We start from the raw sequence: 57,671 nt of genomic DNA, 5'->3' as shown, positions 1-57,671 counted from the left end.
GGAGCGTGGAGCGCTTCGCCGCCGGCCGCGGCACGACCCTGCGCATCGGCACCAGCACGGGCATGGGCGAGCGCCTGGACCAGGTGCTGGAGATCCTGCAGCGCGACTCTCCCGCGACGGCGGTGGAGCTGTTCTCCGGCCCGCTCGGCGTACGGCTCGCCAGGGTCGGCGCGGGCGAGTGGGACGCGGCCTTCGCCCGGGGCGAGGTCGACGTGCCGGAGGCCGTGCGCCTCCTGCCGCTCTGGCAGGACGAGCTGGTGGCCGCGCTGCCCGCCGGGCACGCCCTCGCCGGACGCGGAACGGTCCCGCTCACCGAACTGGCCGGGCTGCCGCTGCTCCTGACGGAACGGCGCGGCAACCCGCCGCTGGTGGACCTCGTCGTCGGCGCCTGCCACGAGGCCGGGTTCGAGCCCGTGGCCGGCCGCCGGCTCGGCTCGCTCCAGGACAGCCTCGCGTCCCTGGGGGCCGGGAAGTCGGCCTGGACCGTGGTGTACGCCTCGCACGCGGCGCAGCTGCGCCACACCCGGGTGGCCTTCGTCCGGGTGACGGACCCGGCGGGCCGCCCGCTGGCGCTGCCCGGCGTGCTGGCGGTGCGCGGGGACGCCCCGGAGGACCGCCTGCGGCCGCTGCTCGACGCCTGCCGTGCGGTGGCGCGCGGCGATCTCGATCCGAGATGACAGCACGCGCGGACCGGGGCTGGGTGCGGGCCGCCGGAACGTGTGGACTGGGAGTCAGCAGGAGGTCGCGAGCCACCGGGCAGCGGCCCCGAGAACCCAGGAGGACACCGTGCCCATCGTCACCGTGCAGCAGGGACCGCGGAGCGTCGAGCTGAAGCGCGAGCTGGTCGCGCGGATCACCGACGCGTTCGTGGACGCGCTCCAGGTCCCGCCGGAGAGCGTGCAGGTGTGGATCCAGGAGACGAGCCCGGAGAGCTGGGGCGTCGCCGGGAAGCTCACGGCCGACACGCGGAAGTAGCGCGCCGGGAGCCGTCCGGCGCGGCCCGGGGTCTTCCGGACCCCGGGCCTGCCGTCGTCCCCCGCCCCGGCGCCGTTCACGGCGGGCCGCGGCGAGGGGCGGGCCGGCCACCGGGCCGGGAGCGGCGCCGGCGGGTACGGTGCCGCGTCAGCGGTGGTAGGTGTCGCCCATCGCCGCGGCGTTGTGGACGGTACGCGCGTCGTGGAAGGCGCGCTGGTGCACGGCCGCCGCGCGGTGGCCGGCTTCGGCGCGCAGGTCGCCGCGGGCGGAACCGCGCCGGGCCAGTGTCACGGTGCAGGCGATCAGCCCGAGAAGGACGACCGCCGCCGCAAGGATCAGAACCAAGGCAACCCCCGTTGTCCGAGGAGCCCGCACGACGGGCCCCGGACAGTCGAGCGTAACCCGGTCCGGGGCCCGTCGTGCGGGCCCCGGACCGGGGACTGCCTCCTCAGCGGCACGTCCCGGCGGCGGAGGGCCCGGTCCTCCGCCCGGCAACGCCCCGGCAGGGCCCGCAGCGGTCTTTTCCGCTGCGGCGGATTGACGCGGCGTCAGGGGGGCGCGGGGGCGTCGGCCGGACCCGCGCCCGGCCGTGGGCAAAACCGGTCCCCGGCTTCTCCGGCACGGGCCGGGCGGCGTCCCCTCCGGCCCCGACGTGAGCGTTTCCCGTCCCGGCAGGGCGGCCGGGTCCTGCGTCACGCCGGGTCCGTCACCTGGCGGCCGGTGGTCAGGACCGCCGCCAGGGCGGTGGCGGCGAGACCCGCGAGGACGGCGCCGAAGACCGTGGTGCCGGTGGTCATGCCCACGGCGTCGCTCAGATAGCCGGCGGAGACCGGCAGGAGGCCGGCCAGGAGGTAACCGCCGACGTTGAGCGCCGCGTTGGCCTCGGCGAGGCGCTGCGGCGGGACGGCGGAGTTGAGCAGCGACAGACCGCCGAGCTGGCCCATGCCCTGGCCGGCGCCGGCCAGCAGCGCGGCGAGGACGAGGACGGCCGCCGTGGAGGTGTGCACGGCGGCGACCACCGCGGCCGCGCTCAGCGCGGTGCTCACCGCGCCGGCCGCGAGGATCGTGCGGCGGCGCAGCCGCTGCACGGCGAACTGCACCCCGGTGGCGGCGAGGAACATCACGAACGCCGTGGCGCCGGCGACGATCCGGTCGGTGGTGCCGAGCAGTCCGGACAGCAGCGAGGGGCCGAGCGACAGGAAGAAGGACGTCGCGGTGATGCCGGGCGCGAAGACGGCGATGCCGAGGGCGAGCCGGCGGCCGTTGCCGCGCGGGACCGCGGGCACCCGCACCCAGGCGCCCCGGCCGGGCACGCCGGGGCGGCCCAGGGGCATCCGCAGCACGCAGAGCACCGCCGTGGCCAGGAGGACGGCCTCGACCGCGAAGACGGTGACCGTCGGCGCGGGCGCCAGTTCGGAGAGCAGCCCCGCGAGCAGCGGGCCGAGTCCGGCGCCGAGGACCATCGCGCAGGAGGCGAGCAGGGCGCCGGTGCGGCGGCGTCCCGGGCCTGCGACGTCGGTCACCGCGGCCATGCCGGCCGAGACGGCCGCGCCGACCGCTATCCCGGTGAACAGCCGCGCCACGACCAGCGCGGCCACGCCGGTGGCGGTCGCGAAGACCGCGCAGGCGGCCAGGGCGAGGGCCAGGGCGGGCAGCAGCACGGGCTTGCGGCCGACGCGGTCGGAGAGCACGCCGGAGACCAGCAGCGAGCCGAGGAGGCCGACGACGTAGAAGGCGAACACGACGGTCAGGGTGCCCTTGGAGAAACCGATGTCGCGCTGCCACAGCACGTACAGCGGTGTCGCCGCGTTCGACAGCACGAAGACCGCCGTGACCGGCCAGGCCGCGAGCCACACCCACCTCAGGGGCGGGGCGGCGGCCTCCCGGCCTCTCGCCTCGACGGCGCGGACGGATGCGACACGGGTTCCGGACATGGCTGCTCCTCCCGGCGTACTGCCGCTCCAGCAGTACGAGTTGAGTCGAACTTAGCATGCAGTACGATTCAAGTCGTACAAGCAGCCCACACCGACGAGGACCCGCCCATGCCCCCGGCCACACCTCCCGCCCGGACGGCCGCACGCGCCGTCACGTCACCGCCCGAGCCCCCCGGCCTGCCCGAACCGCTGCCGGAGCCGGGTGTCGACGAGCTCCGCCTGGAGACCGTGCTCGGCGCGCTCAGCGATCCGCTGCGGCTCACGATCGTGCGCAAACTCCTGCTGGAGTCCGAGGACTTCGACCACCCCTGCAGCTGGTTCGGCATCGACCGGCCCAAGTCGTCGCTCACCCACCACTTCAGGGCGCTGCGCGAGGCGGGGATCACCCGCCAGCGCCAGTACGGCTTGGAACGCCGCAGCCACGTCCGCGTCGCCGACCTCGACGCCCGCTTCCCCGGCCTGGTCGACCTGGTGGCCGCCTGGACACCGCCACCGGCGGGGTGAGCACGAACGCAGCATGGAGCGCGGCCGCCTGACCCGGCGCCGATCCGCAGGCCCCGGGCGCGGCCCGATCCGGCTCTGGTGTAGACCTCTTTGGTCCAGACCTATTGACGCGCCCTGCGGGCACTCCTACGATCCCGACGGTCACCAGCGCGCGCATGTCTCCACGTCACCCTGAGCCGGGCGTCACGCCCTCCCCCCACTCACCTGCTCATGCCCTCGGCACGTGGCGAGAAGGGAGCACAGCATGTTCCGTCGGAGGTCGCCCCGCCCCCATCGCCCGGCCCGGCCGCCGGCGGCCGGGCAGCGTGTCCGCACCGGGCGCCGGCCGTCGGCCGTGCACCGGACCGTCGCCGTGGTGAGCGCCTCGGCCGTCGCGGGCGCGTGTGTCGCGCTGGCCGGTTCCGGCGCCGCGGCCGGTGCGTCCGCCGCCGGCCTGCTGGCCAACCCCGGCTTCGAGTCAGGGCTCTCGGGCTGGACGTGCACGGGCGGGTCCGGCGCGGCCGTCACCGGCCCCTCGCACTCGGGCAGCTCCGCACTGAAGGGCACGCCGAGCGGCCAGGACGACGCGCAGTGCTCGCAGACCGTCGGCGTCCTGCCCGGCTCCGCCTACACGCTGAGCGCGTACGTCCAGGGCAGCTACGTCTACCTGGGCGCGACCGGCACCGGCGCGTCGGGCGACCCCTCCACCTGGACGCCGGGCGCGTCCTCGTACCAGCAGCTCAGCACGACCTTCACCACCGGCGCGAACACCACCTCGGTGACGGTCTATCTGCACGGCTGGTACGGCCAGGCCGCCTACCTCGCCGACGACGTGACGCTCACCGGCCCCGGCGGTACCGGCACGACGCCACCGGCCTCGCCCACGACCACCCCGCCCACCTCACCGCCCACCACTCCCCCGGCCCCGCCCACCACGACACCGCCGGCGACCACACCGCCCACGACCGCGCCGCCGGGCAGCACGTGCGCGACAAAGCCCCGGCCGTCGGGCAAGGTCCTCCAGGGCTACTGGGAGAACTGGGACGGCGCCGCCAACGGGGTCCACCCGGGCCTCGGCTGGACGCCGGTCACCGACAGCCGGATCGCCCAGCACGGCTACAACGTCATCAACGCCGCCTTCCCCGTCATCCTCTCGGACGGCACCGCCGAATGGCAGGACGGCATGGACACCGGCGTCAAGGTCGCCACACCCGCCGAGATGTGCCAGGCCAAGGCGGCCGGGGCCACGATCCTGATGTCCGTCGGCGGCGCGGCCGCGGGCATCGACCTGTCGTCGAGCGCGGTCGCCGACCGCTTCGTGGCGACCGTCGTGCCGATCCTGAAGCAGTACAACTTCGACGGGATCGACATCGACATCGAGACCGGCCTGTCCGGCAGCGGGAGCATCGGCACGCTGTCCGCCTCGCAGGCCAACCTGGAGCGCATCATCGACGGCGTGCTGGCGCAGATGCCCGCGGGCTTCGGCCTGACGATGGCGCCGGAGACCGCGTACGTCACCGGCGGCAGCGTCACCTACGGCTCGATCTGGGGCGCGTACCTGCCGGTCATCAAGAAGTACGTGGACAACGGCCGGCTGTGGTGGCTGAACATGCAGTACTACAACGGCAGCATGTACGGCTGCTCCGGCGACTCGTACGAGGCCGGTACGGTCGCGGGCTTCACCGCCCAGACCAGGTGCCTCGACAACGGCCTGACCGTCCAGGGCACCACGGTCAGGGTGCCCTACGACAAGCAGGTTCCGGGCCTGCCCGCGCAGCCCGGCGCGGGCGGCGGCTCCATGGCGCCCAGTCTGGTCGGCCAGGCGTGGAACGCCTTCGGCGGCTCGCTGAAGGGCCTGATGACCTGGTCGGTCAACTGGGACGGGTCGAAGGGCTGGACCTTCGGCGACAACGTCAGGTCCCTCCAGGGACGCTGACGCCCCCGCAGCGCGAACCCCCGCGCCCCGGTCCGTGACGCACCGCGTCACGGACCGGGGCGCGGTCGCGTGAGGCGGCGATTCCCCCCGGCCCGTCCCTGTCCCGCCGCCCCGGGCGGCCTTCCGCGGGACGGCGCGGGGCGTTGCCCGTGGCGCGTACACCACCTGTGTCCCACGCGTCACACGTGACACAGTGGAATCCCGTGGCGCTGCGGCGAGTTGGCGGCCCGGCGAGTGCCCGCACGGCAGAACCCTCCCCCACTCCCATCCCCCCACGGAGGAGACATGCTCACCAGACGAAGGGGCCGCCCGGCCGCGGCGCTCGCCCGCGCGGCCGTCGCCCTCGTACTCGCGCTGGCCGGCGCGGGAGCCGCGAGCGGTGCGGCGGCCGAGGACGCGGCCGCCGCCGGTCCCGTCGAGACGGTCCCGGCACCTGCGGCGACGACGGTCACGCTCGTCACCGGGCAGCGGCTGCTGGCCGGCATGACGGGCCACCAGGTCACCGGCTACCGGTTACTTCCGCAGGAGGGCCCCGCCGCCACGCTGGTGACCTTCGGCGGCCGGGGCGGCGACACCTACGCCGTGCCGGCCGACGCCCTGCCGGAGGTGGGCCGGCGGCTCGATCCCTCCCTCTTCGACGTCACGGCACTCGCCCGGCGGAGCGCCGGCGGCGGTACGCCGCTGGAACTCTCCTTCGCCGCGGGCGCCGTGCCCGCCGCCCCGCCCGGGGTGCGGCTCACCTCCGTCACCGGCTCCACGGCCACCGGCGTCCTGGACCCCGGCTCGGCGGCCGCGTTCGGCCGTGCGGTACGGGAGCGGCGCCTGCCGCGGGGGCTGGAGTCGGTGCGGCCGGCCGGCACCGGCACCCCGGCCCGCCCGGACTTCCCGCTGCACACCCTGCGGATCAGCGCCCGCGGACTGTCCGGCGAGCCCGGTAACACGCCGCTGGGCAGCATCGTGCTCAACACCGACGACGTCAGCCGCTTCGGCACCGTCGTCCCGGTCGACGACGGCGAGGGGAGCGTCCAGGTGCCCGCGGGGCACTACGCGGTCTACACGCTGTTCGTCGACCGGGCCGCGGACGGCAGCGAGAGCGCCTGGCGCGAGGTGACCCGGGACGCGACGGTCGCCGAGGACGGCCAGGGCACCACCGTGACCGTCGAGGAGGCCGCCGCCGACCGCCGCGTCACCGTCGGCACCCCCCGGCCGGCCACGGCCGACATCCTCAAGCTCACCTGGTTCCGCACCGGCCCGTCCGGCAACGTCAGCTTCGACAGCGTCCAGGTCGGCAGCCCGGCCACCGTGCCCGTCTACGTCAACGCGCAGCCGGCGACCACCGGTTCGCGCTACGTCGTCCAGTGGGGCGGTGCGGCGCCGGACGGCGGGGCGTACCGCTACGACCTGGCCTTCGGCTCCGCCGACGTGCCCGCCGAGCAGTCCTTCCGCGCCGAGCCCGGCGAACTGGCCACGGCCGTCCACCGCTTCTCCGCGGACCCGGCGGCGGGCGGCGCGCCCGGCTCCCTCTACGTGCTGCCGGTGGACGACTTCACCCGGGCGGTGGAGGCGGCCGGCGCGACCGTCCTGCCGCCGCCGGCCGACCAGGGCCGCCAGGCCATGCCGGGCAGCCGCACCGAATATTTGGGCACCGCGGACGGCGGCGGGTGGGCCTTCGGCACGGCGACGGCGCGCCTGGACACCTTCGACTCCGACGTCCTGACCTTCGCCCCCGGCGCCACGCGCACGGTCGACTGGGGCCACGGGCCGCTCGCCCCCGCCCTCGGCGCCCACCACGACCAGCAGCTGCACCCGTGCACCGCGTGCGCGGGCGGCGGGCAGGCCACCCTCTACCTGCCAACCGGCGACAGCGAGCCGGACCACGTCGGCGCGCTCGCGGCCGACACCTCCTTCACCCTCGACCGGGACGGTACGCGGCTCGTCGACGCGCCGGACGTGATCGGCGCCCAGGTACCCGCCGGTGACGGTCCGGCGGACTACCGCGCCGTCCTCGGCACCGACCGCAGCGCGGCGGGCGCCGGCCAGTCGGTGCGCACCCGTACCGAACTCTCCTTCCACGACCCGGGGCAGGGCGCCGACCCGCGCCTCGTCCTGCCGCCCGACGTGCCCTGCCCGGCGGCGGCCTGCCGCATCATGCCCGCGCTCACCCTCACCTACCGGCTCGACACCGGCCCGTCCAACACCGGCGTCCCGGACGCCGTCCAGAGCCTGGACCTCACCGTGGGCCACCTGTCCTACGACGACCGCGGCTCGCGCTCCCCCGTCACGTCGGCGGGCGTGTCGGTCTCGTTCGACGGCGGCGCGACCTGGCAGCCGGCCGCGCTCACCGGTGGCACCGGCACCTACCACGCCACCTGGCGGAACACCGGCGCCACCGCCCCCTCGATCCGGGTCACCGCGGCGGACGCCGCCGGCGGGACGATCACCCAGACCGTCACCGCCGCCTACGGCATCGCCCCGGGGAGCACGCGATGAGGCCCGCGGCGCCGATCCGGTACCTGAGCGCGCTCGCCACCGCGGCGGCGCTGGCCGTCCTCCCCGCGGGGAACGCGGCAGGCTCCGCCCCCGGGGTGCACGACGTGTGCGGCACCGTGGAACCGGGTTTCGCCCGCTGCCTCGCCCAGGTGCGCACCGACCTGCACGCCGGCACGGGCGTACGCGGCCCGCACGCGGCCACCGCGGCGCAGGCCGCGCTGCCGCCCGGCTACGGGCCGGCGGACCTGCGGGCGGCCTACGGGCTGCCCACCGCGGGCGGCACCGGTCAGACCGTCGCGGTCGTCGAGGCGGGCGACGATCCGCAGGCCGAGGCCGATCTCGCCGTCTACCGCACGACGTTCGGCCTGCCCGCCTGCACCACGGCCAACGGCTGCTTCCGCAAGGTGAACCAGCGCGGCGACGGCGCCCCGCTGCCGCCCGACCAGGGCTGGGCGACGGAGACCGCGCTGGACCTCGACGCGGCCTCCGCGGTGTGCCCCTCCTGCCACCTGCTCCTGGTGGAGGCCGACCGGGCCGCCGGGGACGCGCTCGCCGCCTCCGTCGACACGGCGGCCGCGCTCGGCGCCACCGAGATCTCCAACAGCTACACCGCCGCCGAGAGCGGCCCGAACGCGTCGTACGCCGCCGACTACACCCATCCCGGCGTGGCCGTCGTCGCCTCCTCGGGGGACGCCGGCTACGGCATCCCGGGCGTCCCGGCGGCGTACAGCAGCGTGATCGCGGTCGGCGGGACCACGCTCTCGCGCGATCCCGGAACCCCCCGTGGGTGGTCGGAGAGCGCGTGGGCGGGCGCGGGCAGCGGCTGCTCGGCGTGGGTGGCCAAGCCCTCGTGGCAGCACGACCCCAACTGCCCGGGCCGGACCGTCGCCGACGTCTCGATGGACGCCGACCCGGACACCGGACTCGCGGTCTACACCACGGACGAGACCGGCGGCGCGGACGCCGGCTGGTCCGTGGTGGGCGGCACGAGCGCGTCGGCACCCATGATCGCCGGGGTGATCGCGCTGGCCGGCCACCCGGCCCGCTTCCCGGACGCCTCCGCGCTGTACGCCGCGACGGCGGGCCTGACCGACGTCACGTCCGGCAGCAACGTCCAGGGCACGGACTGCGGCGGGGACTACCAGTGCACGGCGGGACCCGGTTACGACAGTCCCACGGGCAACGGCACGCCGGACGGGCTCGGCGCCTTCTGACGGGGCCGGCCGCGGGGAGGGGCACCGGGTGCGGCGCCTCTCCCCGCGGCCGGGGAACACGATCGGCCCGGGCGCCGCCGCTGGTCGACGGCGTCGGCGTCCCCGGCCGCCGAGGGACGCGTCGCGGCGGACGGGGCGGGCAGGCCGTCGCCGGCGACGAGCCGGGAGTGCGGCGGGAGGGAGGGGCCGGGGGGGTGTGCGGGCCGGGCGGCGGGGGGGCCGGCAGGGGCGTCGCCCCTTCGGCGGAACGGCGCGGGGGGCGGCCCCAGAGCATGCGACGGCGTGGGAGCGTGTTCGAGCGAGCGTCAGGTGCCGCACCGGAGAGGCACGTTCCCCCGTGGAGGCCGGTGCCGCCGCCCCCGTTCCCGGCGTCTGCCCCGCTCGTCAGGAGCATGTGTGGCTGCCGCTGAGGCACGGCCCGGGATCGTAGGTGGTCGGCGTCGCGGACCTCGTGGCCGTCGCGGGCGGGGAGTCCACGAGGTAGTGCGCGACGAGGGAGAAGGCGGCGACGTACCGGTGGGCGGCGAAGGCGGACTGCGCCACCGCGTGGGTGGACAGCGGCTGCCAGCTGACGTAGACGGTCGCCTGGTCCGTGTCGCGCCGGGGCGGGCTGCCGGCGGACTGCTGGTCGCCGGTGATCGCCTGCGGGTCGTACGGTGCCCCGGCCACCGACACCCGCAGGTACGGCGAGGTGTCGTCGCCGATCGCCGCGGACGGGCGGGCGGTGTAGAGCACGGAGACCCGGCCCCATCCGGGGGACGGCGCGCCCGGTGAGGAGGACGCCCCGCCCGGGGAGGGAGCCGGCGCGGCCGGGTCCCCCGCGGCGGCCCGCGCCAGCGTGGCGGGTGGCGCTCCCTCACCCGTCCAGCCCTGCGCGCCCAGCACCGCGTCCAGCGACCGCAGGCGCGAACCGATGTCGCCGTCGAAGGCGACGTAGGCGACGGTGGAGCGCGTGCACCCGGTGGAGCTCCATCTCGCCCGGCTGCCGAACATCGCGCTGCTCACCACGCTTCGGCAGACGTCCGAGACCGAGGTGCCGACCGGCTCGGCCCACGGCACGGCCGAGGTGAGCGCCGCCAGGTCGGCGGATGCCGCCCGCGCCGCCCCGGCCTCGGCGGTCCGGGCGGCGGCGGAGTGGGCGAAGGCGGCCACGTCCGGTGGGGCGGGGGGCTTCAGCTGCTCGTGGATGTACCACATCCCGCCCAGCAGGAGCAGCATCACCACTCCCACCGCGCAGAAGACCGTGAACGCGCAGCCGCGCGCGACACGCCGGCCCCTGTTCCCCGCTGTATCCCCCATGCCGTCATGATCCCGGGGGGCCACCGGCATTGTGGCAACGCTGCGGTCACCGTACGGTCTCGTCCGCCGCGCCGTCGACGACCCGTGGGCCGCCCCTGGCCCCGCGGTGACGTCGTGCGGCGGGGCCTCAGAGCGTGGCCCGGAAGCCGTGCCCGCCCGTCCGGGCAGGCGGGCCGGCCGGCGCGCCCGTCACCTCCCCGCCGCCGGGGGGATCGGTTCCGCGGTGCGGCGGACCCGTCACGGGCGGCCGTCGTGCCGTACGGCGACGACGGCGGCGTCGTCGCCGAGGCTCCCCGCGGTGTGCCGCAGCAGGTCGGCGCGGAGGGCGGCCAGCAGGTCGACGGGGTGCGCCCCGCCCGGGGCGAGCGCCGGGACGCGGTCGGTCAGCGGGTAGAAGGAGCCGGTGACGTCGCGGGCCTCGGTGACACCGTCGGTGTAGAGCAGGAGCGTGTCGCCCGGCTCGAAGGCGAAGACGTCGGGGGCCGCCTCCGCGTCCTCGGGCGGGAGGACGCCGATCGGCGGCGAGTGGCGGCGCGGGACGAGCGGTGTGGCGCGGCCGCCGTGCAGGCGCAGCGGGGCGGGGTGGCCGCTGTTGAGGATGCTGACGCGCGGTTCGCGGTCGGGGATGTCGATGAGGGCGGCGGTGATGAAGGACTCCCCCGGATCCCCGCCGTGCCGGTGGGGCTGGGTGAGTCCCCAGGCGACGACTGCCTCCAGTTCGAGGTGCAGCGCCGCGAGCGGAAGGTGGCGGTGGGCGGCGCTGCGGAAGGCGCCCAGCAGCAGGTTGGCGTCGTCCACCGCGGTGAGCCCCTTGCCGCGCACGTCCCCGATGAGCAGGCGGGTGCCGTCCCGGGTGCGCACCGCGGCGTAGAGGTCGCCGCCGATGCGCGCGTGGTCGGCCGCCGCCTCGTAGCGGACGGCGACGGACAGCGGACCGATCCGTTCCGGCAGCGGCTGGAGGACCACCTGCTGGGCGGCCTCCGCGACCGAGCGCACCTGTCTCAGCTCGGCGCTGTGCCGCTCGCGCAGCCGGCAGAAGAAGACCGTGAACGCGGAGATCAGGACGAGCGCGGCGATCTGGCTCTCGTGGTTGGACGTGAAGATGCTGTTGCGCACCACGGCGATCGTGAAGAGGGCGGCGGTGGCGAGGAAGCCGACCAGCGCGGTGAGCCGCGAGCTGCCGAAGGACGCGGTGAGGGCGGGCGCCACGACCAGCAGCGGTCCGAGGTGCACCCCCTGCGGCGCGAGCACGTCGGCGACGGTGATCAGCACGATCAGGGCGACCGGGACCGCGACCAGCCCCCGGTTCGCGTGCCAGGGCCGGCCGGTGCCGCCGTCCTCGCGGGACCGGGACCAGGGGGACCGCATCGTCGTCGCCGCACCCCTCCGCTCGCGCACCTCGGGCTCGCGGACGCCCCGGTACCCGCTGCGGGACCGTTTGGGACGTCCGCCTCCTCCCCATTGTGCTGCCGCGCCGGGGCGGCCACACGTCGGCGGAGCCGGTGCGGCTCAGTCGCTGGGCCAGCTGTAGGGGAGGAACTTCCCGTCGAAGGTGATGACGACGTGCTCGGCGCCGTCGTGGGTCGCCGTCCCGATGTCCACCTTGAAGTTGATCGCGCTCATGATCCCGTCGCCGAACCGCTCGTGGATCAGCTCCTTCAGGGCGGGGCCGTACACCTGCACCGCCTCGTGGAGCCGGTAGACCGTCGGATCGGTCGGTACCCCGCCCGCCCCGCGGTGCGGTACGGCGGCGAGCACCGGCACGGCCTCCTCGGGCAGTTCGAGCAGCGCGACGACCCGGCGGGCGGCGTCCGGCGGGAGCGGGTGCTGCCCGAGCAGTGCCGCGGTGCTCCAGACGGCCGGCCGGCCGATCGCGTCGGCCAGCTCCTGCCAGGTGAGGCCCTTGGCCAGCCTGGCGGCGACGATCGCGGCCGTGATCTCGCCGCGGTCCATGCGGGGCGGAAGACCGCCCGGCACGCCGTCCTTCCCTGCGTCGTTCATCGCTCGGGACCTCCCCGCCCTCGGGCCCGGTGGGTGTCCGGGCCGCTGGTAGGGGGTGATGGTACGTCAGGTGTGTTTCGGGCGTGTTCCGCCGCTCCGCGGCCCGCCGCCCGGCCGCGGTTCAGCGGGCGCGCAGCCGCGCCAGTGTGGCGTCGAGGTCGGCCGCGCGGGGGCGGTTGTGCGGGAGCTTGCCCAGGACGAAGGCCATGCCGCAGGTGTCGGTCAGGGCGGAGAAGATCAGCCCGCCGCAGATGCCCGCGGACAGCAGCAGGAAGGCCGGGTGGACGAAGAAGCCGAGGGCCAGACCGAGCAGGATGACGAGGCTCGCGGTGAACCGGACCTGCCGCTCCATGGCCCACACCGCCCGGGGCCTGCCCTCCGGGCGGGCGAGGTCGTGGCCCTCGGCCGCCCAGGCGGCGGTGCCGCCGGTGAGGGTGGCGGCCTCGACGCCGTGCCGGGCGAGGGTGCGGCAGGCGTTGTCGGAGCGGGCGCCGGAGGCGCACACGACGAGGACGGGGCCGCGTCCGGCGGCCTCGCGGATGCCGGGGAGCGCCTCGTCCAGCCGGTCCAGCGGGATGTTGAGCGCGCCGGGTATGTGGCCGCCGGCGTATTCACCGGCGGTCCGCACGTCGAGGACCGTGAGGTCGTCCAGCCGCGCACGGGCCTGGCGGACGTCGAGGGAGGTGGTCGTAGCCATAGTGCATGCATCCTAAAGGGTCAAGGGTGCTCCGAGAACAGGTTCCGTTACGGGAGTCGTACGGGGATGTGAAGCCTTCTACCGGTCGGTAGGGTCACGCCGCCGGTCACACGACGGCGTCGACGAGCATCAGCGCCGCGACCGCGAGCAGCGCCCAGGCGAAGAGCCGCTGGAGCGTCGCACCGGTGGCCCTGCGCGCCAGCCGCTTGCCGTCCCACGCGCCCAGCACCGCGGCCGCGGTGAAGGGCGCGACGACCGCCCAGTCCAGCGACGAGCCGCTGCCGGAGCGGGCGGCGAGCGCGGCGACCGCGTTGACGGTGATCACCAGCAGACTGGTGCCCACCGCCCGCCGCATCGGCACCTTCAGCACCCCGACTAGCACCGGAACGGCGAGGAAGCCCCCGCCCACACCCAGCAGGCCGGTCACCGCGCCGAGCCCCGCACCCGCGGCGGCCGCCCGCGCGGGGCGCACCGCGCCGGCGGGCGCGGGCGCCGCGGGGCGCAGCATGCGCAGCGCCGCGACCACCGCGACGGCGGCGAAGGCCACGGTCAGCACCACCTGGGGCAGGCGGCCGGCGGCGGCCCCGGCGAGCGCCGCGGGCACGATTCCCGCGGCGGCGAAGAGCAGCCCCGTCCGCCAGGCCACGCCGCCCTCGCGGGCGTGCCCGGCGAGCGACGTGACGGAGGTGAGCGCGACGATGACGAGCGCCGCCGTCGTCGCGTCGGCCGGGCTGAAGCCGAGCAGGTAGACGAGAGCGGGCACCGCCAGGACGCTGCCGCCCCCGCCCAGCCCGCCCAGGGCGAGCCCCACGACCGCGCCGGAGGCGAGCGCCAGGACCAGGTCCGTCATGCCACGGTGCCGATCGTCCCGCGCGGACCCGCGACGCCGTACCCGGCGGCGGCCCACGCCTTCATGCCGCCCCTGACGTCCACCGCGTCCACGCCGCGGTCGGCGAGCAGCCGGGCCGCCTGCTGCGAGCGGTGGCCGCTGCGGCAGATCACCACCACCGGCCGCCCCTGCGCCGCGGCCGGCAGGGCCGCCCCTGCCGACAGCCGGGACAGCGCCGCATGGACGGCACCGGGCGCGTGCCCGGCGTCCCACTCCCCCTGCTCCCGCACGTCCAGCAGGACGGCGGTCGCGGCGGAGCCGAGGGTACGGCGGCGGGCCTCGCCGGCGGTGACACGGCGCGGGACGGCGCGGAAGGGGAACATCACAGGCCTCGCGGGATTCGGAGTGGGGGGACGGTGGGGCGGGGTACGGGCCGGGCGCGGGGGCGCCGCGGGCGCCGCCGGGTGCCGGTCGGGCACCGCGCGGCCGCGCGCTCAGCTCGTGGTGAGCGCCAGCCCGGCGCCGGCCGCGGCGTCGAAGGTGTCGTCCACCGCGACCACGGCGCGGCCCGCGGCGTCCAGCAGGGAGGCGGCGAGGGCGGCGCGCATGCCGCCGGCGCAGTGCACCCACACCGGGCCGGCGGGGACCTCGGCGAGGCGTCCGTGCAGTTCGTGCAGCGGGATGTGGAGGGAGCCCGGGATGTGGCCGGCGGACCGCTCGGCGGCGCGGCGCACGTCGAGGACGACGATGCCGTCCGTGCCGTTCTCGGCGAGGTCGCGGAAGGTGGCGCGCGGGAAGGAGGCGAGCGGGGCGCCGCCGGCCCACTCCTGCGGGATGCCGGTCGCGGCGGCCGCGGGGCGGTCGATGCCGACCCGGACGAGCTCACGCTGGGCGTCCGCCAGCTGCTCGGCGGACTCGGCGAGCAGCGTGACGGGGCGGCCCCACGGGATCAGCCACGCGAGGTACGTGGCGAGCTTGCCGTCGGCCTCGACGTTGAACGTCCCGGCGACGTGGCCCTCGGCGAAGGCGACGCGGCTGCGCAGGTCGACGACCCATTCCCCCGCCGCCAGCCGGGCGGCGATCTCGCCCGCGTCGGCGACGCCGGGCGGGGTCAGGTCCACGGGGGCGGGCCCGGCGGCGTTCACCGGCGCCATGTGGACGTAGTACGCGGGCACGTCGTCCAGCTCGGCGAGCAGCCGGGCGACGAAGGACTCGACGTCGGCCGTCAGCGCCGGGTTGACGGTCTTCTCGTGGCCGATGGTGGTCCGGTCCCCGCCCGCCTGGCCGGAGGAGCAGAAGCTGCCGAAGCCGTGGGTGGGCAGTACGGACGCCTCGTCGGGCAGCTCGTCCGCGAGCCGCCGCACGGACGCGTGCTGCGCACGGGCCAGGCGCTCGGTGAGCCGCGGCTCCACCAGGTCGGGGCGTCCGACCGTGCCGATGAGCAGCGAGCCGCCGGTGAAGGCGGCCACCGGGGCGCCGTCCTCGTGCAGGACGTACGCGGTGTGGTGCGGGGTGTGCCCGGGGGTGGCGACGGCCCGCAGTCCGAGCCCGGCCTCGATGTGTATCGCGTCGCCGTCGGAGACCGGCACCCGGTGGAAGGCGACCCGCGCGCCCTCGGGCACGAGGTAGGTGGCACCCGTCACCCGGGCCAGTTCCAGGCCGCCGGTGACGTAGTCGTTGTGCAGGTGGGTCTCGACCACGTGCGTGATGCGCACGCCGCGCCGGGCGGCGGCCGCGAGCACCTGGTCGATGTCGCGCGGCGGGTCCACCGCCACGGCGGCCGAGCGGCCTCCCGCCAGGTAGTGCCGGTTGCCGAGGCCCTTGAGTTCGATGGTCTCGATGAAGAACAAGAGAGGCTTCCTTCCGCGTGTACCCCCTGGGGTATGTCCCACGGTACACGGATACCCCTCGGGGTATCACATGAGGATCACCACACCGGCGGCGATCCGGTCGCAAGCGTCAGGGAACCCGCAGGTCAGCACGCGCGGGCGGCACGGCGGGGCCACCGGCGCCCCGGGCTCCGCCCAGGGCCGGCGCCGGCGGCGCAGCCCCCTTCTCGCCGCCGCACGGCGCGCGGGCCCGGGCGGCGGCGCGCCGCCCCTCAGCCGCGGCGCAGGCTGGAGCTGCGGACGACCAGCTCGGGCTGCAGCACGATCTGCCGGTGCGTGTGCGGGACGCCGGCCTGCGCGGTCTCCTCGGCGAGCAGCTCCATCGCGATCCGGCCCATGGCGGCCGCGGGCTGGCGGACGGAGGTGAGCGGTACGGCGGCGGCCGCCGCGAACTCGATGTCGTCGTAGCCGACGATGGCCATCTGGTCGGGAACCCTGACGCCGGCGTCGAAGAGCGACTGCAGGACGCCGAGGGTCAGCAGGTCGTTGGCGCAGAAGACGGCGCCGGGCCGCGGCCCGAGCCCGAGCAGCCGCGCCCCGGCGTCGCGGCCGGCGGCGACGTCGAGGCGGCCGGTCGTGACGTCCACCAGCGCGGAGGGCGGGAGTCCGGCGCCCGCCAGGGCGGCGAGCGCCCCGGCCCGCCGGTCGCGCACCTGCGGCACGTCGGCCCGGCCGCCGACGTAGACGATCGAGCGGTGCCCGGCGTCGATGAGGTGCTGCGCGGCCAGCCGGCCGCCGGTGACGTCGTCCACGGAGACCGAGCACGCGTCGGCGTCCGAGGACACCCGGTCGGTGAGCACGTAGGGGATGTTCTGCCGGCGCAGCGCCTCCAGGCTGCGGCCGGCCGGGTCGGCGGGGGTCACGAGCACGCCGCGCACCCGCAGCTCGGTGAAGAGCGCCACGTAGTCGGCCTCCTCCGCGGCGTCCTGCGCGCTGTTGCAGACGATGACCCGCAGCCCCGCCTCGCGGGCGGCGCGCTCGGCGCCGCTGGCGAGGTCGACGAAGAACGGGTTGCCCATGTCGAGCACGAGCAGTGCGACGATGCGGCTGGCGCCCGCCCGCAGCTGCCGGGCGGACTCGCTGCGGACGTAGCCGAGCCGGCTGATGACCGACAGGACACGGACCCTGGTGGCCTCGGAGACCAGGTCGGGCCGGTTGATCACGTTGGAGACGGTCCCCACGGAGACGCCGGCCTCCCGGGCCACGTCCTTGATGCCGATCATCGCTAACGTCGTCTCCCATGTCGTGGACAGCGACAGACTAGTGGCCGCCGCGCGGCGTACGGGCGAACGCCGACGGCCCCGCGGCCGAGGGCCCGCGGCCCCCGTCAGTCGAGGTGGAAGACCTCGGCGAGCGGGACCATCGCGGCGTCCGGCGCCGCACCGTCCAGGGCCTCGAAGTACGGCGCCATCTGCTGCTGCCAGCGCGCGTTGACCTCGGTGGCGTCCATCGCGGCGCGGGCGCGGTCGAAGTCCTCGGTCTCCAGGTAGCCGACGAGCAGGCCGTCGTCGCGCAGGAAGAGCGAGTAGTTGTGCCACCCGGCCGCGGACAGTGCCGCGCGCATCTCCGGCCACACCTCGGCGTGCCGCTCCCGGTACTCGGCCAGCCGCTCGCTGCGGACCTTCAGCAGGAAGCAGACGCGGCGCCGCGCGCCTTCCCCGGTGCGTTCGGCGGGTGTCACGAGGCCGGCTCCTTCCGTGGCTCCGGCATGCCGCCGGGACAGGTGTAGAACGGGTCGCCGGGGCGGATGCCGCCGGCCTGGACGGGGTCGCCGGTCCGGGCGGACTTGTAGAGGGCGGCGACCAGTTCGAGGCTGGTGCGGCCGTCGGCGCCGCTGGCGCGGGGGCGGCGCCCGGCCCGCAGGTCGGCGGTGAGCGAGCGCAGCTGCGCCAGGTGGGAGCTGGGCACGTCGGGGCCCGTGTCCCGCCAGGCGGCCGCTTCCGGGGCGGGGACGCCGGGGGCGGGGGTGATCCGCCAGTCGGCGCCGGAGTAGCCGTAGAGGTGGGTCAGTTCGAGGGTCGCGCGCTCGCAGTCGATGCGGATGCGGCTCACCTGGTCCGGGCTCACGGCGCTGTTGACGACCGTGGCCAGGGCTCCGGAGGCGAAGCGGACCAGGGCGGTGGAGACGTCCTCGGTCTCGGTGCCGTGCACGAGGGTGCCGGCCATGGCGCGCACCTCGGCCCAGGGGCCGAGGAGTTCGAGCATCAGGTCGATCTGGTGGATGCCGTGGCCCATGGTCGTGCCGCCGCCCTCGCCTGCCCACGTGCCGCGCCCCGGCGGGGCGTAGTAGGCGGCGTCGCGGTACCAGGTGGTCTGGCAGTGCGCGACCAGCGGGCGGCCGACGGCGCCGCCGGAGATCAGCTCGCGCACGTGCGCGGCGGACGAGCCGAAGCGGTGCTGGAAGACGACGGCGGCGTAGGGGCCGCCGGGGCCGCCCTCCGCGGCCTGCATCGCGTCGTACTCGGCGAGCGAGCGGCAGGGCGGCTTCTCGCACCAGACCCAGGCGCCGGACCGCAGCGCGGCCGTGGTCTGCTCCTGGTGGAAGGCGGGCGGGGTGCAGATGACGACCAGACCGGGCCGCTGCTCGGCGAGCATCCGGCCGAGGTCGGTGTACGCGTGCGGTACGCCGCCTTCGGCGCAGAAGTCGCGGACGGCCCGCTCGTCGATGTCGAAGGCCGCGACGACGTCGGTCTCGCCGCCGAGTTCGCGCAGCGCCGGGAGGTGGGCCTGCCGGGCGATGGCGCCCGTTCCGGCGACGGCCACCCTGATCGGGGCCGTCATCGCGCGGCCTGCTCGCGGCGGGCGGCGCGGACGGCGGCCACGGACACCGCGTAGGCCAGCGGCCCGGCCATGAAGCCGGCGAACGCGGGGATCGTGGCGACCAGCGCGGCCACGCACGCCAGTGCGGTGACGACGAGCGGCAGCGTGCCCGGGGCCGCGCCCGCGAGCCGGACCGCCGTGCGCAGCGCTCCGGCCCACGAGGTCCGGTCCGACGCCCGGCAGGCGGCCGCGAGCAGGGCCAGTGCCACCGCCGCGGCGCCCAGCAGGACCAGGGCCGCGGCCTCGGCCGGTCGGCCGGGGATGCGGGAGTCCAGCACCGCGTGCACCTCCAGCCAGGTCGCGGCGAGGACGCCGAGTACGGCGGCCTGGAGCGCGAGGCCGGCGCGCAGGTCGCGGCGCACCACGGAGGCGAAGGTCCGCAGCAGCGGCGCCTCGCGCTCCTCGTGCCACCCGGCGACGACCTCGGCGGCCGCGCACCAGGCAGCACCGGCGGTGACCAGCGGCAGCGAGAAGGCCAGGAAGAGCGCGCCGACGGCCATGGTTTCGGCGGCGGTGCGCACCTGCTCGGCGCGCTCGGTGCCCAGGACGGGTCCGAACCGCCGGGCGGCGGCCGCGTGGCCGCCGGGGAGGGGGCGTACGGGCATCGTGGTCAGCCCTTCAGTCCGCTGGAGGTGGCGCCGTCCACCAGGAGCCGCTGGAAGGCGAGGAAGAAGAGGAAGACGGGCGCGAGGGCCAGCACCGACATGGCCATCATGGGGCCGTAGGAGGTCATGCCGGTCTGGTCGACGAACAGCGACAGGCCGATGGGCACGGTGAACTTGCCGGTGTCGTTGAGGTAGACCAGCTGCGTGAAGAAGTCGTTCCAGGTCCAGATGAAGCTGAAGATCGCGCTGGTGATGAGCGCGGGCCGGGTCAGCGGGAGCACGACGTAGAGGAAGGTGCGGTAGGGGCCGCAGCCGTCGAGCCGGGCGGCCTCGTCGATCTCCTTCGGGATGCCGCGCATGAACTGGACCATGAGGAAGATGAAGAACGCCTCGGTGGCCAGGAACTTCGGGGCGACGAGCGGCAGGTCGGTGTTGATCCAGCCGAACCGCTTGAAGATCGCGTACTGCGGGACGATCAGCACGTGGTAGGGCAGCAGGATCGTCACGACCATGCCGGCGAACATGACCGAGCGCCCGCGGAACTCCAGCCGGCTGAAGGCGTACGCCGCGAGCGAGCAGGACAGCAGGGTCCCGACCACGGCGAGGGCGGAGATCACCAGGGAGTTGGTGAAGAACCGGCCGAAGGTCACCCCGGGGTTGGCGTGCCATCCGTCGGGGAAGTTTCCGGCCGTCCAGTGCAGCGGCCAGGGGCGGTTGGACGTGACGATCTCGGTCGCCGGCTTGAACGAGGTGCCCAGCATCCAGATCACCGGATAGATCACCACGGCCACGACGGCGATGACCACCACGTGCCACAGCACGGCCCGGTACGTCCGCCCGCCGGACCGCGGCGCCGCGGCGGCGGTGAGAGCGCGGTCGCTCATCGGTTGCCTCCGTCCCCGTAGAAGACCCACGCCCGCGACAGGCGGAACATCAGGGCGGTCACGACGCCCACCGCGGCGAGCAGCACCCAGGCCATGGCCGAGGCGTAGCCGAAGCGGAAGTCGTTGAAGCCGGTCTGGTAGAGGTACAGCGTGTAGAAGAGCGTGGAGTCCGCCGGGCCGCCGGTCCCGCCGCTGACGATGAAGGCGGGGGTGAAGGCCTGGAAGGAGTTGATGGTCTCCAGCAGCAGGTTGAAGAAGATGACCGGGGACAGCAGCGGCACGGTGACGTGCCAGAAGCGCTGCCACTTCCCCGCCCCGTCGACGTCGGCGGCGTCGTACAGCTCGGCGGGGATCTGCTTCAGGCCGGCCAGGAAGATCACCATCGGGGCGCCGAACTGCCAGCAGGACAGCAGGATGATGGCGGGCAGCGACCAGGTCGGGTTGTTGATGAAGTCCGTCTTCGGCAGTCCGACCGAGGCCAGGCCGTCGGAGACCGCCCCGCCCTGCGCGAACATCGAGCGCCACACCAGCGCCACGGCGACGCTCGTGCCCAGCAGCGAGGGCAGGTAGAACAGCGAGCGGTAGACGCCGATGCCACGCCGCCTGCGGTTGAGCAGCAGCGCCACCGCGAGGCCGAGGCCGAGCTTGACCGGCGTCACCACGACGACGTATTCCAGCGTGACGCGCACGGCGTGGAAGAAGCGCGGGTCGGTGGTGAACATCTGCCGGTAGTTCGCCAGGCCCGCCCACTTGGGCGGGTCCAGCAGGTCGTAGTCGGTGAACGACAGGTAGAGCGAGTAGACCAGCGGCCCGACGGTGAAGACCGCGAGGCCGGCGAACCAGGGCAGCAGGAAGACGTATCCGGCGGTCCGGTCGGCGACGCCCCTGGTGGGCAGGGCCTTGCGTTGCTTGCGTGTCGGGATCGCCGTCACCGGTCGGTCGAGCCGAGCCGTCGAACTCACCGGCTTCCTCCTTCGTCCTTCGTCAGGCGTGGTGCGGGGGCGGTTGCGGGCGGGCCGTCACTGCCCGAGGATCTGCTCCGCCTGCTGGATGAAGGAGCCGGCGGCGTCCTCCGGGCTCTGCTGGCCGAAGCTGACGGCGCCGTAGATGCGCTGCATCAGGGTGATGAGCTGGCCGTCGCCCTTCGGGGGCGCGGCCGGGGTGGCGGCGAGCTGGGTGGCGTTCGCCGCCTCGAAGTCCGAGACGGTCTTGTCCGGGCCGCTCGCCGTGGCCGCCTGCTGCTTGCGGACCGCGAGGTTGGGGAAGAGCCCGCGGCTGCTGCCCAGCGCCGCGGCCGCCTTCGGGTCGTTGACCAGGAAGCTGAGCAGCTCGGCGGCCTCCTTGGGGTGCTTGGAGCGGGCGTAGACCGACAGCAGCATCGACGGCTTGGCGTACATGCCCGTCCGGCCGCCCTCGCTGGGCAGCGGGACCAGGGCCAGGGTGTCCTTGGTGGCGGCGGCGTGGCTGGCGTAGATGCTGTCGTAGTCCCACTCGGCGGCCGCGGTGCCCTTGGCCAGCGGGTCCTCGGCGGGGCCGGAGACCAGCGTCGCCGTCTGGTTGGCGGGCGTGGCCGCGCCGGACTTGCGCAGGTCGGTGCAGAAGTTCCAGAAGCCGGCGAGGTCCTCCTTGGTGAAGGCGAGCTTGCCGTCTCCGGTGTAGAGCTGCTTGCCGCGCTGGAGCAGCCACGACTGGAAGGCGGCCCAGGTGGTGCCCGGGTCGGATATCCCGGCGACCTTGCCGCCGGACTTGTCGTGCACCGCCTGCGCGTACGTCTTGAGGTCGTCCCACGTCCAGCCGGCCTGCGGGACGGGCACGCCGAGCGACTGGAGCTTGGTGGTGTCGACGACGAAGCTCTGCGTGGCCTGGCCGAACGGCACCGCGACCTGCTTGGCGCCGTCCTTGCCGCTGCCGGCGAACTTCGGGTCCAGGCCCGACAGGTCGACCTTGCCGGGACCGGCGGACAGGTCGAGCAGCGTGTGGCTCCTGGCGTACTGGCTCTGGTTGCCCCAGTCGATCTGGATCAGGTCGGAGGCGCCGCCACCGGCGATCTGGGTGGCCAGCTTCTGGTTGTAGGACGCGAAGTTGGCGTACTGGGTGCTGACGGTGATGTCGGGGTGGGCCTTCTCGAAGGCGGCGACGGCGTCCTCGGTCGCCTTGGCCCGGGAGGCGTCGCCCCACCACGAGAAGCTCAGCTTGACCTTGCCGCCGCCCGACGAGTCGGAGCCGGACCCGCACGCGGCCAGGGACAGGGAGCACACCACGGTCGTGGCGACGGCGAGGGTCCGCACGCCGCGGGAGTGGCGCTGGACGGTGGTACGGAGAGTCATGGACGTACTCCTGCGGAGTGCGGGCGCGCCGGCGGTGGCCGGCCGCGGGGCGGTGGCGGGCGGGTCGGGGGGCGGACACCGGACGGCGCGGTGTCCGCCGGGGTACGGCGTCACGTCGTCACGGACGACGGGGTGTCACCAGGACGCGACGGTCTCGGCGTCGATGTAGCCGGTGTCGAGGTGCTCGCCCAGCCCCGGCTCGTGGCCGAGGTGGACGTAGCCCTCGGAGTCGATGGGCGCGGGTGCCCGGGTCAGGTGCGGCGGGATCCCGTCGAAGTCGTGGAAGGGGTGCAGCAGGCCGCGCTCGTACCAGCGGGCGTTGCCCACGGCGCTGAGCACGGCGAGGGTCGCCGCGCCGCCGCCGTGCAGCTCGCAGTCCATGCCGAACGCCTCCGCCAGGTGCGCGGTCTTGAGCGCCGGGCCGATGCCCCCGCTGGTGGGGACCCCGACCCGCAGGATGTCGCAGGCCTGCGCGGCGATCCACTCGGCCCGGGCCCGGAGCCCTCCCTCGACGGTCTCCGGGCCGATGACGAGGGTGTCGAGCTGCCCGGCGAGCCACCGGTAGGAGCTGACCGAGTACTCGTCCATCGGCTCCTCGAACCAGTGGAAGCCCAGCTTGTCCAGCGCCCGGCCGAGTTCCAGCGCCTCGGCGCGGCTGTACCAGTGGTTGGCGTCGAGCATGAGCGGGACGTCGGGCCCGACGGCCTCGCGTACGGCGGCGCACGCCCGGATGTCCATCGCCACGCTGGGTGCGAAGGACACCGGGGGCATCCAGGTGTGCAGCTTGACGGCGTGGTGGCCCTGCGCGACGAGCTTCTCCGCGAAGGCGGCGTAGTCCTCCGGGCTGGACAGGCCACCCGGGATCTCGTCGCCGCACATGGTGCTCGCGTAGGCCGGGACCTTCTCACGCATGCCGCCCAGCAGCTGCCACACCGGAAGCCCCAGCCGGCGGCCGGTGAGATCCCACAGCGCCAGCTCGACGGCGGCCAGGGTGCGGTTGCCCAGGGTTCCGGCGCTGCCGCGTTGGCGGCGGGCCAGGTCCTGCCACAGCCGGGCGCGGTGCAGCGGGTCGCGGCCCAGCAGCACGGGGCGGACGTGCGCGTCGAGCACGTCCCGTCCGACGTGCGCCGGATCGGCGAGGCTGCGGCCCTGGTTGCCCTCGCTGTCGGTGAGGGTGAGCAGGGCCCGGGTGACGGCGCGTTCGGCGCCGGGGTGCTCGTGCCCGTCCGCGTCGACGGCCAGCTTCGTCGTCGTGCGGAAGAGCTGGGCCGACACAGCCACGATCGTGGTGCCGGCGGTACCGGACGGCATGCTGCCCTCGCTTCGGGACGCGAACGGAAAGGGACATGAACAAACGGGAGAGAACAGGAGGGAACGGAAGGAGCGGCCGGAGGCGGCCTGATGGGCTGGGACGCTACGGCGCTGTTTCGGCAGCGTCAAGACTTGATTGAAACGATTTTTCGCCGCGATGCCTGATGAGTCGATGCCACCTGCCCCGCAGGCACCCGTCCTCGACGCGAAGGTATGGACCGTTCACCGCACGGCGATCGGCGCCGCCGACGTACCCCGGCAGGCGCCTGAATCGATCCAGCGGGGGCCCTCGCGCACGGAGATTCGGCTCGCGTCGATTGAATCGATACACGCTCGATGTGGCGAGTTCGCGCCAGTCGATCATAGTCCACCGCGATCCACCACCCGGGCCCACCGGCGCCGCACACCACCGATCTGACCTGCACGGAAGCCGTTCGGAACATCCCGTTCCGCGACGGTGGCGGATCCGCGGCCGGCGGCCCTCGGCCACCCCCGGAGGGCCGCCGGCCGCGGATCGCCTGCCGCGCTGCCCCTTCCCAATCCGTCTCCGGCTCGCTAGCTTCAACGCCCGGCAGAGCAGTTATGACGTTTCAATCCCCCGCCGCGCCGCTGCGCCCCGCCCTCGGCGGCCGCGCCGCTGTGCGCCTGCGCGGGGCCGGCCCGCGCCCGGCGCGGCCCGGTGGCCCGTACCCCTGCTCCGCGCCGCCCGCCCGCCCTCCCCCGGGCCGGCCGCACGGTGCCGCCACCCCAGTCGTCCAGCACGAGGAGTCTTGATGTCCTGGCAGCAGAGCCATGTGAGCCGTCGGACCACGCTCGGCCTGATGGGAGCCGGCGCGGCCGCCACCGTCGTGGGCGCCGCCGGAGCGGCGGCCGCGCAGACGCCGCAGGCCGGTACGGACGGCGGCGCCACGGGCACCGCCCACCCTCCGGTGCGGCTGACGCTCGACGGCCGGCCGGCGGCGGTCGGCGGCTACGCCTTTCCCGACGAGGCCGGTGAGATCGTCCTCGACAACGGCCTGGTCCGCTTCACCTTCGGCCGCGACGACGAGGCCGGCGGTGTCCTCACCGGCTGGTCCGACGTGTCCGTCACCGCGACCTCGGTCGTGGTCGACGGCACCGAACTGGCCCACAACCTCAACGGCGTCGACCCCCGCGACCCCGACCGCCGGCACTCCTTCTACGTCGACGCAGGCGGCGGCAAGTCCCGTCTGGTGTGCACGCAGGTCAAGGTGCTCCGGGTCTCCCCCGAGCTGGTCGAGATCGCCTTCGCCGACGTCACGAGCGTCCCGCTGCAGCACGAGCACCACCTGATCATGCGGGCGGGCAGGCCGGGCCTGTACGGCTACGACATCCTCACCGCGAGCGCGGCGACCTCCATCAGCGAGGTCCGGATGAACACCCGCTGGGACCGCTCGGTCTTCGACCACTGCTACAACTGGGAGCGCGGCAAGGGCCAGCAGCCCACGTACGCCTACCTGGCCACGCAGAAGAGCGTCGGCGACGAGACATGGCTGGTCGACGGGGTGGACAACCCCGCTCTGCCCTCACCGGGGAGCAACGCGGGCGGCACCCGGCCGGGCGATGTCTACACCAAGTACGACTGGAGCCTCTACCACCACGAGAACCCGATGTTCGGGCACTACGGCAACGGCTTCGGCACCTGGTTCACCCCGCTCGGCGGGGTGTCCGACGAGACGCTCGCCGGCTTCTACGGTGTCGGCCCGCAGCACCAGGACCTGGCCGTCCACCAGGACGCACTGATCCTCAACTACTTCGGCGCCAACCACTACGGCCTGCCCTCCTACGCCCTGCCCGCGGGCTACCGGCGGCTGTACGGGCCGTGGTTCAGCTTCCTGACGACCGGCGACCCGCAGGACCCGGACGCGATGATCGCCGAGGCCGCGGACATCGCCCGCCGCGAGATCGCGGAGAACCGCGAGGGATCCGCGTGGGTCGCCGACCCCCTCTACCCCGCGCCCGCCGCCCGCAGCACGGTCACCGGCCGGATCCGGATCGCCGACGGCCGCCCCGCGGGGAACCTGTGGGTACTGCTCAGCACCCAGGACGTCGACGACGTCTACACGATCCACGAACCCGTGCACTTCGTGCGCACCGCCGACGACGGCAGCTTCGCCCTGCCGGGCGTCCCCGAGGCGTGGCGGCCCGGCACGACCGACCCCGGCACGTACACCCTCTACGTCTTCGCGGCCGACGGCTCGGTCACCGACCAGTTCAAGCGCACCGGCATCACGGTCTCCGGGCGCCGGCACGACCTGGGGACGATCACCTGGTCGCCGGCCGGGCGCGGCACCTTCCTGTGGCAGATCGGCCGCGCCGACCGCACCGGCGGGGAGTACGCCCTCGCGACCGGCTCGCCGGTGCGCCCGAGCCCGCGCGACTACTGGAAGCCGGCACTCGTCCCCGGAGACCTGACCTTCACCGTGGGCCGCTCCTGGGAGCCGGAGGACTGGTACTACGCGCAGGCCAACCCGGGCACCTGGACCGTCCGCTTCCCGCTCGACGCCGCGCCCGAGGGCACCGCGTACCTGACGGTGTCGTCGTCGATGCAGCAGGGCGGCAAGCCGCCGGTGGTCACCGTCAACGGAACGTCCGCGGGCATCGCCGGGACGCTCCCGGCCACCAGCGACTCCACCATGGCCCGCCAGTCCGACCGCAGCGGCTACCCCCGGAAGGCCCTGCTGACCTTCCCGGCCGCACTGCTCACCGCCGGGGACAACACCATCGCCTTCACGCACGGCGGTACGGTCACGCCCGGGGCGCCCTCGTCGGTGGGCTTCGGCTGGGACACGGTCGTGCTGGAGGTCGACGGACCGCAGCCGGCCCGGCCGGCCCGGCTCACCGGGCGGGTGACGTCACTGGGCACCGCCCAGGGGTCGAGCAGCTGGCGGGTGGAGATCACCAACAGGGGTTCGGGCCCGGCCAACGACGTCCGGCTGGACGCCGTCCGCTGGCAGGCCGGCGGTCCCGCCGAGGTGGCCGGGGCGGACCCGAACAGCTTCCCCGTCCCGGTGGCCGCTTCCCTCCCGCCCGGCGGGTCGGCGGCCGTCACCGTGGTGACGACCGGGGCCCGTCCCGTACGGGCGGACGGTCACGTCGAGTTCGGATTCCACGCCAACGGCGGCCGGGTCCGCGGGAGCGCCACGAGCACGTCCGGCCGCTGAGCCGCGCCGGGGCCGCGCCTCCCCCGCGGCCCCGGCAGCCGGCGGCAGCGTTGTTGACACCCGCGCCGGACGCTGTTTATCGTCCGCGTAATGAAACGATTCATAGGAGTAGTCCATGACTGAACTGCCCGCCGTCAAAGCTGCGTTGACGGCCCAGCGGATCGAGACCCCGTCGTGGGCGTACGGCAACTCCGGGACACGTTTCAAGGTGTTCGCGCAGGCGGGCGTCCCGCGCACCCCGTACGAGAAGCTCGACGACGCCGCCCGCGTGCAGGAGGTGACCGGCGTGGCGCCCGCGGTGGCGCTGCACATCCCGTGGGACACCGTGGACGACTACGCGGGCCTGGCCGCCTACGCCGCGGAGCGCGGGCTGTCGCTCGGGGCGATCAACGCCAACGTCTTCCAGGACGACGACTACAAGCTCGGCTCCGTCACCCACCCGGACCCGGCGGTGCGCCGCAAGGCGCTGGACCACCTGCTGGCCTGCGTCGACATCATGGACGCCACCGGCTCGCGGGACCTCAAGCTGTGGTTCGCCGACGGCACCAACTACCCCGGCCAGGACGACATCACCGCCCGGCAGGACCGGCTGGCCGCGGCGCTGGCCGCCGTCAACGAGCGGCTCGGCGACGGGCAGCGGATGCTCCTGGAGTACAAGCTCTTCGAGCCGGCCTTCTACACCACCGACGTCCCCGACTGGGGCACCTCGTACGCGCACTGCCTCAAGCTGGGGCCGAAGGCGCAGGTCGTGGTGGACACCGGGCACCACGCGCCGGGCACCAACATCGAGTTCATCGTGGCCTTCCTGCTGCGCGAGGGGAAGCTCGGCGGCTTCGACTTCAACTCCCGCTTCTACGCCGACGACGACCTGATGGTCGGCTCCGCCGACCCCTTCCAGCTCTTCCGGATCATGCACGAGGTCGTGCGGAACGGCGGCCTGGACCCGGCGGCGGGCGTCGCGTTCATGCTCGACCAGAGCCACAACATCGAGGCGAAGATCCCGGCGATCATCCGCTCGGTGATGAACGTCCAGGAGGCCACCGCGAAGGCGCTGCTGGTCGACGCCGCGGCGCTGACCGCGGCCCAGCAGGCCGGTGAGGTGCTGGAGGCCAACGCCGTGCTGATGGACGCCTACAACACCGACGTCCGCCCGCTGCTGGCCGAGGTCCGGCAGGACATGGGCCTGGACCCCGACCCGATGGCCGCCTACCGCGCGACCGGCCACGCGGCGCGTATCGCCGCCGAGCGCGTCGGCGGCGAGCAGGCCGGCTGGGGCGCCTGAGCCGCCTCCCGCAAGGCCCCGCACCGCACCGCCGCCCTCCCCTCGCAGACAAGGACACCTGCCATGACCGCCCCCTCGCATCCCGAGGTCCGGGCCCTGCTGGAGCGTTCCCACCGGCTCGGCTCGGATCCGCGCAACACCAACTACGCCGGCGGGAACACCTCCGCCAAGGGCGCCGCGCCCGACCCGGTGACCGGCGCCGACACCGAGCTGATGTGGGTCAAGGGCTCCGGCGGCGACCTGGGCACCCTCACCGAGCCGGGCCTCGCGGTACTGCGGCTGGACCGGCTGCGCGCGCTCGCGGACGTCTACCCGGGGGTGGAGCGCGAGGACGAGATGGTCGCCGCGTTCGACTACTGCCTGCACGGCCGGGGCGGCGCGGCCCCGTCCATCGACACCGCGATGCACGGCCTGGTCGGCGCGGCCCACGTCGACCACCTGCACCCCGACTCCGGGATCGCGCTGGCCTGCGCCGCCGACGGCGAGAAGCTGACGGCCGAGTGCTTCGGCGGCGCGGTCGTGTGGGTGCCCTGGCGGCGCCCGGGCTTCCAGCTCGGCCTGGACATCGCCGCCGTCGAGCGCGCCCACCCGCAGGCGATCGGCTGCGTCCTCGGCGGGCACGGCATCACCGCCTGGGGCGCGACCTCCGAGGAGTGCGAGGCGAACGCGCTGCGCATCATCCGCACCGCCGAGGCCTTCCTCGCCGAACGCGGCAGGCCCGAGCCGTTCGGGCCGGTCCTGGAGGGCTACGAGCCGCTGCCGGCCGGTGAGCGGCGGGCCCGCGCCGCCGCCCTCGCACCGCTGCTGCGGGCCGTCGCCTCGACCGACCGGCCCCAGGTGGGGCACTTCACCGACTCCGCCGAGGTACTGGACTTCCTGTCCCGCGCCGAGCACCCGCGGCTGGCGGCGCTCGGCACCTCGTGCCCCGACCACTTCCTGCGCACCAAGATCCGCCCGCTGGTGCTGGACCTGCCGCCCGCCGCTCCGCTGGAGGAGGTGACCGCCCGGCTGCGCGAGCTGCACGCGGACTACCGCGCCGAGTACGCCGCCTACTACGACCGGCACGCCACCGCGGGCTCCCCGCCCATGCGCGGCGCCGACCCGGCGATCGTGCTCGTCCCGGGCGTGGGCATGTTCTCGTACGGCAAGGACAAGCAGACGGCCCGGGTGGCGGGCGAGTTCTACGTCAACGCCGTCAACGTCATGCGGGGGGCGGAGGCCGTCTCCTCCTACCGGCCGATCGAGGAGTCGGAGAAGTTCCGCATCGAGTACTGGGAGCTGGAGGAGGCGAAGCTCCGCCGGATGCCGGCGCCCAAGCCGCTCGCGACCCGTGTCGCCCTGGTCACCGGCGCCGGGTCGGGGATCGGGAAGGCCGTCGCCCACCGGCTGGCCGCCGAGGGGGCGTGCGTGGTCGTCGCCGACCTCGACGCGGGAAGCGCCGCGTCCGTCGCCGAGGAGCTCGGGGGTCCGGACAGGGCGGTGGCCGTCACGGTCGACGTCACCGACGAGGAGCAGATCGGTGCCGCCTTCGACGCCGCGCTGCTCGCCTTCGGCGGTGTCGACCTCGTCGTCAACAACGCGGGCATCTCCATCTCCAAGCCGCTGCTGGAGACCACCGCGCGGGACTGGGACGCGCAGCACGCCATCATGGCCCGCGGCTCCTTCCTCGTCTCCCGCGAGGCCGCCCGCGTCATGACCGCGCAGGGGCTCGGCGGCGACATCGTCTACATCGCCTCCAAGAACGCCGTCTTCGCCGGGCCGAACAACCTCGCCTACTCCGCCGCCAAGGCCGACCAGGCCCACCAGGTCCGGCTGCTGGCCGCGGAACTCGGCGAGCACGGCATCCGCGTCAACGGCGTCAACCCGGACGGCGTGGTGCGCGGCTCGGGCATCTTCGCCGGCGGCTGGGGCGCCCAGCGCGCCGCCGTCTACGGGGTGCCCGAGTCCGAACTCGGCGCCTTCTACGCCCAGCGCACCCTGCTCAAGCGCGAGGTGCTGCCCGAGCACGTCGCGAACGCCGTCTTCGCCCTCACCGGCGGGGAGCTGACCCACACCACCGGCCTGCACATCCCCGTGGACGCCGGGGTCGCCGCCGCCTTCCTGCGATGACCGCCGGCCACGGGACCTTCGCCGCGGTCGACCTCGGCGCGTCCAACGGGCGCGTCATGGCCGGCCGTGTCGGCCCCGGCACGCTCGAACTGCGCGAGGCCCACCGCTTCCCCAACCGGCCCGTCACCGTGGGCGGCACCCTGTACTGGGACGTGCTGGCGCTGCACCGGGGCGTCCTGGACGGGCTGCGGCTGGCCGGCGCCGCCGCCGGGAAGCCGGACTCCGTCGGCATCGACGGCTGGGCCGTCGACTACGGGCTGCTCGACGCCGACGGCCGCCTGCTGGGCAACCCCGTGCACTACCGCGACAGCCGCACCGACGGCGTCGCCGAGCAGGTGTGGGCCCGTGTGCCGCCCGCGGAGCTCTACGCGGCCACCGGTATCCAGTACGCGCCCTTCAACACCCTCTACCAGCTCGCCGCGGCCCGCGGCACGGCCCAGCTCGCCGCCGCACGGCGGCTGCTGCTCGTCCCGGACCTGATCGCCTACTGGCTCACCGGCGAGCAGGGCACCGAGCTGACCAACGCCTCCACCACCCAGCTCCTCGACCCCCGAACCGGCCGGTGGGCACCGCAGGTCGCCGCTGCGGCAGGTGTCGACCTGGGGCTGTTCGCCCCGCTGCGCAGCCCCGGCGACCCGGCCGGGCAGCTGCTGCCGGAGGTGCTGGCCCAGACCGGGCTCGACGGGCCCGTGCCCGTCACCGCGGTCGGCTCGCACGACACCGCCTCGGCGGTCGCGGCGGTACCCGCCGCCCGCGGCGCGCGCTTCGCGTACATCTGCACCGGCACCTGGTCGCTCGCGGGCCTCGAACTCGACGCCCCCGTGCTGACCGAGGCGAGCCGGGCCGCCAACTTCACCAACGAGCTGGGCCTCGACGGCACCGTCCGCTACCTGCGCAACGTCATGGGCCTGTGGCTGCTCCAGGAGTGCATGCGCGCCTGGGACGTGACCGATCCGGTGCCGCTGCTGCGGGAGGCGGAACGGGTGCCGGGCCTGCGGTCGGTCGTGGACGCCGCCGACCCCGGCTTCCTGGCTCCGGGCGGGATGCCGGACCGTGTCGCCGCGGCGTGCCGGGCCACCGGCCAGCCCGTGCCGGCCACGCGGGCGGAGACCACCCGCTGCGTCCTGGACTCGCTGGCGCTCGCCCACCGGGCGGCGGTCCGCGAGGCGGCGGCGCTCGCCGACCACCCGGTGGACGTGGTGCACATCGTCGGCGGCGGGGCCCGCAACGGCCTGCTGTGCCGGCTGACCGCCGACGCCTGCGGGCTGCCCGTGCTCGCCGGACCGGCCGAGGCCGCCGCCCTCGGCAACGTCCTGGTCCAGGCCCGCGCCCGCGGGCTGCTGCCCGACCGCGCGGCCGTGCGGGCGCTGCTGGCCGCGACGCAGCCGGTGGTGCGCTACGAGCCGGCGGGTGACGGCGCCGCGTGGGACGCCGCGGCCCGCCGGATCGCCCGCTGACCTCCGCGGGAGGCGGGCCCCGCCCCGCGGAGGTCGCCGCGGCTTCGTTCACTCGGCGACGTACGTGCGACGGCTCCACTCGAAGACCCGCAGGTTGCGGCCGTCGTGCTCCATGAACTCCTGGGTGGGCTCGTAGTGCTCCCACGCGTTGCCGACGAAGAGCTTCAGCTTCGTGTCGGTGTCGTCCACGTAGCGGGTGTGCGAGGGCGGGGCGAACTGCTCCGGGCCGCCGCGGAGGATGACATTGGGCAGGGGTGAGGACGTCATGGCAGTGGTGCTCCCTTCACGTTCGTGCTGGTGTACAGGTGCCTCCCGGGCCCGGCGCCCGGGATTGTCGCTCCATGACAGTGTCGGGTGCGGACGAGCACGCGGCATCGTGCGGATCTCACAACTCGTCGAGCGAGATCAACCCGTCCTGCACGGCCCGTGCCATGAGCTTCGCCTTGCTGCTCGCGGGACGGCCCGCATTGGCGTACTTGATCCGCACACGGTCGAGATAGGTGTTGACGGTGCGTTCGGAGATCCCCAGGCTCTTGGCCACGACGCCCTTGGACTCCGCGCGGAACCACGACACGAGCACTTCCAGCTCCCGTGCCGAGAGCAGGGGGCGGGCGGCCGGGCGGCCGCGGGAGGGGACCCCTCCCGGCGGGGTGTAGCGGACCCCGGTGGCGGCCGCCCGTATCGCGGTCACCAGGTGCCGCTGCTCGGCCGCCCGCGTGATCACCGCGCTGGAGCCGAGATCCATCCGGGCGAGCGCGGCCTCCGGGCTGCTGCGCATGGTGTAGCCGACGATCCTGCGCTGCTGCGCGACCAGTTCGTGCAGCTCGGCACACGTGGGACGGCCGTCGCGCGGAAGCAGTTCCAGCACGACGACGTCCGCGGCGCGCCCGGGGCCGTACAGCGCGACGGACACGTCCGGGCCCTCGGCGACGACCTCGATCGGCCCCTCGGCGGCCGCGCACCAGGTCGACAGGCCCGCCCGGACGACGGGGTGGTGGTCGACGAGGACGACACTGACCGGTACCGCCGGCACCACGTTCACCAGCCCCCCGATCGACGGGACGGCGCGGGAGCGGCCGGCATCAGAGGGAGGCCAGGACGGTGTGCCGGAGCTGCCGCAGGTCCCGGCCGGGCTCCAGCCCGGTCTCCCGGTCCAGCACGCGGCACGCCGAGTCGTAGATGCCGAGCGCCTCGGACTTCCGGTCGGACCGGAAGAGCGCGAGCATCAGCTGCCGGTAGAAGATCTCCCGCAGCGGGAACTCGGTGACGAGCGACCGCAGCGGGGCGATGACCTCCTCGTGGCGGCCGAGGTCGAGACGGGCCTGCGTGAACATCTCCGAGCACTCGATCCGCATCTCGTCCAGCCGTCTGCGGAAGCCGGTGACGAGCGGACCGGAGCGGACGTTGGCGAGCGGGGCGCCGCGCCACAGCCCCATGGCGCTGTCCAGGCTGGCCGCGGCGGCCTCCGGTTGGCCGGACCTGGTGTCCTTGCGGCCCGCCGCGACGAGCCGCTCGAAGACGTCGGCGTCGCATTCGCTGGCGGCCCGGCACAGCATGTATCCGCCGGGCCGGGTGAGGATGGGATTGCGCCGCCCCGGCCGGTCCAGGAACTTGCGGAGCCGGGAAATGCAGACGTAGAGGGTGGCCGTGGTGCGGTGCGGCGGCGCTTCGCCCCACAGTTCACGGGAAATCTGTTCCGCCGGTACGACCTGATCGGATCGGATCAGCAGGACGGCCAGCAGGGTCGCCAGCCGCTGAGCGCCGAGCGGGGAACTCCCCCGCTCGTCGTCCACCCGGAGAGGACCCAGTATCTCGTACCGCATGTTACCCCCGTAAAGTCCGGACCGTTTTTCCTGACGGACGTTCAGTACGTGCGGGCACTCACCGGGGCGCCGCGAGTTCCGGGGCGTCGACGAGCACGGCGTGGTGCAATTGCTGGAGTGCGGCGGACGGTTCGAGGCCGAGTTCCTCGACGAGTACCGTCCGTGCCGAACGGTAGACGTCCAGGGCGTCGGCTCTGCAACCGGAACGGTACAACGCGAGCATGAGCCGACGGTAGAAGGACTCCTGCAGCGGGAGTTCCTCAATCCGCGCGTAGAGGTAGCCGATGAATTCCCGGTGCCGGCCCAGCTCCAGGCCGGTCTCGGCGTAGCGCTCCATGCAGTCCAGCCGGGCCTGCTCGGCCCAGCACGCGAATCCGTTGACGATGGCGCCGTCGCGCAGTTCCTCGAGGGCCGGTCCGCGCCAGAGGCCGAGGCCCTCCTCGTAGGCCTCGCACGCCTCGCTCAGCCGGCCGTCCTCCTGTGCGGCGCGCCCGGTGCGCACCAGGTCCTGGAAGAGGGCGAAGTCCAGCTCGTCGCCGCCCAGCCGCAGCGTGTAGCCGCCGCGGGCGGTCACGACGGGGCTCTCGCCACCGCCGGGCGGCCGCAGCGCCTTGCGCAGCTGGGACACGTAGACGTGCAGGGCGGCCTGGGTCTGGCGGGGCGCGCGGGTGCCCCAGATCTCCTTCGCGAGGTCGTCGCTGCCCACCGGCTCACCGGCCCGCACCAGCAGCGCCGCCAGCAGCACCTCGACCTTGCGGGCGCCGACCAGCCTGGTCGACCCCCCTTCGGCCAGGCGCAGCGGACCGAGTATCTCGTACCTCATCGCACCGCGCCTTCCGCCGGCGGACATACGCCGGCCGGGCAAGGACACACACTGTTTTCCATATATTTTTTTGACACTCGAGAATCACCCTGTTGTCGAGCGTAGGGGAATCCGCCAGCCGGTGACACAAGCCCGGCCACCGGGCCGGGACTTCGTCTGGCGGAAGCTCTCTCGCACCGGTGGGGGCCAGGCGAGAAGGGCCATTCATTCGCTTGCAGCAAGGAGCATCACCGCATCATAGCTGCACTTTGCGGGGCGGTGTGAGGGTCGGTCAACCGACAGCCAATAGCCCGCGCAGCGGACTATCCGGCATCCGGCACGCCCGCCACGGGCGGACTTCCGTGCCCGCACCACGCACCGGCGGCGCACCGGCGGACCTGCGCGAGTGCGTATCGGCAGCTTTCCGCCACTACCCGGCCCGGGGGATCGGCACAGCTCATACCCGGTTGCCCGGCTTGCACGAGTGATGTCCATTTTGCCTGGCCGCTCGCGCGTAAACATCCGAATCACGGACGGCCGGCGACGGTTAGATCATCTTTAGGGGCCGCTCCGAGAATGAATGACGTTCCGGGCATGTCCTGCGCGCATGACAGGTGAATCCGCGATTCATGTATGGGGGTTTCATGGCCGGCCCACGCCCAGCCCTCGCACCGGCGGCGCCTCCGGTTTCCGCCGCCTCCCCCCCTCCCGCCGTAGCCCCCGAGCCCGTCGCGATCGTGGGAATGTCCTGCCGGCTGCCCGGTGCGCCCGGCCCCGAGGCCTACTGGGCCCTGCTGCGCGACGGCCGTGACGCGGTCGGGCCCGTACCGGGGTCCCGGCTGCCGGCGCCGCCCGGGGCGGCGCCCTGGCAGGCGGGGCTGCTGGACCGCGTCGACACCTTCGACGCCGCCTTCTTCGGCATCCCGCCGCGCGAGGCCGTCGCGACCGACCCGCAGCAGCGGCTGATGCTGGAACTCGCCTGGGAGGCCGCGGAGGACGCGGGCGTCGACCCCACGGCGCTCTCGGGCAGCCGCACCGCCGTCTACACCGGTGCGATCTGGGACGACTACGCCGCACTGCTGCGCGAGCACGGTACGGCCGGTCCCGGCGGCGCGGAACGGCACTCCATGGCGGGCCTCCAGCGCGGCATCATCGCCAACCGCGTGTCGCACCGGCTGGGCCTGCGCGGACCGAGCATGACGGTGGACGCGGCGCAGTCCTCGGGGCTCGTCGCGGTGCACCTGGCGTGCGAGAGCCTGCGCCGCGGGGAGGCCGACCTCGCCTTCGCGGGCGGCGTCAACCTCATCCTCGCGCCGGAGAGCATGCGGGCGGCCGAGGGGCAGTTCCGGGGCTTCGCCCCCGGCGGGCGGTGCCGCACGTTCGACGCGCGCGCAGACGGCTTCGTCCGCGGCGAGGGCGGCGGCATGGTGCTGCTCAAACCGCTGGCCGCCGCGCTCGCGGACGGCGACCCGGTCCTCTGCGTGATCGCGGGCAGCGCCGTCAACAACGACGGGGCGACCGACGGCCTGACCCGGCCCGATCCCGGCGCGCAGGAGGAGGTGCTGCGCGAGGCGTGGCGGCGTGCCGGGGTGCGGGCCGCCGATCTGCAGTACGTCGAGTTGCACGGCACCGGCACGCCCGTGGGCGACCCGGTGGAGGCCGCCGCCCTCGGTGCCGCGCTCGGCGGGCGCCCTGCGCGGGCACCGCTGCGGGTCGGCTCGGCGAAGACCAACCTCGGCCACCTGGAAGCCGCCGCGGGCATCGCGGGCCTGCTCAAGACGGCGCTGAGCATCCGCCACCGCCGCCTGCCGCCGAGCCTGCACTTCACCGCGCCCAACCCGGCGATCCCGCTGGACGAACTGGGCCTGCGGGTGCAGACGGCGTACGGGCCCTGGCCCGACGAGCGGCGCCCCCTCACGGCGGGGGTCAGCTCCTTCGGCATGGGCGGCACTAACTGCCACGTCGTCCTCACCGAGCCCCCGGCGCCCGCGGCACCTCCCCGGCGGGAGGCCAGGACCGCGCCGCCGGTCACCGCGTGGGTGGTGTCGGCGGCGACCCCGCAGGCGCTGCCCGGCCAGGCCGCCGCCCTGCGCCGGCACCTGGCGGAGCACCCGGGCACGCACCCGGTCGACGTCGGCCACGCGCTCGCGACGACCCGGACCGCCTTCCCGCACCGGGCCGTCGTCCTCGGCACGGACGAGGCCGGACTGCTCGGCCGGCTGGACGCGCTGGCCGCCGGCCAGGAGGCGGCGGGGCTCGTGACGGGCCGTGCGCGTGCGGGCGGCGTCGCCTTCCTCTTCGGCGGCCAGGGCAGCCAGCGTCCCGGCATGGGCGCCGGCCTGTCCGCCGCGCACCCCGTCTTCGGCGACGCGCTGCGCGAGGTGTGCGCCGCCCTGGACCCGCTGCTCGGCGTGCGGCTGCTCGACGTCATGAGCGCCGGGGCCGCGGCGCACCCGGCGGGCGGCTCGCCGCTGGACCGCACGGAATTCACGCAGCCGGCGCTCTTCGCGTTCGAGACCGCACTGTTCCGCCTGGTCGAGTCGTGGGGCGTCCGGCCGGACCACCTGCTGGGCCACTCGGTCGGCGAGATCACCGCGGCGCATGTGGCCGGGGTGCTGTCGCTGCGGGACGCGTGCGCGCTGGTCGCCGCGCGCGGACGGCTCCTGCAGTCCGTCACCGCGGACGGCGCGATGGCCGCGTGGCAGGCGACCCCCGAGGAGGCCCTCGACGCCCTCGCGGGGACCGGCGGGCGGGTCGGCCTCGCCGCCGTCAACGCGCCCTCGTCGGTCGTGGTCTCCGGCGACCGCGACGCGGTGGCGGCGGCGACCGCCGCCTGGCGGGACCGCGGCCGCAAGGCCACACCGCTCAAGGTGAGCCACGCCTTCCACTCCGCCCACCTGGACGGCGTCCTCGACGAGTTGCGCGAGGTCGCCGCGGGGCTGGATCCCGCGCCGCCCGCGATCCCCGTCATCTCCAACGTGACCGGCGCGCCCGCCACCGCCGAGCAGCTGCGCTCCCCCGGCTACTGGGCCGACCACGCCCGCCGGACCGTACTCTTCGGGGACGGCGTCCGGTACCTGTGCGACGCGGGCGTGGGCACCTTCCTCGAACTCGGCCCCGACGCCTCGCTCACCGGCATGGTGCGCGAGGTCGTCGCCTCGCGCGACGGCGACGGGCCCGCGCCCGCCGCCGTCGCCGTACTCCGCCGCGGGCGCCCCGAGGCGGAGGCCTTCGCCACGGCGATGGCCCAGGCGCACGTGCGGGGCGCCGATGTCGACTGGCGGGCCTGCTTCGCCCCGCACTCCCCGCGCCGGACGAGCCTTCCCACGTACGCGTTCCAGCGTGAGCGCCACTGGCCCGCCTCGGTGGCGGGCGCGTCCCCGGCTCCGGCGGCCCCGTCCGGTGCACCGCCGGAAGGCACCGGGCAGGCGGCGGGAACGCCCGGGGACGGCGGCGCGCCCGCCACAGGGACGTCCGGGAGCCGGGCGGACGGGGCACGGGACCAGAACGGCGGCGCGGGCGCCGGGGACACGGCCGCGGGCCATGCGCCCCGGGCGGACGCCGGGGCGCGGAACGGCACCTCCGGCGCGGACGGCTCCGGATCCCCGGCCGGTGACGTGCTGGGGCTCGTCCGGGCGCAGGCCGCGCTCGTGCTGGGGCACGACGGCCCCGGGCGGGTCGACCCCGAACTCACCTTCCGCGAGCTGGGCTTCGACTCGCTCGCCGCCACGGAGCTGGCCGAGCGGCTCACCGCGGCGACGGGCGGCACGGTGGCCGCGACCGCCACCTTCGACCACCCGACCCCCCGCGCCCTGGCGGCGTGGCTGCGCGCGGGACGTACCGGTCCGACGGACGCGGACACGGGGCACCGGCCGGTCGCCGGGGAGGCGGTGGCCGTCGTGGCGGTCCACTGCCGCTACCCGGGCGGCGCGGACTCCGGTGAGGCGCTGTGGCGGCTGGTGGACGAGGGCGCCGACGCGGTGGGCGACTTCCCCGCCGACCGGGGCTGGGACGTCGCCCAGGGCGACAGCGCCACGGACCGGGGCGGCTTCCTGGCGGACGCGGGCGACTTCGACGCGGAGTTCTTCGGCATCAGTCCGCGCGAGGCCCTGGCCATGGATCCGCAGCAGCGCATCCTCCTGGAGGTCTCCTGGGGCCTGCTGGAACGGGCCGGCATCGCGCCCGGTTCACTCGGCGGCAGCGCGACGGGCGTCTTCGTCGGCGCCACCACCGCCGACTACGGCCCCCGGCTGTACGAGGCCGCCCACGACATCGGCGGGCACCTGCTCACGGGGAGCACGCCGAGCGTCGCCTCGGGCCGGGTGGCGTACGCGCTGGGCCTCCAGGGCCCGGCCGTCACCGTCGACACCGCGTGCTCGTCCTCGCTGGTGGCCATCCACCTGGCCGCGCAGGCGCTGCGGCAGGGCGAGTGCGACCTCGCGCTCGCCGGCGGCGTGACGGTGATGGCCACTCCGGGGATGTTCGTGGAGTTCTCCCGGCAGGGCGGTGTCGCCCCTGACGGCCGCTGCAAGCCCTTCGCCGCCGCGGCCGACGGGACGGGGTGGAGCGAGGGCGCCGGGCTCGTCCTGCTGGAGCGGCTGTCGGACGCGCGGCGCAACGGCCACCAGGTCCTCGCCGTCATCCGGGGCTCGGCGGTGAACCAGGACGGCGCCAGCAACGGCCTGACCGCCCCCAACGGCCCCTCCCAGCAACGCGTCATCCGCCAGGCACTCGCAGCAGCAGACCTCGGCCCCGCCGACGTCGACGCCGTCGAGGCACACGGCACCGGCACCCGACTCGGCGACCCCATCGAGGCACAGGCGATCCTCGCCACCTACGGCCAGGACCGGCCGGACGAGCGCCCCCTGCTGCTCGGCTCGATCAAGTCCAACATCGGCCACACCCAGGCCGCCGCCGGAGTCGCCGGCGTCATCAAAATGGTCATGGCCATGCGCCACGGACGCCTCCCCGCAAGTCTCCATGTCGACGAACCGACACCCCACGTCGACTGGAACAGCGGCGCCGTGGAACTCCTCACCCACGCCGCCGACTGGCCCGACACCGGACGCCCCCGCCGCGCAGCCGTCTCCTCCTTCGGCATCTCCGGCACCAACGCCCACCTCGTCCTCGAACAGGGCGACCCGGAACCGGAACCCGCCCCCGCGGACCACGACACCGGCGACATCGTCCCCTGGGTCCTGTCCGCCCGCACCCCCGAAGCACTCCGCGCCCAGGCCGCCGGCCTCGCCGCGCACGCGGGCGGGGCGTACGCCCCCGCCGACATCGGCTGGTCGCTCGTCACGACGCGTTCGGCGGACCGCTGCCGGGCGGTGGTCTGGGGCGCCGACCGCGAGGAACTGCTCGCGGGGCTGCGGGCCGTCGCGGCCGGCCCCGTCCCCGAACCGCTGCCCGCCGCCACCGCGCAGGGCCCGGTCATGGTCTTCCCCGGGCAGGGCTCGCAGTGGCTCGGCATGGCCGTCGAACTCCTCGACACCTCACCGGTCTTCGCGGCCCGCATCGCCGAATGCGCCCGGGCGCTGGGCGACTTCACCGACTGGTCCCTCGTGGACGTGCTGCGCGGGGCCCCGGGCGCGGCCCAGGTGTCCCGGGTCGACGTCCTGCAGCCGTGCCTGTGGGCGGTGATGGTGTCGCTCGCCGCCGTGTGGGCCCACCACGGCGTACGGCCCGCGGCCGTCGTCGGCCACTCGCAGGGCGAGATCGCGGCGGCCTGCGTCGCCGGCGGCCTGTCGCTGCGGGACGGTGCCCGGGTCGTGGCACTGCGGTCGCGGGCGCTGCGCGCGCTCGCCGGGCAGGGCGCGATGGCCTCCCTCGCCCTCGACGGTACGCAGGCCGAGCGCCTCCTGGGGGACCTGGGGCCACGCGCCGCCCTGGTGACCGTGGCCGCCTTCAACGGGCCCGCCTCGACGGTCGTCTCCGGGCCGCCGGACCAGGTCGCGGCCGTCGTGGCGGCGTGCGAGGCCGCGGACGGCCGGGCGCGGACCATCGACGTCGACTACGCCTCGCACGGTCCGCAGGTCGAGACCCTCGCGGACACGATCCGCGCCGACCTCGCCGGGCTCCGCCCCGGCCCCTCGGGCCCGGCCTTCTACTCGTCCGTCACCGGCGCCGCGGAGCCGACGCAGACGCTGGACGCGGAGTACTGGTTCACCAACCTGCGCCGCCCGGTGCGCTTCACCGCGGCCGTCGAATCCCTGCTGGCCGCCGGGTACCGGGCGTTCATCGAGATCAGCCCGCACCCGGTGCTGCTGCCCGCGCTGCGCGAGTGCGTCGAGGAGGCGGACGTCGCGGCCGCCACGGTGCCGACCCTGCGCCGCGGCCAGGGCGGCCTGCGGCAGGTGGCCCGTGCGCTCGGGGACGCGTACGCGGCGGGGCTCGCGGTCGACTGGACCCGCTGGTTCGACGGAGACGGCACGGGCCGCGCGCGCACGGTCGAACTGCCGACGTACCCCTTCCGACGGCAGCGGTACTGGCTCACGCCCGGCCAGGGCCGCCGGACACCGCCCGGATCCGGTGCGGGCGCGCGGCCCACCGGGCACCCTCTGCTGACCTCGGCGGTCGAACTCGCCGACGGCGGCCTGGTGCTGAGCGGCCGGCTGCACGCCGGTACCGGTGGCGGCGCGTGGCTGGACGGCCACACGGTCGCGGGCGTCGGGCTCGTGCCCGGCGCGGCCCTGGTGGAATGGGCCCTGCTGGCCGCCGACCAGGCCGGCGGCGCGGCCCTGGAGGAGCTGCTGCTCCGCGCGCCGCTCGCACCCGGCGGGCCCGACGGTGCCGTCCTGGCACAGGCCGCCGTGACCGCTCCCGACGCGGCGGGCCGCCGGGCCCTGCGCGTCTCCTCCCGCCCGGCCGGCCGGTCCGGCGGCGACTGGACCCTGCACGCCGAAGGCTCGCTGGCCCCCTCCCCGCAGGCACCCGCCCCCGCACGCCCCGGGCCCGCCGCCGGCCTCCCCGCGCAGGCCCCGCCGGCCCCCTCCCCGCAGGCACCCGCCCCCGCGCGCCCCGAACCGTGGCCGCCGGCCGGTGCGCGTGGCCTGGACGTCGCCGCCGCGTACGAGCGGATCGGGCGGCGCGGTTACGGCTACGCTCCCGCGTTGCGGGCCGTCCGGGCGCTGTGGCGGGACGGCGCCGATCTCGTGGCGGAGGTCGAGCTGCCCGGAGCGGCCGGGCCCGAGGCGGACGGCTTCGCGCTCCACCCGGTGCTGCTGGACGCCGCGTTGCAGTGCCTCTTCCTGGCGGACGAGACGGAGGCCGGGGCCGACCGGCTGTGGCTCCCCTTCGCGTGGGGGCCCGTCCGGCTGCACGCGACCGGCGCCCGCGCGGCCCGGGCACGGCTCGCACCGCTCGCGGACGGCGAAGGCCCCCCGGACGAGCGGGAGTTCCGCCTCACCCTGACCGACCCGGCGGGAGCCCCGCTCCTCGACGTGTCCTCGCTGCTGCTCCGGCCGCGTACCGCGCGGAGCCTCCAGGACGCGGCCGGGGCGGCCGCAGGCGCCCTCTTCACGACGGAGTGGACACCGCTCCCGGCGCCCGCGCCCGACGGCCCGGCACAGACCGCGGAAGGGGTCGGCGTCCTCGGCGGGGGGAACGCCCCCGTGCTGCCCGCGGGCGGCTCACCTCCGGACACGACGCGCGCCGAGGCGGCTCCGCCGGCCGGTGCCCACGCGGACCTTCCCGCGCTCCTCGCCGCCGTCGACGCCGGAGCACCCGTGCCCGGCTTCCTCGTCTGGAGCGCCCCCACCGGCGGTGCGTCCGCCGGGGACGCGCGGGACGCGGTACGGGCCGCGGCCGCCGTCGTCGACGCGTGGGCCGCGGAGCCGCGGCTGGCCGCGAGCCGGCTCGTCGTGCTCACGCGCGGTGCGGTGGCGCCCGGTGACGATCCGGGCGCGGCGGCGGTCTGGGGGTACGTGTCGGCGCGTCAGGCTCTGCACCCCGACCGGCTGCTCCTGGCCGACGCGGACCAGGCCACCGAACCGGCGGCCGTCCCGCGCCTGCTGCCGCCCGCCGAGCCGCGGGTCGCGCTGCGCGCCGGGACGCCCCACGTCCCCCGCCTCGTCCGGTACACCGCCCCCGCGGCGCCCGGCCCCGCCTTCCCCCCGGGGAGCACCGTCCTCCTCGCGGGCACGGGGACCCCGGTCGCGGCGGCCGTGTCCGAGCACCTGTCCCGTACGGTGGGCGTCCGCCCGCTGCACCTGCGCTTCGCCGGCACCGCCGCGGCGGACGCGGGGGCCGGGGCCGCGCCCGGGGGCGGGGACACCCGGACCGCGACCGCCGCTCCGGGGGACGCCGCCGCCCTGGAGCGCGTCCTCGCCGCGGTCGACCCGGAGCACCCGCTCGCGGGCGTCGTCCACCTCGGCGGGTGGGACGCGGCCGCGGGGCTCGCGGCGCTGGACGAGGCCACCCGCGGGCTGCCCGGCGTACGGTTCGTGGCCCTCTGCGGCGAGGGCGGGGACGGGCCCGCGGCTCCCGAGCGGGCGGCCGCCGCCGCGTACGCCGAGGCCGTCGTCGCACGGCGGCGCCGGGCCGGGGCGGACGGGCTGGCCGTACGGGTCGGGCCGTGGGCGCTCGACGGCGGTGCGGGCGGGACGCCGTGGGCCGGGGTGCTCGGGGCGGCGCGCGGGCTGGCGCTGCTGGACGAGGCGTGCCGTACCGGCGCCGCCGCGCTGGTCGCGGCCGATCCGCGGACCGGCGGCGGGCGGCCGGTGCCGGCAGAGCTGCGGGCGCTGGCCGCCGGGGCGCCGGGCACGGTGCCGGTGCGCAGGGTCGCGGCCGCGCCGGAGCCGGAGGGCGGCGGCTGGGCGGGACGGCTCGCGGGGCTGGGGCCCGCCGAGCGGCACCACACCGTGCTGGGGCTGGTGCGCGCGCACGCCGCGGCCGTCCTCGGGCGGCCCGACGCGGGGGCGGTCCGCGCCGACGCGTCCTTCAAGGAGCTGGGCTTCGACTCGATGACCTCCGTCGAGCTGCGCAACCGCCTGGTCGAGGACAGCGGGCTGCGGCTGCCGGCCGCGGTCGTCTTCCGGCACCCGACGCCCGAGCGGCTGGCCCGGCTCCTGGAGGACCGGCTGGCGCCGGAGCAGCCACCGCAGGAACCCGCGCGGGAGAAGTCCCCGCCGCCGCCGGACGCGGCGGACCGGCTGGCGTCGGCGACCGCCGACGAGCTGCTGGCCTTCATCGACAACGAGCTCGGCGCCGCCCTCGAACCGCACTCCCCTCCGCACTCCTCCCGCTGAAGGCAGGTGACGCATGGCCAGCGAAGCGCAACTCGTCGAGTACCTGCGCCGGGTGACGACCGAGCTGCACGACGCCCGGACCCGGCTCCAGGAGCTGGAGCAGGGCCGGCACGAGCCGGTGGCCGTCGTCGGCATGGCGTGCCGCTTCCCCGGCGGGGTGCGCTCGCCGGAGGAGCTGCGGCGCTTCGTCCGCGCCGGCGGCGACGCGATCGGCGGCTTCCCCACCGACCGCGGCTGGCAGCTGGAGGGCCTCTACCACCCGGACCCGGCCCACTTCGGGACCAGTTACGTGACGCAGGGCGGCTTCCTGCACGACGTGGACCGCTTCGACGCGGGCTTCTTCGGCATCAGCCCCCGGGAGGCACTGGCGATGGACCCGCAGCAGCGGGTCGTCCTGGAGCTGGCGTGGGAGGCGCTGGAGCACGCCGGGATCGTGCCGGGGACGCTGCGCGGCGGCCGCACGGGGGTGTACGTGGGGGTGTCGAGCGAGGACTACGTCTCCGGAATGCCCCGGATCCCGGAGGGCTTCGAGGGCTTCGCGACGACGGGCAGCCTGACGAGCGTGATCTCCGGGCGCGTCGCCTACACCTTCGGTTTCGAGGGCCCGGCGGTGACCGTGGACACCGCGTGCTCGTCGTCGATGGTGGCGATCCACCTGGCCGGGCAGGCCCTGCGGCAGGGCGAGTGCTCGCTCGCGCTGGCGGGCGGGGTGACGGTGCTGTCGACGCCGCTGATGTTCACCGAGTTCTGCCGCCAGCGGGCGCTGTCGCCGGACGCGCGCTGCAAGCCCTTCGCGGCCGCGGCGGACGGCACGGGCTTCTCCGAGGGTTCGGGCCTGCTCGTGCTGGAGCGGCTGTCCGACGCGCGGCGCAACGGGCACGAGGTACTGGCGCTGCTGCGCGGCTCGGCGGTCAACCAGGACGGCGCCAGCAACGGCCTGACCGCGCCCAACGGCCTGGCGCAGGAGGACGTGATCCGGCGGGCGCTGGAGAGTGCGGGCCTGTCCGGGGCGGACGTCGACATGGTCGAGGCGCACGGCACGGGCACCCGGCTGGGCGACCCGATCGAGGCCGAGGCCCTCATCGCCACCTACGGGGTGGACCGGCCCGCGGAGCACCCGCTGTGGCTCGGCTCGATCAAGTCCAACATCGGCCACACGCACGCCTCCGCGGGCGTCGCGGGCACGATCAACACCGTCATGGCGCTGCGCGACGGCGCACTGGCGCCCACCCTGCACCTCGACGAACCGACCGACCACGTCGACTGGAGCGCCGGCACCGTCCGGCTGCTCACCGGACCGAGGCAGTGGCCGGACACCGGGCGGCCGCGCAGGGCCGCCGTGTCGGCGTTCGGCGTGTCCGGCACCAACGCCCACCTCGTCCTCGAACAGGCCCCGGACGGCGGCCCGCAGGACGCCGGAGGAGGAGCCGAACCCGGCGTTGTCCCCTGGCCGGTCTCGGGACGTACGCAGGAGGCGCTGCGGGCGCAGGCCGAACGGCTGCGCGCCTTCCTGGCCGGCGAGGGCGCGGCGAACGGCACCGCCGACACCGGGTGGTCGCTCGCGACGCGCCGGACGGCCTTCGAGCACCGGGCGGTCGTCGTGGGCGGCGACCGTGCGGCCCTGCTCGCGGGACTGGACGCGCTCGCGGAGGGCGTCCCCGACCCGGCTGTCGTCCGCGGTACGGCCGGGGGCACGGGTCCCGGCCCGGTGCTGGTCTTCCCCGGCCAGGGGTCGCAGTGGCTCGGCATGGGCGTTCAGCTCCTGGACGCCTCCCCCGTGTTCGCCGCCCGCGCCGCGGCCTGCGAGCGGGCCCTCGCGCCGTACGTCGACTGGTCGCTCTGCGCCGTGCTGCGCGGGGAGGGCGACGCCGCGGACCTGTCGCGGGTGGACGTCGTGCAGCCGGTGCTGTGGGCGGTGATGGTGTCGCTCGCGGCGGTCTGGGCGGAGTTCGGCGTGGTGCCCGCCGCCGTGGTGGGCCACTCGCAGGGCGAGATCGCGGCGGCCTGCGTCGCGGGATCGCTGAGCCTGGAGGACGGCGCGCGGGTGGTGGCGCTGCGGTCGCGGGCGCTGCGGTCGCTGGCCGGACTGGGCGCGATGGCGGCGCTGGGCTGCGGGGCGCCCGAAGCGGCGAAGCTGGCCGCCGAGCACGCCCCGCAGGTGGCGGTCGCGGCGGAGAACGGCCCGTCGTCCACGGTGGTGTCGGGTCCCCCCGGGCAGGTCGCGGACCTGGTCACGGCGGCCGCCGCGGCGGGGCTGCGGGCGCGGGTGATCGACGTCGACTACGCCTCGCACGGTCCGCAGGTGGACGCCGTCGCGGACGACCTGGCGGCCGCCCTGGCCGGGGTGGCCGGCGCCTCCTCCGACGTGGCCTTCTACTCGACCGTCACCGCGTCGCGCACCGACGGCTCCCGCCTCGACGCGGACTACTGGTTCGGCAACCTGCGGCAGCCCGTACGCCTCGCGGACACCGTGCAGGCGCTGCTCGCGGACGGCTACCGGGTGTTCATCGAGGCCAGCCCGCACCCGGTGCTGCTGCCGGCCCTCCAGGAGTGCTTCGAGGCGGCGGGCGTGCCCGCCGTCGCGACGGGCACGCTGCGCCGCGACGAGGGCGGGCCCGACCGGCTGTGCAGGGCGCTCGCCGAGGCGCACACCGCGGGCGCAGGGGTCGACTGGGCGCCCTGGTACGCGGCCGGCGGACGCACGCCGCGCGCGGTGCCGCTGCCGGCGTACGCCTTCCAGCGCGAGCGCTACTGGCTGCCTTCCGCCGTACCCGCCACCACGGGGGCGGGCACGGACGGGGGCGGGAGCGGGCACGCGCTGCTGCCGGTGTCCGTGCACACCGCGGACGGCGGGCTGCTGCTCGCGGGGCGGCTCGCGCCCGCCCCGCACGCCGGGTGGCTCGCGGAGCACGTGGTCGCCGGTCTGCCGCTGGTGCCCGGCGCGGTGCTGGTCGAGTGGCTGCTGCGGGCCGCCGACGAGGCGGGCTGCGGCGCCGTCGAGGAGCTGGCGCTCCAGGTGCCGCTGGTGCTGGCCGAGTCGGGCGGGCTGCTGGTCCAGGTCCTGGCCGGCAGCGCGGGGGACGACGGGCGGCGGGCGGTGCGCGTCTGCTCGCGGCCGGAGGGTGACGGGGACGGCGCCGCCGCGGCCTGGACCTGCCATGCGACGGGAACGCTGGCGCCCGCCGGACCCGGGCCGGTACCGGAGGGCCTGGACGGCGCCTGGCCGCCGCCGGGCGCGCGGCCCGTCGCCGTCGAGGACTTCTACGACCGTGCCGCGGCCGCCGGTTACGGCTACGGGGAGGCCTTCCGCGGGCTGCGGGCGGTGTGGCGGGACGGGGCGGACACGCTCGCGGACGTGGTGCTCCCGGAGGGCGCCGCCGAGCAGGCGGGCGGCTTCGGCGTCCACCCCGCGCTGCTCGACGCCGCGATGCAGCCGCTCCTGCTCGGCTCCCCCGCGGAAGACGGCACGGTGCTGCTGCCCTTCGCGTGGAGCGGGGTACGGCTGTGGGCGGACGGCGCCACGCGGGTCCGGGTGCGGGTGTCGCCGCGACCGGAGGGCCTGCGGGTCCTGGTCGCCGACGCCGCGGGCGCGCCGGTGCTGACCGCGGACGCGGTGGCGCTGCGCGAGACCGGCGCCGGGCAGCTGCGCGCCGCGAGCCGCGCCGCCGGTACGGACGGGCTGCTCGCCGTGCGGTGGGCGCCGCTGCCGGAGGTCACGGAGGCCGGGCCGCTGCGGCTCGCGGTGCTGGGCGACGCCCTGCCGGAGCTGGCCGGGGCCGAGCGGCACACCGATCTGAGCGCCCTGGCCGCGGCGGTGGACGCCGGGGCGGCGGCTCCCGACGTCGTCCTCGCCGGGGTGCCCGCGGGGGCCGCGGAGGAGCCGGGCGGCGAGACCGGCGCCGGGCGGGGTCTGGCGGTCGCGGACGAGGCGCTGGCGCTGGCTCAGGAGTGGCTGGCGGGTGAGGCGTTCGAAGGGCCGCGGCTGGCGTGGGTGACGCGCCGCGCCGTCGCGGCCGGCCGCGCGGACGGAGCGGTGGACCCGGCGGCCGCCGCGGTGTGGGGGCTCGTGCGCAGCGCGCAGACGGAGCACCCCGGCCGCTTCCTGCTGGTCGACCTGCCGGGCACGGAGTCCGGCGCGCCGCTGGGGGAGGTCCTCGGGGCGGCGGTACGGGCCGGTGAGCCGCAGATCGCCGTACGGGCGGGGCGGGCCCTCGTACCGCGGCTGGAACCTGCGGGGGACGGCGCCGACCTGGCGGCTCCGGCCGGTGCGCCCGCGTGGCGGGTGGTGGCGGGGCGGACCGGGCCGGACGACCTGTCGGCGGCGCCGGACCCGCGGGCCCGCGCGCCGCTCGCGGCCGGGCAGGTGCGGGTCGCCGTGCGGGCGGCGGGCCTCAACTTCCGTGACGCGCTGATCGCCCTCGGCATGTACCCCGACCCGGCGGCGACGCTGGGCATCGAGGGCGCGGGCGTCGTGCTGGAGGCCGCGCCGGACGTGGCGTCGCCGGCGCCGGGAGACCGGGTGATGGGCCTGTTCGACGACGCCTTCGGCCCGGTCGCCGTCGCGGACGCCCGGATGCTCGCGCCCGTACCTCCTGGCTGGGACTTCCGCGCCGCGGCCGCGAGCCCGGTGGCGTACCTCACCGCGTGGTACGGCCTGGTGGAGCTGGGCGGGCTCGGCGCGGGCGAGCGGGTGCTGATCCACAGCGCGACCGGAGGCGTCGGGACGGCCGCCGTCCGCATCGCGCGCCACCTGGGCGCGGAGGTCTTCGCGACGGCGAGCCCCGCCAAGCACGGGGTGCTCGACGCGATGGGGATCGACGCGTCCCACCGGGCGTCGTCACGGGACACGGACTTCGAGGAGGCGTTCGGCTCCGCGACCGGCGGGCGGGGGGTCGACGTGGTCCTCAACAGCCTCGCGGGCGAGCTGACCGACGCCTCGCTCCGGCTGCTCTCGCCCGGCGGCCGGCTCGTCGAGATGGGCAAGACGGACCTGCGCGACCCCGAGCTGGTGGCGCTCCAGCACAGCGTGGAATACCGCGCGTTCGACCTCGTGGCGGACGCCGGGCCGGAGTGCGTCGCGGCGATGCTGGCCCGCCTGGGCGAGCTGTTCGCGGCCGGCACGCTGGCCCCGCCGCCCGTCACGCCGTACCGGCTCGGCCGGATCCGGCATGCGCTGCGCGAGCTGACCGGGGCCCGGCACACCGGCAAGCTCGTCCTGGACGTGCCGCCCCCGCTCGACCCGGAGGGCACCGTGCTGGTCACCGGCGGCACCGGCACACTGGGCGGCCTGGTGGCCGAGCACCTGGTGCGCGCCCACGGCGTACGGCACCTGCTGCTGCTCGGCAGGTCCGGGCCCGCGGCGCCCGGCGCCGGCGAGCTGGCGGACCGGCTGACCGCGCTGGGCGCCCGGGTCCGGGTGGCCGCGGCGGACGCGGGCGACGCGGGGGCGCTGCGGGAGGCCGTCGCGGGCATCGACCCGGCGCATCCGCTCACCGGCGTCGTGCACGCGGCGGGCGCGGTGTCCGACGCGACGCTGGCCTCGCAGGACCCGGCGCGGCTCGCCGAGGTGTGGTCCGCGAAGGCCGCGGGCGCGGCGCATCTGCACGCCCTCACGGAGGGGCTGCCGCTGGGGATGTTCGTCCTCTTCTCCTCCTTCGCCTCGGTGCTCGGCACCCCGGGGCAGGCCAACTACTCGGCCGCCAACGCCTTCTGCGACGCCCTCGCCGAGCGCCGGCAGGCCGCGGGCCTGCCCGCGGTGTCGGTCGGGTGGGGCCTGTGGGCCGCCGCGAGCGGCCTCACCGGGCGGCTCACCGACTCCGACGTGGCGCGCATCGCCCGGCAGGGCATCGCGCCCAACAACGCCGAGCAGGGGTGCGCGCTCTTCGACGCGGCGCTCGCGCACGGCAGTCCGGCGCTGCTCGCCCTCCGGCTGGACTCCGCCGCGCTCGCCGCCCAGCCGGGCGCCGCGCTGCCGCCGCCGCTGCGCGCGCTCGCGGCCGCCGCGCGGGCCGGGTCCGCCGGTGCCGCCGCGGCACGCCCCGCCGCGGCGGCCGAGCAGGCGCCGGTGGACTGGCCCGCCCGGCTGGCCGGGCTCGCCGCGGGCGAGCAGCGGCGGCTGCTGACCGACCTGGTGCGGCGTCACGCGGCCACGGTGCTGGGGCACTCCGACCCGGCGGCGGTGCCCGCGGAGGCGGCGTTCAAGGAGCTGGGCTTCGACTCGCTCACCGCCGTGGAACTGCGCAACCGGGTCACCGCGGCGACCGGTGCGCGGCTGCCCGCGACCGTCGTCTTCGACCACCCGGCCGCCGAGGCGCTGGCCGAGCACCTGCGCACCCTCCTCGCGCCGGACGGCGCCCCGGATGCCGGGCCGCGCGACGCCTACGCGCCCGTCCTCGGCAGCCTCGCCGATCTCGAACGGGCGCTGGAGGCGGCGGCCGGTGACCCTCCCCCGGACGGCACGGAGACCGAGGGCGGAGGGCCGGACCGGATCACCCGGCGGCTGGAGGCGCTCCTCGCACGGTGGAAGGCCGGGAACGGCGCGGGGGCGAACGGCGCGCGCGCCGCGGAACGGCTGCACGACGCGACGGCCGACCAGGTCTTCGACTTCATCGACAAGGAACTCGGGCTCTCGTGAGCCCGGTCTCGCCCCGCGGCCCGGCACGGGGCGCCCCCGCGGGGGCCGTTCGCACCCCCGTACGGCCCCCGGCACCCCGACACTCCCCGGCGACAACCCCGCCAACTCCCGGCATCGGAAGGTGCGGTGACACGACGTGACCACTGAGGCCACGCACGAGCGGCTGGTCGACTACCTCAAGCGGGTCGCCGCCGACCTGCACGACACCCGGGCACGTCTGCGCGAGGTGGAGGACGCCCGGCACGAACCGGTCGCCGTCGTCTCCATGGCCTGCCGCTACCCCGGCGGGATCGAGTCACCCGAGGACCTGTGGGAACTCGTCGCGTCCGGCCGGCACGCGATGACCGCCTTCCCCGCCGACCGCGGCTGGGACCTGGACCGCCTCTTCCACCCCGACCCCGCCCACCCGGGCACCAGTTACGCCCGCGAGGGCGGCTTCCTGCACGGCGCGGCGCTCTTCGACCCGGAGTTCTTCGGCATCAGCCCGCGCGAGGCCGCGGCGATCGACCCGCAGCAGCGGCTGCTGCTGGAGGTCGCCTGGGAGGCGCTGGAGCGCGCGGGCATCCCCGCGGTGTCGCTGCGCGGGGCTCCCGTGGGGGTGTACGCGGGCACGGCCCTCCCCGGCTTCGGCACCCCGCACGTCGACCCGGCGGCCGAAGGCCACCTGGTCACCGGCAACGCGCCCAGCGTGCTGTCCGGCCGGATCGCCTACACCCTGGGCCTGGAGGGCCCGGCCGTCACCGTCGACACGGCGTGCTCGTCCTCACTGGTGGCGCTGCACCTGGCGGCGCAGGCGCTGCGCGGCGGTGAGTGCGACCTGGCGCTCGCGGGCGGCGTGACGGTGATGACGACGCCCTACGTCTTCACCGAGTTCGCACGGCAGCGCGGACTCGCCGCGGACAGCCGCTGCAAGGCCTTCGCCGAGGGTGCCGACGGCACGGTCTTCGGCGAGGGTGCGGGTCTGCTGGTGCTGGAGCGGCTGTCGGACGCCCGGCGCAACGGCCACCGCGTGCTCGCGGTGCTGCGCGGCTCGGCGGTCAACCAGGACGGAGCCAGCAACGGCCTGACCGCCCCCAACGGCCTCGCGCAGCAGCGCGTCATCCGCCAGGCCCTCGCCAACGCCCGCCTGACCCCCGCCGACGTCGACGCGGTCGAGGCGCACGGCACCGGCACCGCCCTCGGCGACCCGATCGAGGCGCAGGCGCTGCTGGCGACGTACGGCCAGGACCGCCCGGCCGGCCGGCCGCTGCTGCTCGGCGCGATCAAGCCGAACATCGGCCACACGCAGGGGGCGGCGGGCGTCGCGGGCGTCATCAAGATGGTCATGGCGATGCGCCACGCCACCCTGCCCGCCCTGCTGCACGCTGACCGCCCCACTCCGGTCGTCGACTGGACGGCGGGCGCGGTACGCCTGCCGGACGGCCCCGTCCCCTGGCCCGCGGGCGACCGCCGCCGCCGGGCCGGGGTGTCGTCCTTCGGCATCAGCGGCACGAACGCCCACCTGATCCTCGAGGACGCGCCCGCGGACCCGGTGGACGCCGCGGCCGCGGACCCCGCCGGCCCCGCGGGCGGTGACGGCGCGGGCCACGCAGCCGCGTCCGGCGCCGACACCACGGCGGCCGCGGGCAGCGCCGTGCCCTGGGTGGTGTCCGCGCGCAGTGCGGGGAGCCTGCGGGCGCAGGCCGCGGCGCTCGGCGTGTACGCCGCGGCGCGTCCGGACGTGCCGGCCGACGCGATCGGGCGGGCGCTCGCCGCCGGGCGCTCGCCACTGGAGCACCGTGCGGTCGTGCTGGGCGGGGACCGCGCCGAGCTTGAGGCGCGGCTCGCGGACCTCGCCGCGGGACGGGCGCACCCCGGGGTGTGCGTGCCGGGCGGCGCGGTCCGCCGGGCGGGCTGCGCCTTCCTCTTCACCGGGCAGGGCAGCCAGCGTCCGGGGGCGGGGCGTGAACTGCACGCCGCCTACCCGGTCTTCGCCGCAGCCTTCGACGAGGCCTGCGCCCGTCTGGACCCGCTGCTCGGGCGGTCGCTGCGGGAGCTGGTCTTCGCGCCGCCCGGCGGGGCGCAGGCCGCGGCGCTGGACCGCACCGAATTCACGCAGGCCGCGCTGTTCGCCGTCGAGGTCGCGCTGCACCGGCTGGTGGAGTCCTTCGGGGTGGTGCCCGGATACGTCGTGGGCCACTCGGTGGGCGGGCTGGTGGCCGCGCACGTCGCGGGGGTGCTGTCGCTGCCGGACGCGGCGCGGCTGGTCGCGGCCCGGGGGCGGCTGATGCAGGCACTGCCCGGGGGCGGCGCCATGGTCGCCGTCGAGGCCGCCGAGGAGGACGTGGCCGCGCTGCTCGCCGGTCGCGAGGACCAGGTGTCGCTGGCGGCCGTCAACGGGCCCCGGGCGGTGGTGGTCTCGGGCGGCGAGGCAGCCGTCGCCGACGTCGCCGAGACGATGCGCGGCCGCGGGGCGCGCATCCGGCGGCTGCGCGTCGGCCACGCCTTCCACTCGCCCCGCATCGAGCCCGTCCTCGACGACTTCCGGGAAATCGCGAGCGGATTGACGTACTCCCCGCCGCGTATCGCCGTCGTCTCCGACGTCACCGGCGGCCTCGCGGACGCCGCGCAGCTGTGCGACCCGGAGTACTGGGTGCGGCACGCGCGGCAGCCGGTGCGCTTCCGGGACGCCGTCGCGGCGCTGCGCGCGGAGGGCGTGGCGCGCTTCCTCGAACTGGGCCCCGACCCCGTGCTGTGCGCCATGGCGCGCGGCTGCCTGGCCGAGGAGGAGCCGCCCGGTGAGCCCGCGGTGCTGGCCGGGGCGCTCCGCGAGGGCCGTGACGAGCCGCGTACGCTGCTCACCGCGCTGGCCCGGCTGCACGCGGACGGCGAGAGCGTCGACTTCGGCGCCGCCTTCCCCGCCGGGAGCGCGGCCGCCGACCTGCCCACGTACCGCTTCGACCGCCGCCGCTACTGGCCTGCCGCCGTCGGCCGCGAGGCCGACGTGCGGGCGGCGGGGCTGGAGAGCGGCGGTCATCCGCTGCTCGGGGCCGTCGTCGAGCCGGCGGGCGGCGGCCTGCTGCTGACCGGCCGGCTGGCGCTGCGCGACCGGCCCTGGCTCGCCGACCACGCGATCGTCGGACATGTGCCGCTGCCCGGCACGCTCTTCGTCGAACTCGCCCTGCACGCGGGCGTCCTGGCCGGCTGCCCGGAGGTCGAGAACCTGACGTTGGAGGCGCCACTGCTGATGCCCGCCGCCGGCGGGGTCGAGCTGCAGGTGGCCGTGGCCGCCGGTGACGGGTCCGGGCGCCGCGCGCTCACCGTCCACTCCCGCCCGGCCGCGGACGGCCCGCAGGACGCCGGCCCGGAGGCCTCCCGCCCCTGGCAGCAGCACGCGACGGGCACCCTCGCCCCGGCGGGTGACCCCCCGCCCGCCGCCGGACGGCCCGGGCAGTGGCCGCCGCCGGACGCGCGGGCGGTCGACGTCGCCGCCCTGTACGAGCGGCTGGCGGACGACGGCTACCGCTACGGCCCCGCCTTCACCGGGCTGCGCGCGGCCTGGCGGGCGGGCGACGAGATCTTCGCCGAACTCGCCCTCGGCGAGGGGCAGCGCGCCGAGAGCACGAGCTGGGCGCTGCATCCCGCGCTGCTGGACGCCGCCCTGCACCCGATCGGCGACCTCTTCACCGCCGCGCACCAGGCGGGCGGCGCACCCGGCACCGTCCGTCTGCCCTTCGCCTTCGACGGGGTCCGGCTGACCGCCCGCGGCCGCTCCCGGCTGCTGGCGCGCATCACCCCGACGGGCCCGGACACGGTGGCGCTGCGGCTGTGCGACGACTCCGGCGCCGAAGTCGCCGCCGTCGACACCCTGACGCTGCGCACCGTCGCCGCCGACCGCTGGCGCGCCACGGCGGGAGCCGCGGAACGCTCCCTGTACCGCCTGGAGTGGGAACCCCTGCCGCCGTCCGCCGGTCAGCCGCGACCGGCCGGGCGCTGGGCGGTCGTCACCGCCGACGCGGCGGTGACCGCCCCCGCGAGCGGCGCCCTTCCCGGCCCCGGAGGCGCGGACTCCGCCGTCCGCCCCGCCACGGATGACGACCGCACCGGCCCGTACGGCCCCGCAGCCGCGGGCGCCGGCGGCGATCCACGGACCGGCCTGCCCGGCGCCGACCCCACCGCGCGGCTCACGGGCGACGCTCCCGTACGGCACCGCGGCCTCGCCGGCCTGCGGGACGCGCTCGCCGGCGGGGAGGCGGCCCCGGACGTGCTCGTGCTCTCCGTCGCCGGGGAGTCCGGCGCCGAGGCGCCCGCGCGGGCGCGCGGCGCGGTGCTCGCGGTGCTCGCACCGCTCCAGGAGTGGCTGGCGGAGGACGCGTTCGCCGGCACCCGGCTGGTGGTCCTCACCGCGGGCGCGGTCTCCGCGGAGCCGGAGGACGGCCCGCCCGACCCCGCGGGGGCCGCGGTCTGGGGGCTGCTGCGGGCGGCACAGGCCGAGCACCCCGGGCGGATCCTCCTCGCGGACGTGGGTGCCGGGGGCTCCACCTGGGACGCGCTCAGGGCCGCGGAGGCCGGCGACGAATCACAGGTCGCCCTCCGCGGCGGCCGCCTGTCCGTCCCGCGGCTGGTCCCCGCGCCGCCCGGCGCGGAACCGGTGGTGGCGGCGCCCGATCCCCACGGCACCGTCCTCGTCACCGGCGGCACCGGCGCGCTCGGACGGCTGGTCGCCCGGCACCTGGTCGAGAGGCACGGCGTCCGGCACCTCCTGCTGGCCGGCCGCAGCGGCCCGGACGCCGAGGGCATCACCGCCTTCGCCGCCGGGCTGGCCGCCGACGTCCGGGTGGAGCGGTGCGACGTCACCGAACCGCGGGCGCTGGCCGCACTGCTCGCGGGCGTGCCCGCGGAACACCCGCTCACCGCCGTGGTGCACGCCGCGGGTGTCCTCGACGACGGGGTGGTGGGCGCACTGACCCCCGCCCAGCTCGACGCCGTCATGGCCCCCAAGGCGGAGGCCGCCTGGCACCTGCACCGGCTCACTCGCGACGCGGGCCTCGCCGCCTTCGTCCTCTTCTCCTCGGCGGCCTCGGTCCTGGGCAGCCCGGGGCAGGGCAACTACGGTGCCGCGAACGGCTTCCTCAACGCGCTCGCCGAGGACATCCGGGCCGCGGGCGGCACCGCGACGGCCCTGGCCTGGGGACTGTGGGGCGACGGCGCGGGCATGACCGGGCACCTCGCCACCGCCGACCTGGCCCGGATGGCCCGCTCCGGCACCGCGGCGCTGTCGCAGGAGCAGGGCCTCGCCCTCTTCGACGCCGCGCTCGGGCAGCCGCACCCCGTGCTCGTCCCGGCCCGCTTCGACCTCGCCGTGCTCCGCGGGCAGGCCGCCGCGGGCCCGCTGCCACCGCTGCTGCGCCGCCTCGTCCGCTCCGCCGCGCCCCGCGCGTCCGCCGGTGCCCCGGCCGCCGCTTCGGCGGAACGGCTGGCGGCGCTGCCCCCGGCGGAGCGCGAACGGGTCCTGACCGAGCTGGTCCGCGACCAGCTCGCCACCGTCCTGGCCCACCCCGACCCCGCCTCCGTCGAGCTGGGCCGGCCCTTCCAGCACCTGGGCCTGGACTCGCTGACCGCGCTGGAGCTGCGCAACGCGGTGACCGCCGCGACCGGTGTCCGGCTGGCCGCCACGGCCGTCTTCGACTACCCGACGCCCGAGGCCCTCGTACGCCACCTGCTGACCCGGCTCCCGGGCACCGGCGCCGGGCCGGCTGTCCCCGCCGCCGCCACCGCGGCCCGCACGGACTCCGACCCCGTCGTGATCGTCGGCATGGCCTGCCACTACCCGGGCGACGTCCACTCCCCCGACGCCCTGTGGCAACTGGTCGCCGACGGGGTGGACGCGGCGGGCCCCTTCCCGACCGACCGCGGCTGGGACCTCGCGGCGCTGTACGACCCGGATCCGGACCAGCCGGGCCGCAGCTACGCCCGCGAGGGCGGCTTCCTGCGCGAAGCCGCGCTGTTCGACGCGGAGTTCTTCGGGATCAGCCCGCGCGAGGCGCTCGCCACCGACCCGCAGCAGCGGCTGCTGCTGGAGACCGCGTGGCAGGCCTTCGAGCACGCCCGCATCGACCCCGCGACGCTGCGCGGCAGCCGCACCGCCGTCGTCACCGGGATCATGTACGACGACTACGGCGCCCGCTTCCTCGGCCGCATCCCGGCGGGCTACGAAGGCCAGATCATGACCGGCAGCACGCCGAGCGTGGCCTCCGGGCGGCTCGCCTACACCTTCGGCCTGGAGGGGCCGACCCTCACCGTCGACACCGCGTGCTCGTCCTCGCTGGTGGCCATGCACCTGGCCGCGCAGGCCCTGCGGCAGGGCGAGTGCGACCTCGCGCTCGCGGGCGGCGCCACCGTGATGGCGACACCGAACACCTTCGTGGAGTTCTCCCGGCAGCGCGGGCTCGCCCCCGACGGCCGCTGCAAGCCCTTCGCCGCCGCAGCCGACGGCACAGGATGGGGCGAGGGCGCGGGCCTGCTGGTGCTGGAGCGGCTGTCGGACGCGCGGCGCAACGGCCACCGCGTGCTCGCGGTGCTGCGCGGCTCCGCGGTCAACCAGGACGGCGCCAGCAACGGCCTGACCGCCCCCAACGGCCCCTCCCAGCAACGCGTCATCCGGCAGGCGCTCGCCAACGCCGGGCTCTCCCCCGCCGACGTCGACGCCGTCGAGGCACACGGCACCGGCACCAGGCTCGGCGACCCCATCGAGGCCGAAGCCCTGCACGCCACCTACGGGCAGGACCGGCCGGACGAGCGCCCCTTGCTGCTCGGCTCGGTCAAGTCCAACATCGGCCACACCCAGGCCGCCGCCGGAGTCGCCGGCGTCATCAAAATGGTCATGGCCATGCGCCACGGACGCCTCCCCGCCAGCCTCCACATCGACGCCCCCAGCCCGCACGTCGAGTGGACCGGCGGCGTCGAACTCCTCACCCGCGCCACCGACTGGCCCGACACCGGACGCCCCCGCCGCGCGGCCGTCTCCTCCTTCGGCATCTCCGGCACCAACGCCCACCTCGTCCTCGAACAGGGCGACCCGGAACCGGAACCCGCCCCCGCGGACCACGACACCGGCGACATCGTCCCCTGGCTCCTGTCCGCCCGCACCCCCGAAGCCCTCCGCGCCCAGGCCGCCAACCTCGCCGCCCGCTTCCCCGTCGACGACGTGGCCCGGGTGGGCTGGTCGCTGGCGACGACCCGTACGGCCTTCGACCACCGTGCGGCCGTCGTCGCGCAGGACCCCGCCTCACTGCTCGCGGGCCTGGAGAAACTGGCCGCCGGAAAGCCCGACCCCGCCGTCGTCACCGGGAAGGCCGTGCCGACCGGTGCCGGTCCGGTGTTCGTCTTTCCCGGCCAGGGATCGCAGTGGCCGGGCATGGGCGTGGACCTCCTGGACGGCTCACCGGTCTTCGCCGCCCG

Annotated in this window: 33 protein-coding genes and 3 pseudogenes (1 of these 36 running past the window's edge); 15 read left to right on the top strand and 21 right to left on the bottom strand. The window is 76.1% G+C overall.

All coding sequences use genetic code 11. The annotated features are described in order from the left end of the window. Positions 1-677 carry the 3' portion of a LysR family transcriptional regulator gene (locus ACH4SE_RS16795; RefSeq protein ID WP_398544144.1) on the top strand. The gene continues 238 nt to the left of window position 1, outside the view, so only the last 677 of its 915 coding nucleotides appear in the window; its start codon lies off the left edge, out of view; its stop codon occupies positions 675-677. Then, the gene (gene dmpI / locus ACH4SE_RS16790) at positions 643-975 is read left to right on the top strand and encodes a 4-oxalocrotonate tautomerase DmpI (protein WP_398544143.1); all 333 of its coding nucleotides are present in this window, start codon (positions 643-645) and stop codon (positions 973-975) included. The genes ACH4SE_RS16795 and dmpI overlap by 35 nt, the downstream gene beginning before the upstream one ends. 147 nt (positions 976-1,122) lie before the next feature. Here the strand turns inward: dmpI and ACH4SE_RS16785 are convergent, their stop codons facing one another. After that, positions 1,123-1,320 (bottom strand): hypothetical protein, encoded by a 198-nt coding sequence (locus ACH4SE_RS16785; protein WP_398544142.1) that lies wholly within the window; start codon positions 1,318-1,320, stop codon positions 1,123-1,125. A 347-nt stretch (positions 1,321-1,667) separates the two neighbouring features. Continuing rightward, the gene (locus ACH4SE_RS16780; RefSeq protein ID WP_398544141.1) at positions 1,668-2,909 is read right to left on the bottom strand and encodes an MFS transporter; all 1,242 of its coding nucleotides are present in this window, start codon (positions 2,907-2,909) and stop codon (positions 1,668-1,670) included. A gap of 108 nt (positions 2,910-3,017) precedes the next feature. Here ACH4SE_RS16780 and ACH4SE_RS16775 point away from each other — a divergent pair, with 108 nt between their 5' ends. The 5 genes and pseudogenes from ACH4SE_RS16775 to ACH4SE_RS16755 all read left to right on the top strand — a co-directional run bounded on the left by ACH4SE_RS16775 (position 3,018) and on the right by ACH4SE_RS16755 (position 9,032). Continuing rightward, positions 3,018-3,413, top strand: coding sequence for an ArsR/SmtB family transcription factor (locus tag ACH4SE_RS16775; protein WP_398544140.1), 396 nt, complete (start codon positions 3,018-3,020; stop codon positions 3,411-3,413). 244 nt (positions 3,414-3,657) lie between these two features. Beyond that, a pseudogene (locus tag ACH4SE_RS16770) lies at positions 3,658-4,182 on the top strand (carbohydrate binding domain-containing protein); the annotation flags it as partial. A 183-nt stretch (positions 4,183-4,365) separates the two neighbouring features. Then, positions 4,366-5,328, top strand: a pseudogene (locus tag ACH4SE_RS16765) (chitinase); the annotation flags it as partial. Between the two features lie 285 nt (positions 5,329-5,613). Further along, positions 5,614-7,818 carry a hypothetical protein gene (locus ACH4SE_RS16760; RefSeq protein ID WP_398544139.1) on the top strand — a complete coding sequence of 735 codons (2,205 nt, stop codon included), beginning with the start codon at positions 5,614-5,616 and terminating at the stop codon, positions 7,816-7,818. Continuing rightward, positions 7,815-9,032, top strand: a complete 1,218-nt coding sequence (locus ACH4SE_RS16755) for a S8 family serine peptidase (protein ID WP_398544138.1) — start codon at positions 7,815-7,817, stop codon at positions 9,030-9,032. The genes ACH4SE_RS16760 and ACH4SE_RS16755 overlap by 4 nt, the downstream gene beginning before the upstream one ends. Before the next feature lie 384 nt (positions 9,033-9,416). Here ACH4SE_RS16755 and ACH4SE_RS16750 read toward each other — a convergent pair whose 3' ends face one another. From ACH4SE_RS16750 to ACH4SE_RS16680, 15 genes are all read right to left on the bottom strand, one after another. Then, the gene (locus ACH4SE_RS16750) at positions 9,417-10,331 is read right to left on the bottom strand and encodes a hypothetical protein (RefSeq protein ID WP_398544137.1); all 915 of its coding nucleotides are present in this window, start codon (positions 10,329-10,331) and stop codon (positions 9,417-9,419) included. Between the two features lie 237 nt (positions 10,332-10,568). After that, positions 10,569-11,699: a PP2C family protein-serine/threonine phosphatase gene (locus tag ACH4SE_RS16745; protein WP_398544136.1), complete on the bottom strand. Its 1,131-nt coding sequence runs from the start codon at positions 11,697-11,699 to the stop codon at positions 10,569-10,571. A gap of 141 nt (positions 11,700-11,840) precedes the next feature. After that, positions 11,841-12,332, bottom strand: coding sequence for a cyanase (gene cynS / locus ACH4SE_RS16740; RefSeq protein WP_398544135.1), 492 nt, complete (start codon positions 12,330-12,332; stop codon positions 11,841-11,843). 121 nt (positions 12,333-12,453) lie between these two features. Then, a complete protein-coding gene (locus ACH4SE_RS16735; RefSeq protein ID WP_398544134.1) occupies positions 12,454-13,029 on the bottom strand; it encodes a rhodanese-like domain-containing protein in 576 nt (191 codons plus the stop codon). Between the two features lie 106 nt (positions 13,030-13,135). Then, positions 13,136-13,879, bottom strand: a complete 744-nt coding sequence (locus ACH4SE_RS16730; protein ID WP_398544133.1) for a sulfite exporter TauE/SafE family protein — start codon at positions 13,877-13,879, stop codon at positions 13,136-13,138. Beyond that, positions 13,876-14,241: a rhodanese-like domain-containing protein gene (locus tag ACH4SE_RS16725; RefSeq protein WP_398544132.1), complete on the bottom strand. Its 366-nt coding sequence runs from the start codon at positions 14,239-14,241 to the stop codon at positions 13,876-13,878. The genes ACH4SE_RS16730 and ACH4SE_RS16725 overlap by 4 nt, the downstream gene beginning before the upstream one ends. Positions 14,242-14,352: 111 nt before the next feature. After that, the gene (locus tag ACH4SE_RS16720) at positions 14,353-15,708 is read right to left on the bottom strand and encodes a rhodanese-like domain-containing protein (RefSeq protein ID WP_398544131.1); all 1,356 of its coding nucleotides are present in this window, start codon (positions 15,706-15,708) and stop codon (positions 14,353-14,355) included. Positions 15,709-15,959: 251 nt separating this feature from the next. Next, the gene (locus tag ACH4SE_RS16715; protein ID WP_398544130.1) at positions 15,960-16,970 is read right to left on the bottom strand and encodes a LacI family DNA-binding transcriptional regulator; all 1,011 of its coding nucleotides are present in this window, start codon (positions 16,968-16,970) and stop codon (positions 15,960-15,962) included. Between the two features lie 104 nt (positions 16,971-17,074). Continuing rightward, a complete protein-coding gene (locus ACH4SE_RS16710) occupies positions 17,075-17,428 on the bottom strand; it encodes an L-rhamnose mutarotase (RefSeq protein ID WP_398544129.1) in 354 nt (117 codons plus the stop codon). Continuing rightward, positions 17,425-18,528: a Gfo/Idh/MocA family protein gene (locus ACH4SE_RS16705; RefSeq protein ID WP_398544128.1), complete on the bottom strand. Its 1,104-nt coding sequence runs from the start codon at positions 18,526-18,528 to the stop codon at positions 17,425-17,427. The genes ACH4SE_RS16710 and ACH4SE_RS16705 overlap by 4 nt, the downstream gene beginning before the upstream one ends. Further along, positions 18,525-19,172, bottom strand: coding sequence for a hypothetical protein (locus tag ACH4SE_RS16700; RefSeq protein ID WP_398544127.1), 648 nt, complete (start codon positions 19,170-19,172; stop codon positions 18,525-18,527). Before ACH4SE_RS16700 ends, ACH4SE_RS16705 begins: the two co-directional genes overlap by 4 nt. A 5-nt stretch (positions 19,173-19,177) precedes the next feature. Then, positions 19,178-20,056 carry a carbohydrate ABC transporter permease gene (locus ACH4SE_RS16695; RefSeq protein ID WP_398544126.1) on the bottom strand — a complete coding sequence of 293 codons (879 nt, stop codon included), beginning with the start codon at positions 20,054-20,056 and terminating at the stop codon, positions 19,178-19,180. Continuing rightward, positions 20,053-21,018, bottom strand: a complete 966-nt coding sequence (locus ACH4SE_RS16690) for a carbohydrate ABC transporter permease (protein ID WP_398544125.1) — start codon at positions 21,016-21,018, stop codon at positions 20,053-20,055. The genes ACH4SE_RS16695 and ACH4SE_RS16690 overlap by 4 nt, the downstream gene beginning before the upstream one ends. A 57-nt stretch (positions 21,019-21,075) precedes the next feature. After that, positions 21,076-22,383: an ABC transporter substrate-binding protein gene (locus ACH4SE_RS16685; protein WP_398544124.1), complete on the bottom strand. Its 1,308-nt coding sequence runs from the start codon at positions 22,381-22,383 to the stop codon at positions 21,076-21,078. Positions 22,384-22,518: 135 nt separating this feature from the next. Further along, positions 22,519-23,694: an enolase C-terminal domain-like protein gene (locus ACH4SE_RS16680; protein ID WP_398544123.1), complete on the bottom strand. Its 1,176-nt coding sequence runs from the start codon at positions 23,692-23,694 to the stop codon at positions 22,519-22,521. Between the two features lie 773 nt (positions 23,695-24,467). On the opposite strand from ACH4SE_RS16680, the gene ACH4SE_RS16675 reads away from it, so the two are divergent. From ACH4SE_RS16675 to ACH4SE_RS16660, 4 genes are all read left to right on the top strand, one after another. Next, positions 24,468-26,876, top strand: coding sequence for a polysaccharide lyase family protein (locus ACH4SE_RS16675; protein ID WP_398544122.1), 2,409 nt, complete (start codon positions 24,468-24,470; stop codon positions 26,874-26,876). Positions 26,877-26,991: 115 nt separating this feature from the next. After that, complete coding sequence (gene rhaI / locus ACH4SE_RS16670) at positions 26,992-28,158, top strand: L-rhamnose isomerase (RefSeq protein ID WP_398544121.1); 1,167 nt, start codon at positions 26,992-26,994, stop codon at positions 28,156-28,158. Positions 28,159-28,221: 63 nt separating this feature from the next. Further along, on the top strand, positions 28,222-30,267 hold the full coding sequence (locus ACH4SE_RS16665) for a bifunctional aldolase/short-chain dehydrogenase (RefSeq protein WP_398544120.1): 2,046 nt from the start codon (positions 28,222-28,224) through the stop codon (positions 30,265-30,267). Further along, positions 30,264-31,724: a rhamnulokinase family protein gene (locus ACH4SE_RS16660; RefSeq protein WP_398544119.1), complete on the top strand. Its 1,461-nt coding sequence runs from the start codon at positions 30,264-30,266 to the stop codon at positions 31,722-31,724. Before ACH4SE_RS16665 ends, ACH4SE_RS16660 begins: the two co-directional genes overlap by 4 nt. Positions 31,725-31,772: 48 nt before the next feature. Here ACH4SE_RS16660 and ACH4SE_RS16655 read toward each other — a convergent pair whose 3' ends face one another. From ACH4SE_RS16655 to ACH4SE_RS16640, 4 genes are all read right to left on the bottom strand, one after another. Then, positions 31,773-31,991, bottom strand: coding sequence for a DUF5988 family protein (locus ACH4SE_RS16655; protein ID WP_398544118.1), 219 nt, complete (start codon positions 31,989-31,991; stop codon positions 31,773-31,775). 118 nt (positions 31,992-32,109) lie between these two features. Next, on the bottom strand, positions 32,110-32,766 hold the full coding sequence (locus ACH4SE_RS16650) for a LuxR C-terminal-related transcriptional regulator (protein ID WP_398544117.1): 657 nt from the start codon (positions 32,764-32,766) through the stop codon (positions 32,110-32,112). Positions 32,767-32,806: 40 nt separating this feature from the next. Continuing rightward, a complete protein-coding gene (locus tag ACH4SE_RS16645) occupies positions 32,807-33,547 on the bottom strand; it encodes a BTAD domain-containing putative transcriptional regulator (protein WP_398544116.1) in 741 nt (246 codons plus the stop codon). A gap of 58 nt (positions 33,548-33,605) precedes the next feature. After that, positions 33,606-34,370 (bottom strand): BTAD domain-containing putative transcriptional regulator, encoded by a 765-nt coding sequence (locus tag ACH4SE_RS16640; RefSeq protein WP_398544115.1) that lies wholly within the window; start codon positions 34,368-34,370, stop codon positions 33,606-33,608. 623 nt (positions 34,371-34,993) lie between these two features. Here ACH4SE_RS16640 and ACH4SE_RS16635 point away from each other — a divergent pair. The 4 genes and pseudogenes from ACH4SE_RS16635 to ACH4SE_RS16620 all read left to right on the top strand — a co-directional run. Beyond that, entirely contained in the window at positions 34,994-43,597 is an 8,604-nt protein-coding gene (locus tag ACH4SE_RS16635; RefSeq protein WP_398544114.1) for a beta-ketoacyl synthase N-terminal-like domain-containing protein, read from the top strand. 13 nt (positions 43,598-43,610) lie between these two features. Further along, positions 43,611-50,231 carry an SDR family NAD(P)-dependent oxidoreductase gene (locus tag ACH4SE_RS16630; protein ID WP_398544113.1) on the top strand — a complete coding sequence of 2,207 codons (6,621 nt, stop codon included), beginning with the start codon at positions 43,611-43,613 and terminating at the stop codon, positions 50,229-50,231. Positions 50,232-50,367: 136 nt separating this feature from the next. Continuing rightward, positions 50,368-50,427, top strand: a pseudogene (locus ACH4SE_RS16625) (polyketide synthase docking domain-containing protein); the annotation flags it as partial. Positions 50,428-50,457: 30 nt separating this feature from the next. Further along, the coding region (locus tag ACH4SE_RS16620; RefSeq protein WP_398544542.1) for a type I polyketide synthase at positions 50,458-57,671 on the top strand (7,214 nt) is incomplete at its 3' end.

The organism is Streptomyces sp. NPDC020983 (assembly GCF_044333485.1).
In the GTDB taxonomy this organism is placed as follows: Bacteria; Actinomycetota; Actinomycetes; order Streptomycetales; family Streptomycetaceae; genus Actinacidiphila.
This window is presented reverse-complemented; position numbering and strand designations above follow the sequence as displayed.

Coding starts and splice junctions, on each gene's coding strand:
- ACH4SE_RS16780 (WP_398544141.1), bottom strand. CDS start 2,909: ATGTCCGGAACCCGTGTCGCATCCGTCCGCGCCGTCGAGGCGAGAGGC.
- ACH4SE_RS16775 (WP_398544140.1), top strand. CDS start 3,018: ATGCCCCCGGCCACACCTCCCGCCCGGACGGCCGCACGCGCCGTCACG.
- ACH4SE_RS16760 (WP_398544139.1), top strand. CDS start 5,614: ATGCTCACCAGACGAAGGGGCCGCCCGGCCGCGGCGCTCGCCCGCGCG.
- ACH4SE_RS16755 (WP_398544138.1), top strand. CDS start 7,815: ATGAGGCCCGCGGCGCCGATCCGGTACCTGAGCGCGCTCGCCACCGCG.
- ACH4SE_RS16750 (WP_398544137.1), bottom strand. CDS start 10,331: ATGGGGGATACAGCGGGGAACAGGGGCCGGCGTGTCGCGCGCGGCTGC.
- ACH4SE_RS16745 (WP_398544136.1), bottom strand. CDS start 11,699: ATGCGGTCCCCCTGGTCCCGGTCCCGCGAGGACGGCGGCACCGGCCGG.
- cynS (WP_398544135.1), bottom strand. CDS start 12,332: ATGAACGACGCAGGGAAGGACGGCGTGCCGGGCGGTCTTCCGCCCCGC.
- ACH4SE_RS16735 (WP_398544134.1), bottom strand. CDS start 13,029: ATGGCTACGACCACCTCCCTCGACGTCCGCCAGGCCCGTGCGCGGCTG.
- ACH4SE_RS16730 (WP_398544133.1), bottom strand. CDS start 13,879: ATGACGGACCTGGTCCTGGCGCTCGCCTCCGGCGCGGTCGTGGGGCTC.
- ACH4SE_RS16725 (WP_398544132.1), bottom strand. CDS start 14,241: ATGTTCCCCTTCCGCGCCGTCCCGCGCCGTGTCACCGCCGGCGAGGCC.
- ACH4SE_RS16715 (WP_398544130.1), bottom strand. CDS start 16,970: ATGATCGGCATCAAGGACGTGGCCCGGGAGGCCGGCGTCTCCGTGGGG.
- ACH4SE_RS16705 (WP_398544128.1), bottom strand. CDS start 18,528: ATGACGGCCCCGATCAGGGTGGCCGTCGCCGGAACGGGCGCCATCGCC.
- ACH4SE_RS16700 (WP_398544127.1), bottom strand. CDS start 19,172: ATGCCCGTACGCCCCCTCCCCGGCGGCCACGCGGCCGCCGCCCGGCGG.
- ACH4SE_RS16695 (WP_398544126.1), bottom strand. CDS start 20,056: ATGAGCGACCGCGCTCTCACCGCCGCCGCGGCGCCGCGGTCCGGCGGG.
- ACH4SE_RS16685 (WP_398544124.1), bottom strand. CDS start 22,383: ATGACTCTCCGTACCACCGTCCAGCGCCACTCCCGCGGCGTGCGGACC.
- ACH4SE_RS16680 (WP_398544123.1), bottom strand. CDS start 23,694: ATGCCGTCCGGTACCGCCGGCACCACGATCGTGGCTGTGTCGGCCCAG.
- ACH4SE_RS16675 (WP_398544122.1), top strand. CDS start 24,468: ATGTCCTGGCAGCAGAGCCATGTGAGCCGTCGGACCACGCTCGGCCTG.
- rhaI (WP_398544121.1), top strand. CDS start 26,992: ATGACTGAACTGCCCGCCGTCAAAGCTGCGTTGACGGCCCAGCGGATC.
- ACH4SE_RS16665 (WP_398544120.1), top strand. CDS start 28,222: ATGACCGCCCCCTCGCATCCCGAGGTCCGGGCCCTGCTGGAGCGTTCC.
- ACH4SE_RS16660 (WP_398544119.1), top strand. CDS start 30,264: ATGACCGCCGGCCACGGGACCTTCGCCGCGGTCGACCTCGGCGCGTCC.
- ACH4SE_RS16655 (WP_398544118.1), bottom strand. CDS start 31,991: ATGACGTCCTCACCCCTGCCCAATGTCATCCTCCGCGGCGGCCCGGAG.
- ACH4SE_RS16645 (WP_398544116.1), bottom strand. CDS start 33,547: ATGCGGTACGAGATACTGGGTCCTCTCCGGGTGGACGACGAGCGGGGG.
- ACH4SE_RS16640 (WP_398544115.1), bottom strand. CDS start 34,370: ATGAGGTACGAGATACTCGGTCCGCTGCGCCTGGCCGAAGGGGGGTCG.
- ACH4SE_RS16635 (WP_398544114.1), top strand. CDS start 34,994: ATGGCCGGCCCACGCCCAGCCCTCGCACCGGCGGCGCCTCCGGTTTCC.
- ACH4SE_RS16630 (WP_398544113.1), top strand. CDS start 43,611: ATGGCCAGCGAAGCGCAACTCGTCGAGTACCTGCGCCGGGTGACGACC.